This is a genomic window from Acinetobacter sp. ANC_7504 (assembly GCF_056779995.1).
Genome location: NZ_JBWYIZ010000010.1, coordinates 1 through 57,671, shown reverse-complemented (window position 1 = coordinate 57,671; position 57,671 = coordinate 1). Strand labels below are relative to the sequence as shown.

The window sequence follows — 57,671 nt, the reverse complement described above, 5'->3', positions numbered from 1 at the left end:
CCTTTAGGAAGTTTTTATCTTCGCGAAGTGGAAAAGGAAAAGCCATTAGTCTTTGTCGCAGGAGGTACTGGATTGTCAGCATTTTTAGGAATGCTAGATCAAATTGTGAAACAACCTCAAATTCCACCAGTACATCTATATTATGGTGTAAACAAAGAGCAAGATTTGTGTGAACAAGAAAGGTTAAAAGCATACTCAGCTAAGATTCCACACTTTGAGTATCATCCCGTAATCGGACAACCTTCTAATGATTGGACTGGAAAAAAAGGATTTATCCACGAACATTTAGATCAATCGCAATTAAGCGAATCAGCATTCGATATGTATTTGTGTGGTCCGCCACCAATGATCGATGCTGTCAAAAATTGGTTAGCTGATCACCAGATAGACAACGGACGTGTTTACAGTGAGAAGTTTATTCAAAGTCATAGCTCAAGATAATTAAATGAGCTGATGACAATCACTAAGGACTATCGTTAATATTCTTTGCAAACGATAGTCCTTTTTTGTTCTAACGTTTGAATATATGGAAATTTTAAATGCAAAAAATAATTGTAAATGACGTTATTGATCGGGAAAAAATGTCCCCTTTACAATGGACAGTTTTCTTTCTGGGGTTTTTGGTTTTTTTCTGTGATGGATTAGACACTGGCATCTTAGGCTTTATTGCACCAGCATTGTTAGATGATTGGGGTATTTCAAAACCAGATCTAGCACCTGTGCTCAGTGCGGCCTTAGTAGGCATGTCGATCGGCGCCATTATCTCAGGACCATTATCAGATAAATTTGGACGCAAGGGTGTCATCGTAATGACGACTTTGTTGTTTTCAATTTTCACCATCATGTGTGGATTTGCTTCTAACACGCAAGAACTTATGATCTATCGTTTTATTACAGGGGTCGGACTTGGTGCGGCTATGCCGAATATCAGTACAATGGTATCCGAATACATGCCTCTAAAACGTAAAGCATTCCTGACCGGATTAGCAGGTTGCGGATTTATGTTAGGGATCTCAAGTGGCGGTGTCTTATCTGCGTTCTTATTAGAGAATCAAGGGTGGGCAAATGTCATTATTATTGGCGGTGTAATCCCACTTATTGTATTGGTATTTTTGATTACCAAGTTACCTGAATCACCTCAATACCTCATCAAACAAAATCGTCAAGAAAAAGCAAAACCAATTCTTGAGAAAATTCACGGTCAAACATTTGATCAAAGTACTGTATTTGTTCTACCTGAAGCAGAAGTATTAGATCCTAAACAAAGCCCTGTTAAAATTTTGTTTAGCAAATACTTTTGGGGTTCGGCAATGCTTTGGCTGTGTTGCTTTACCAGCCTAATGGTGTTTTATCTGTTAACCAGCTGGATGCCAACTATTCTTAAAACCGCTGGATTCACAACAGAACAGTTTAGTTTAATTGCAGCGATTTTCCCATTCGGCGGTGTAATAGGTGCATGCTTTATGGGGTGGTATATGGACAAAGTCAATCCAAATACTGTGATTAAATATTCTTATCTCGCAGCATTTGTATTGTTCTTCGTTGCAGCATTCGTAAGCCAAAGTATTGTTTTACTCGGTATTGCAATTTTCTTAATTGGCGCATTATTAGTGGGTGCTCAATCATCACTACTTCCATTAACAGCACTGTTCTACCCTTCAGTGTGCCGCGGTGTAGGTGTTTCATGGATGCATGGTATTGGTCGTATCGGTGCGATCTTAGGTGCGTTCTACGGATCACTGATTTTTACTTTTGAATTATCTCTTGCAGGTATTTTCTATGTCCTAGCAATTCCGACATTTATTTCGTTTATTGCGCTCGCATTAAAAGGACTAAAACAACCTGAATCAGCCAATACTGCAACTGCAGAGGTAACGCAGTAATCTCAACTCAGTCATTAAAAAGCCCCAATCAAGGGGCTTTTTTTTTAAACCATTATTTTAAGTGTTTCACTCGGGAGAACCCCATATTTGGCTTTGTATTCTTGAGAAAATCGTCCTAAATGTCTGAATCCCCAGTCATAAGCCAATCTCGAAATGGAAATATTTGCATTGTTCTGCAGCAAAGCATGATGAATCTGTTCAAGTCTATAGTTTTTTAAATAATCCATAGGACTCATATGCAGCGCTTGTTGAAACTCACGGTATAAAGTCGATTTTGAAGTTCCCGATATCATGACTAAATCTGATGCATCCAACTCTTGATCAGCAAAACGATGGATAAACTCTCTGACCACCATGACTGGCTTCGGAAGCTGATACTCTTGGAGCGATCTTAATTCATTGGAATAATTATTCTGCTGGGTTAAAAGCAAAGCCTTAATCAAAAAACTTTCATAATCTTGAGAAAGCAGATTTAAACCATCAAAACGCGAATAATCTTGCCTGAGCGATAAACATTGTTGAATATTATTCCACCACAATCTTAGGAAGTTATCTTCACTAAATGGCATATCTGGCTCAAAAATCACCCGCTCTTTAACAGGTTTAGAAAGCAAATTGGAAAGTACTGATTTGACACTTTCTTCAGGAATCACCACTTGAAATTTTTTACAATTACGGTGAATGATGAGTTCTTGCTGATCCTGACTAGAAACAATGATTCCATTATTACTATGTGATAAATGAGTTTCTCCATTCATACGCAATGTTTGCTGTCCATGAATAGGCAAACTGATACTGTATGCACCTAGCTGCTGAATTTGAATAGATACATCTGTGCCATAACTGATACAGCCAATTGCCATTTTTTTACTCGGCAAGCGTATACCTGAATAATGAAAATCAAGCTGATCTTTACGAGCAGTTTCTAATTGATGTGAACCACAAATAAGGCTCATTAATCGTTGAGCAACATTCAATTCACGCGATGCGTGACTAAGATCCTTATGTTGGCTGAGTGTGATCATCCTGTTCACCTAGCTATTTTGAATCATGATAAATACTATAAAACATTTTTAATAATAATGTCGAAATAAAGTCTCTTCGCTTCGACTAAATATTTAAATATATTTTTGAACACAGATTAGTAAATTAAAAAATACTAATTTGGTATCTTATATTACTTAATAGGTATTTTAATTTTTTATTATTTTTCATTAACTTATATAAAATTACAATGATAAAAAATTCGGTTTTATTTGACATTCAGCGATTATAGAGATAGATTTTTAAATAACGTCCTAAGGATAGGACTGATATAAATAAATGTAATTTTTTCAATTACCACTATAGCTATTAAATTTTAAAATTATTATTTCTGGTCTGAATATTGCTTCATTTATTTATATCGTAAATCTCATTCCATGATATCAATTTAACACTACTGTCATGGTACGGACTACTAATGAGCCAAAAGGATTCACAATGAACCAGCTTCATTCCTCTCAGCTAACTGGGCAAAATTTTAGTAATGAATCAATTTTCAACAGTCAAAACTTGGTCTTCAATCAAGCAGATTTGAGCGAAACTTGTAAAAATGTAGGGCAAATTTTTAAGCCTCATGCTCTTAAAGTGTTAAAATCAGCTAAAAATTTTAGTGCAAGCATGCATCATGTTCAAACTGGGGCTCTTTCTATCAGCCGCTTGGAATATGGCGCAGATGTATTGATCGAACCAGATCAACTTGAAAAGTTTTATCTTATTCAGATTCCTACTCGAGGCTATGCTGAAATTGAATTTGGTCAAGATAAATTTATTTCATACTCAGAAGTAGCGTCAATTATCTCACCTGACCAATCACTCAGAATGCGCTGGCGTGCTCACTCCCCTCAACTCATTCTCAAAATTTCAAAAGATGATTTTGCACATCATTGTCAGCAACATATCGTGAAATCTGAACAAAAAAATGTAATTTTTAATCCTCGACTTGATTTTACCACTCAATCTGGTGGTTATTTTCTGCAACTTTTGAGAACCATGATGGATGCACTTAAATGTGAGCATCATCCTCTCCACCACCCACTTGCATTTAAGCAGTTTGAATCAAATCTATTTAATGCGCTAATTTATGGACAACCAAATAATGCTTTTTTTAAAGCAAATTCTCATCATGAGAAAAAATTAGCGCCCTACTTTATCAAACGTGCTGAAGCATACATTCACCACCACTTACATGAACCACTCAACATAGAAGTCTTGGCGGAACAATCAGGTGTAAGTGCACGAACACTCTTTGCAGGATTCAAAAACCATTTTGGCATTACCCCTATGGCATATTTACGTGAGCTTCGTTTTGAACAAGCTCATCTTGAACTGATGAATAATGAACATGCCACGGTCACTGATGTTGCATTTAAGTGGGGCTTTACTCATTTAGGTCGTTTTTCACAAGAGTACAAACGTCGTTATGGCGAGCTGCCATCATCAACGCGTAAGATTACACAAAATTCACTCTTCTCTTAATTTTATGTCTGTCAATAAAAAAGCCTGTGAAATCACAGGCTTTTTTGATTAGAAATGATGAATGTATCGAATTTGAAATCGATCGCCTTCAGTTCTATTTTTTGCATCATGCTCAAAATATGCATTTGCGACTACATGATTTTTTGGCGAGTGACTATACATAAGTCCAGGTCCAACTGCCCACACACTTTCTTTGCGACCATCGACTTTTACACCATCAACTTTAGTATCGGTAAGCTGTTTTAAATAGTACCCACTTAAACCCAATCGAATCTGATCATGTACAGCATATTCAGATGCTAGGTTAATGTGTACTGCTTGCCCCGCTTGGATGTCATCAGCAGCACCAAAACCATAAGTTGGATCATCATTTTTAAAATTATACAAATAATGAGCGCGTGTCGAAGCTGTCCATTTCGGATTAAACCAATACGTTGCAGCCCAATATGGATTGAAGGAAAATGCATTATTACCCGGATTAATATCACGGTTTTGCTGATATTCCCCTGTTGGCAAATTTATCTGTAATTCTATTCGATGGACAAATTTTGGTCCCTGTTCACCCATGACTGGATCAAACTGGAGAAATGGACCAATCATCAAATCTCCAAATCCACTTTTAGCTTTTAAAGCTTGATTATTTAAACCATCGTCAACACTGATTTTACTTAAATAAGGGATAAGTAAATTCAGACCTAGACTTGAATGAGCAGTCGGTTTATAGGTCGACATGTAACTTAATTGCTCGACAATCACTTGATAATTTAAATCTGTTTTGGGCAATGGAAGCTTTTGTCCACTCGCATCTCTCAACTTGTCACTGTCATAATGTTGAAAATACGTTTGCGAATACCAACCAGGTCCAGCTGGTAGTCCACCATCTAGAAAACTGGTCATACCCAAATTCACAGTCGGTAAATCATAAGCAAAAACATGTGATGAATTTGCTGTAGTAAACAAGGTTAAAGCACTTAATATAATTTTATTTTTCATGTGTATTTCCCATAAAAAACCACGATTATTCATCGTGGTTTTTAAAACAATGATTAAAGGTCTGGATGGCTCGCTGCAATTTGGTAACGACCAGCATGAAATACTAAGGGCTCACCAGCAGTTTGTTGATATTTTTGAATTTCACCGATAAAAATCAAGTGATCACCACCTTCGTATTGCTGTACATTTTTACAAACAAGTGTAGCAAGTGCTTCGTTCAGTAATGGAACACCAGTATCACATTCACCATGATCAACTGTGGCAAACTTATCTTGTGCACCACGGGCAAAATGGGTAGAAAGCTGATGCTGCTCCTTCGTTAACATATGAACTGCAAAGTGCTCAGCTGCAACAAAATCGGGCAAACTTGGTGCTGTTTTCGACAAGCTCCACAACACAAGCGGTGGATCTAATGACAACGAAGAAAATGAATTGGCTGTCATACCCACTTTTCGTCCATCCGTTCCACGTGTGGTGATTACGGTAACACCTGTGGCAAACTGACCAAGAAGATTACGAATCTCGCGAGGATTACTGATGTCAATCTCTTGCAGATTAATTTTATCTAATACATCCATTTTTAACACCTCAGTTCCATCAAGCCACTTGAGAAACTTGATCTGTTTCTAATAATTCTTTCGCTGCGTTTTCGTCAAACCACCACGGTGAAAAGTTACGTGGATCATCAAAATTATTAACGATCTGAGAAGCTAAATTGTGATTTTGAGAGGCTGCACCTAGTAGCTCAACAACATGAGGTTGAGGTGGAACCAATAAACTATTTGTCCAGCTCACGACTTTTTCAGCATATGACCAATATTTCTCAAACGTTGACTCCATCCAATCTTCAGTAAACGCTTGATTACCGTGTGCTAAGATCGCATCGAAATAAACCTTGCTACACTTAGCTGCATTATTTGATCCTTGACCTGTGATTGGATCATTCACCACCAATGCATCTGCCATACCAAATATTTTTTTACCAGAAGCCAATGTCATGACGGGTTTACGTACCGTTGGTGGGAAACGTCCTGCTAAATATCCGCCATTATCCGTAAGCGTTACGTCTTGACAACGCTCATACTCCCACGGCAAATGTTCTTTCAGAATTTCTAAGCTTTTATTTAAATGCTCTTCTGGTGTTTTAACTTCAGCCCAGCTATCCATAGGACCATTAGGAATTCCTTCAAAAACCATGATGTCACATGGACCATTTACTGTAAGCGCAGGAAAACAAAAATATTCTCCCACCCCAGGAATAATATTAAAGCTCACTCTCGAGTATGGTGAAATTGGCTTCATTCCATTCACATAAGTCAAAGCCAATGCACGCTGAGGTTTGTCAAAAGTACTACGTTCTGCGTCACGTACAAACTCTTTAACCACTTCACCTTTACCCGCAGCCAATAGCACTAATTCATACTCGTCAGCCAAATGTTCTAATTCATTTAGACCGACATCTTGGAGAACAAACTTGCCTCCACGGCGCTGAAACTCTTCAAGCCAATAAGGCATCTTGACACGTTGATCAACAGATTGAGCATAACGCTCTAATCGCGCACTCCATTTAAATGCTCTTTCACCACTTGCTGGATCAACCAAAGCAAAACTAATACCTTCTACCGCTGGACAATGCTCTTCCCAAAAATTTAATCCTAAATCACGCTCAGTCTGTAACGCAGTATGGAACATACATTGACTAGACATGACTTTACCTTGACGAATCTCATCAGGAGTTTTATTCGACAAAATCGTGATGTCATATCCCTTATCAAGCAGTCCTAATCCAAGTTGAAGTCCTGACTGACCTGCACCAACAATTGCAATTTTTCTCATCTTTATTCTCCAATATTTAATTTATTCTGCTAAACGTGGTATTGCGGGTTGATTCGTTTCAGGCCCCATGACTGAATACCCACCATCTACCGCATAATCTGCGCCAGTCACAAAACTTGCAGCATCCGACAATAAGAATGTCACTACATTTGCCACTTCTGCCGGATTACCCAAACGTCCCAAGAGATGATAATCACTTGCTACAGCATCAGCTTTCGCACGATTTTGTCCACTCACTTCAGAAATCACTCTCGACCAAGTCCAACCTGGTGAAACTGAGTTGACACGGATACCATCTGGCGCAAAATCCATTGCCATCGATTTGGTCAGTTGTAAAATTGCCGCTTTAGAAACTGGATATAACCAACGTCCCGTTTGAGCACATTGCGCTGAAATCGAGGTGAAATTCACCACTGACCCTTTATTTTTTTGCAAATCTTCATATACGGCACGCGTTAGCTCAACAATAGATACCAAATTGATATCTAATGCTTTTAACCAATCTGATCGTGGTGATTTGAAACCATCATCAAGATAGGTACATGCCAAGTTCACTAAATAACTGACTTCACCTAGATGATTTCTAATGCTGTTCACCGCTTCATGAATTGCGATGTCTGAAGTTAGATCAGTTTGTATAAACATCACTTCATAAGGATGTTGCGCAGCTATGGTTTTTCCGTAGTCATCAATGTCTAAAATGGCAACTTTAGCCCCTAAATTCACGAGACTTTGAACCACAGCCTGTCCAATCAACGTTGATCCTCCACTGACAATGGCAACTTTATCTTTAATATTTAATTCCATTTTTTGCCCCATATATTTTGATTATTCGATTGGCTTACCAGCACTCGACTCCCAACTTGGCATCAAGCCATTTGAAGGAATATCTTCATCTAAAAGTTTTTTCGCTGTTTCTACACCTGCAACAGGCAATCCTTCTGGATTAAGTAATCCGATTTGGACAAGTACAGAAGCTTGATCCCAATAAATATGTTCGTGACAAAGTTTTGGACCTCTAAACTGAATGACCCCCAACATTGGAATTTCGACATATTTTCCAGTCGGTTTTATACCTGGTAATAACCAATCAATTTCAGTGTCGTGAGTGAAACTCATGATGAATTCATCCACAACCTGAGTAGATCCCACAGTTCTAGAAATTGAGGTGATTTTCATATCTTGAGGGTTTTGATGTACAAAATGATATCGATAGAATCGCGCTAACTGGCTATATCCCACACCACCTGTCAACGTTGGAATGTGATTCACATATGGTTGAGCGACCATCGTTGCCATGGTTGCTGGTACATCGCGCGTGTCGAACTCATGTCTGATATGCTCTTCCCACAATGCAACTAAGTCATAGTGAGGGCCAACCGTTTCATGTAATGCTGTTACGGTACGTTCATGGGCAAATCGCGCCGATGGTTTGTGATAATGATCGCTGTTCGGTCGTGCAAATGCGTGATCAACACCTTCATAAACATAAGCATGAATATGTTTAAATTGTGCGCATGCTTCAGTAATTTGATTTCGCGCTTCAGCTGGACAGAATTGATCAAGTTCAGCCATGTGTAGCACAAGCTTACCCTTCACATTCGAGAGTTCATCGAGCGCTTTTTCAATGCCTACACCGTAGTAAGCAACCGAACACGCTAAGTTATCAATACGGCATGCAGCCAAATATGCAAGTTTTCCACCAAGACAATATCCAACCACTGACTGACCCGTAGTCGTGTCACACGCATCTAAAGTCGTTAAAAAATCTAAACTTTCACGAATATCATTTACACCCTGATCTTCATCATATTGCTGATAAAGTTGAAAAGCTTTTTCAAAATCCTCAGGTGTATAACCTAAATCAATGTTTGGTGCAGTACGCCAAAATAGATCAGGGACTAAAACGGTATAGCCTTCCTCTGCGAGAAAGTCAGCTTTTGCTCGCATCGCTGCATTGATACCAAATATTTCATGACACAATACAATCCCAGGACCTTTCTTTGCTTCTGGGACTGCCAAATACCCTGAATAGCGATTCCCCGATTTGGTAGTGATCTCAATCGTTTGACCTGTCATTTTTTCTTCCCTAAGACATCGAATATGATCTGATCATGAAATGAAATGCGATAACAAACTGTCCAAAAGATGCGGAGACTATCCAGAGACTGCTGATTCTTTACACAAAGAATTTGCATAAATGGATATCGAATTTAATTATTCAATGAACGAAATTGAGTCGTTGGTTATAATATAGGTTCGACTCATTTATCTTTTGCTAAAAATAGATCTTATAATCGATTTACGCATTTTTTCTCATGCTAAGCTTGAGCAGTACTTCTTCGTTTCAAAATTTAACTACAGGTTTTTTTCAAAGATGACTTTAGATCAATCCAATATCGATCTTTCAACATTGACGCCAATGATGCAGCAATATATGACGGTGAAATTACAGCACCCGCATTCGTTAATGTTCTATCGTATGGGTGATTTCTACGAGTTATTTTTTGACGATGCGCATAAAGCCGCCAAAATTTTAGGGATTACGTTAACCCACCGTGGTAAAGCGAATGGACAACCGATACCAATGGCTGGAGTTCCGTATCATGCAGCAGAAGGATACTTAGCGCGTTTAGTTAAAAAAGGTGAAACCGTTGTTATTTGTGAACAACTTGGGGAAGTCACTGGTAAAGGACCTGTTGAACGTGGTGTAGTCAGAATTATTACACCGGGTACATTGACAGACGACGCATTGCTGAATGCCCATCAGAGTTCAAATTTAGTATCCATCTGTATTAAATCTGATGAAATTGGTATCGCCCTATTAGATCTCAGTGCAGGTATTTTTAAAGTCCAACAACAAAGTTTTCAAGCTGAACAACTTCCTCTGGAACTTGCGCGTCTTATGCCAAGTGAACTTTTGATTGATGAGGATTTCAAGCATCCAGAAGTGGTTGAACAGATTAAGCAAATTCTTGATTGTCCCGTTACAAAACGCCCAAACGTAGACTTCAATCTGAATAATGCGCAAAAAACTTTATGTGATCAATTCGCCGTAAGTACTTTATCTGGTTTTGGAATTGAGCATCTTGAGTTGGCGAAAGCAGCTGCGGCAGCTTTAATTCATTATGCCAAAGATACCCAAAAGACGGCATTGCCACATATTCGTTCAATTCGACTTGAACAAAGCTCCGACTTTATTGCACTTGATCCTGTGACGCGACGAAATCTAGAGATTATTGATCCTTTGTTTGAGCATGGCACTTCATTATTTGATTTAACCAACCAATGCCAAACGGCTATGGGTAGCCGACTGCTTAGTCGAACGTTAATGCAACCGATTCGTGATACTGCGTTGTTGGATCAGCGTCTAGATGCGATACAAACCATATTATCTGGCTATCATGAAGCTCCAATTCGTCTGGTATTAAAAGAAATCAGTGATATCGAACGCGTACTCAGCCGTGTGGCATTAGGAAGTGCGCGACCACGTGATTTAGTGCAACTACGTCAAGCATGTGCTCAGATCCCGTATTTACGCCATGCATTAGCACCAATGACCTCAACACCGCAATCCGCTTTAATCAATCAACTGAATGAGGAATTGGGTGACTTTAATGGTTTACATCATCGCCTCATGTCAGCCATTGTGGAAAACCCACCTGTTCTACTCAGAGATGGTAATGTCATTGCAAATGGTTTTGATCATGAATTGGATGAACTTCGTCAAATACGCGATCATGCAGGACAATTTTTAATTGATTTAGAAATCAAAGAAAGAGAAACAACAGGTATAAACACACTAAAAATCGGTTATAACCGAGTGAGTGGCTACTATATTGAATTAACCAGAGCGCAAGCAGAACAAGCTCCTGCCCATTATATTCGTCGTCAAACATTAAAAAATGCTGAACGTTATATCACCCCTGAATTGAAGTCTTTCGAAGATAAAGTGCTTTCAAGCGAATCACGTGCATTGGCTCGTGAAAAACTTTTGTTTGAAATGTTATTGGATGAATTACGTCAAGATATCGCCAATCTTCAAATGATGGCGAGCGCTATTGCTCAACTGGATGTTCTTACAAACTTCGCACATCTATCAAGATTATATAATTGGAATCGTCCGGAATTTAGCCCTGAAATTGGAATACACATTCAAGCAGGACGCCATCCCGTTGTTGAATCACTGATTAAAACGCCTTACACCCCAAATGATACTTATCTAGATGTGCAGCATCGTATGTCGATTATCACAGGCCCAAATATGGGTGGTAAATCCACATTCATGCGTCAGACGGCGTTAATTACGCTCTTAGCATATTGCGGTAGTTTCGTTCCAGCGAAATCTGCCAAATTGGGACCTATTGATCGGATCTTTACGCGTATCGGTTCAGCAGACGATCTTTCTTCTGGCAAATCTACATTTATGGTGGAAATGACGGAAACTTCTCAAATTTTACATCATGCCACTCAACAATCTTTGGTATTGATGGACGAAGTAGGTCGTGGCACAAGCACTTATGATGGTTTGTCATTAGCTTGGGCTTGTGTTCTTGATTTGACGCATCGCATTAAATGTTTATGTCTTTTTGCAACGCACTATTTTGAATTAACAGAATTAGGCATGGATCCGTGTATTGATAATTATCATGTCACTGCGCAAGAAGTGAATGGTCATCTCATCTTATTGCATAAGGTTCAAAAAGGTCCTGCAAGTCAAAGTCATGGTTTACAGGTCGCTAAACTAGCAGGTATTCCTCAAAACGTGATTAAAGAGGCTCAAGCTAAACTTAAAAAACTAGAGAAACTCCAATTGCAAACCCAACCTGTGCAAAAAGATTTGTTCTCTCAAGATTTATTTTCAAATAGTAACCCTGTAGAAAAAATTATTGAAGTTGAAAAAGTGGTTGAAATTCATCAACCTTCTCAAGTTGAACAACTTCTTTCAGAAATTATTGTAGATGACTTAAGTCCAAGACAGGCTTTAGACCAACTCTACCAACTCAAACAATTACTCCAAAAATCTTAGTTCAAGCATACTCAAGCAATAAGCCAGTGAACTGCTGGCTTTTTTTTATCATGATTTTTGAAATCAGAGGCAGAATGCCTGAGAATTTGCAAATTAGTACGATCTCATCATAAATATTACTGATTTAGTAGCATCCCCTATATTAAATATCAAGAAAAGGAATTGTTAGTTTCGTTCAATTTGCCTAAAATACAGCATTCGTTATTAGAACCATATTTTTTAGGTAGCTGACGCCATGACCTTTGTTGTCACTGAAAATTGTATTAAATGTAAGTATCAAGACTGCGTAGAAGTTTGCCCAGTTGACTGTTTCTATGAAGGTCCAAACTTTCTAGTCATTAATCCAGATGAGTGTATTGACTGCGCGTTATGTGAGCCTGAATGCCCTGCTAATGCCATTTTCTCGGAAGATGAACTGCCTGAAGGTCAAGAAGTCTTTATCGAACTCAATGCTGAACTTGCTGAAAAATGGCCAAACATCACCCAGATTGGTGATCAACCAGCAGACCGTGAAGAATGGAATGGCAAACCAAACAAATTGCAATATTTAGAAAAATAATCCAATGAGAGATCAGCTTCGGCTGATCTTTTTTATACCCAATTGGTACATTTATTTGCAATTTATACGCATTCTTGATAATCAATTAGCATAAAATAGAAACTTATTTGCTTTAGTAAAATTTATTTATAATGAAATTAATTTTGAAGGGCTTGTGCTCAATCAGTGCAATATCGTTGATATTGATTGGATGTACGTCCTCCCCTCAAAAAGGACGAACAATCGTCACCAATGATGGTCAACGCATATATATTCCACAAGAAAAAATAACCTATGAACGTCCAGCGCGACCAAAAGTCATGCCGAATTCTTATCGTGTTTGGCTGATGCAAGGAAATAACCAAGCTGAAGCACGAGAATATGAACAATACTTAGAACGTAATAATGTTGGCAATATTATCCCAAGTTTTGAACTCTTTAAATCAGCACGTGCTTGGCAGAAATGTGGTAAATCTGAATATATGGTTCCAAACCGTGAGCTATGGTCGAATCAGTTACCGACATTGAAAGTATTTAAATATCTCGTTGCAGCAAGGATTCTAACTGATTTTGAGGTTACATCTGTATATCGTGACCTTCCATTAAATCAATGTGCTGGTGGTGCAGGTTCGTCTCGACACTTGTATAACTCAGCCATTGATTTCAGAATTGGTCCTGAATTTCCTCAGGCTGAAGATTATGCCTTCATCGAAAATTCTAAATTTAAATTATGCCAATTTTGGCAAAATTATGGTCAAAGCTTAAATATGGGCTTAGGTTTGTATGCGACTGGTCAAATACATATTGATACTCAAGGTTACCGTACTTGGGGACCTGATCTGACTCGAAATACATCTTTATGCCATTATTAATTTTAGAAGATCAGATTAAATTAAGAGGTCTTTGACCTCTTTTTTTTGACTGATTTTTCAGCATCAAAGCATCAGAAATTTGCACATTCACTCGAAACGATTACAATGCACTGAACTCCCTAAAGGTACTCAGTTATGCAACAACAATGGTCAGATATTGATGCTTATATTGAATCTCATCTGATGCCAGAAGATCCAATTTTAACTCAGACTCTACAAAATACAGCTGATAAGGGTTTTCCTGACCATCTAGCAGTTGCTGCTAACCAAGGCATGTTATTACAAATGTTGATTCAAATGAATCAGTGTAAGCGTGTGTTAGAGCTTGGAACCTTTGCGGCTTATAGCACCCTGTGGCTAGCAAGAGCCCTTCCTGACGATGGATATATTCTCACGATCGAAGGTCGTGATACACATGCAGCACTCGGTCAAGAAAATATCGACAATGCGAAATTAAAGCAAACGGTTGAATTAAAAGTCGGTCGTGCTGCGGATATTCTCAAATCTTTACCTGAAAATTTTGAGCCATTTGACTTTATATTTATCGATGCTGATAAACAAAGTTACCCAGAGTATTTAGAACTATCACTTAAATTTTCACGCTCAGGTACCATTATTTTTTTAGATAATGTGATTCGCGCTGGTGATATTCTGGATGAAAAAAATGTCAAACCAAGCATCGAAGGTATTCGTGAAATGTACCGCCTCATGCAGAATCATCCTCGACTACTGTCGAGTACAGCCTTACAAACGGTCGGCAGTAAAGGACATGATGGTTTTGCACTGGCGATTGTCAAATAAATCTTAATACTAGTCATTAGTATCACTTAAAGGAGTATTCATCAATTTGAATACTCCTTTTTTTTGCACTAAAGCCCTGAAAAAGTTATCCCCGATTCCTGTTTGTATTCCTGTGGATAAAAATAAAATATTATGGCAAATAACTGATTTTCATGTATTTTAATTAAAAGATTATAAAATAATCAAACCAGATAAGCCTACTATTCTAAAAATTTATCCACCTTCATTCAGTAAAGTTGAACCAATATTTATCAAGTAAAATTAATCAAAATTGATTGATCATTTAGCAACCAACAATGGAACGACTGAATTTCTAAATATATTGGTCGTAATACTGCCCAAGAAAAATTGTTTTACTTTACTGCGACTATAAGCGCCTAGCACAATTAATTGAATTTGATGTTGTTGCTGATAATGTAAAATATTCTCAGCGACATCTCCAAAACGGTATTCAACAACCACATCCAATCCAGCTTCACGTAAATACTGAGCTGGGATATCAAGAATTTCGGGATGATCACCCACATAAAGCAAATGACACTGAAGTGTTCTTAATAAATCACTTTTAGCAACACGATGCATCATTTCTTTACAAGTCTGAGAATCTTCATAGGCGAAAATAAAACGTGTTGGTGGCTTAAAGGTTTCACCAACAGTTAAAACCGTACAACGAGCACCACGAATAAAATTTTCTACATTACTCCCTAAGCTTTTGTGTTTTTCCGCGGAGCGCTCACCTACTCGACCAATAATCGCAATATCATTTTCATTTAAAACATTGAAACTCTGTTCGAGGAAATCGCCTTTTTCTTGAATTTTTATCGGCGTAATACCATATTTTTCTTCAATCACTTCTGAAATATGTGAAAGAAGATTATTACTATAATCTAAAGCTAATTCACTTTGTTTTTGTTCTAATTCCGCGAGTTCTTTTAAGAGCATCGCATTACTTTCAAATCCAATCACACCACTAATTTCACCCAGATGATAACTTGCAGGATAGTAATCTAAAACCTGTAAAAGGACTAACTCACGTTTAGTTCGATCCGCAATCCAGGCTGCTGCTTCAGCTAAGGCATGAATACATGGGGATGAATCAATACACGCAATTACACGGTTCATGATTGCCTCACTTTGACATGATGTCTGATTGTTCTTTTCTTTAAACTATCATAGCTTTCGGGCAAATGAACATGGTTTATGTAATTTAATTCGATCTTTCGCGTTACGAATTATTCACGCATTCGTATAAATTGAGCTGGATTCCCTGCAACAACTTCTCTTGCCTGAATATCCTTAGTAACCATACTATTCATACCTACAATCACCTGTTCATGTATGGTCACGCCATCTTTAATGCCCACATGCGCCCCTAACCAAACATCACGATGAATCTCAATGCCTTTTGAGCGTACTGCTTGCTGGAAAATAGGTTGATCTAAACTCATGCCATGGTCAAATGCATAAAGATGACAATAAGCTGCGATCCGTACTTGGTCATGAATCTTAATCCCAACGCGTCCACCATCTAAAATACAATGATGATTAACGGCGACTTCAGACCCAATTTCTAAAGGACCATGCAAGGTACAATCCGCGGCAATAAAAGTATTATCTCCAATAATGATCTTCCGACCACGCTCAGCAAAAATATGGGCTAAAGGGGAAATGAAACAATTTTCTCCAATTTCAACAGTCTCCATATCCATTAAATAGGCTTGATAATCTTTTTGCCAAGCTTCAGCCCATTCACGATGCTTTGCCTTGAGTGACCAATATAACCAAGGCATGTAATTCAAACGATGTTTATGTTGTTCTCGGTACTTGAGTAAAGGATCATGTTCCGTCACGTTCGACATCCTCTATATTCAATTGTTCACGTCCACGAGTCACATCTTGGATTTTCAGTTTAAACGGCTCAATTTCATGAATTTGCATACGTGCAGTAATCAATACTCCAGAGTCAACATATTCTTCAATATATTCAATTTTTTGTTGATTTAGCTCGTATTGAAAAATCGACCACTCATTAAATTGGCATTTAAAATTTACAGTTTTCTTTTCGATGAGTTCAATTTTTTCGACCTGTAATAAGCATTGCCCTGCTACACCTCCGTATGCTCGTACCAAGCCTCCAGTTCCGAGTTTGATACCACCATACCAGCGGTTTACCAATACAACAATATTAGTGAGCTCATTCCCTTCAATCGTTGCAAGTATGGGTCTTCCAGCTGTTCCTGAAGGTTCTCCATCATCATTAAAACGGACTTGATGCCCAATTTTCCATGCCCAGCATTGATGGGTCGTCGAGGCATCAAAATACTGGTTTAAAAACTCTTTTACATCCTGTTCATTTTCCACAGGTGCGGTGATCGCCTGAAAACGGCTTTTCTTAATATCTTCTTCATAGATATAAGTCTGAGCAAGAGTAAATGGCATGGTAAATTACAAAGGTTGAACTCAAATACATTATGCGTGATTCAATCATATTAAAAAACCCAATCAAAACATCATTGATTGGGTTTTAAACAGACTGAAAAAATAGAGATTATCGTTCGCGTAACGCTTCTTTCGCCTTATTGAATGGTTTCAACAGGTATTCAAGAATCGTTTTTTGACCTGTCTTAATATCAACCGTTGATACCATACCCGGCGTGATTGGGAAAGCTTGCCCAGCTTTGTTATAAAGCTTGTCTGAATCAGTACGAATATACACACGATAATAGAATTGATCTTGTTTAACTTCATCACGTAGCGTATCAGGAGAAATGACTGTTACCTCTCCTTTCAAGCCACCGTAGATTGAATAATCGTAAGCAGTGATTTTAACTAAAGCTTCCTGTCCAGGATGAATAAATGCAATATCACGCGGTGAAATTCGCGCCTCAATTAAAAGTTGTTCATCTAAAGGGACAATGGTCATCAACTTACCATTCTGAGGAATAACACCACCCAAAGTCATCACATCAATTTCTTTTACCACACCGCGGACTGGTGCTTTAAAGATTGTACGATTCAGACTATCAGATTTACCTTTGATCACTTGTTGTTGAGTTTCGACATCAGTGCTCGCCTTAGATAACTCTTCGCGTGCCTGCACATAGTACTGGTTACGAATATCGTTAATTTGGTTGGTCAATTCATTTGCTTGACGTTTTAAACGTAAAACTTCAACTTCACTCGCAGCACCTTTGGCAACAAGCGGTTCTGTCATTCTCAATTCTTGCTGAACTAACGTAAGTGCTTGCGTTAAGCCAGCAATAGATTCTTCCATATTGGCACGTCTAGAATGATAAAGCTGAGTTTCTTCAGCAACCAATTTTGGAATTTTTTGAACTGATTCTGGAAATACCAGTGGACCACCATTCACTTCCGCACGTAAACGCGCAGCTGTTGCTTGCGATGACAGTAGTAACGATTCTGATTCACCCACATTTGAAGCAAATCGTGTCGGATCAAGTTGAGCAAGGGTTTGCCCTTTTTCAACAATATCACCTTCTTTAACTTCAAGTTTGGTTAGAATCCCGCCCTCTAAAGATTGAATCACTTGTTCCTTAGAAGTTGGAACCACTTTACCTGTACCATTAGAAACTTCTTCAAGTTTGAAAATAGCTGCCCAAATAATGAGTGCAAGCAAACCCAGACCAATAATCCAAATCGTAATACTGACCTTCGGTAATGGTGGCTCTAACTGAGACACTTTTAATGAACGTTGTCGTTTTAATTCTTCGCTCATGATTTAGCCCCTGAATTTGCTTGTTGCTGGCCAGAATTATTTAAAATTTGATCACGTGGGCCATCCATAACGATACGACCATCATTCACCACGATAATTCGATCCACTAACTCTAAAACTGCACGGCGGTGGGTTGCCACAACCAATGTGCGATGTCCAAGCCAGTTCTTCATATGATCAATTAATTGTTTTTCAGATACATCATCAATCGCAGCTGTAGGCTCATCTAACAACAGAATATTCGGCTGACAAATGAGTAGTCTTGACAATAAAAGTGCCTGACGTTGTCCACCTGAGAAGCCTACACCACCTTCTAAAATAATATGATCTAGTCCTTCTTTCTTTTCTTGAATGAAGTTGAGTGCACCTGTTACAGCAAGTGCTTTTAATAAATCATCATCTGTAGCTAATGGTGCACCTAACGTTAAGTTTTCTCTGACTGTACCAAAGAATAGGTGCGCATTTTGATTCAACAAACCTACGTCACGACGAACGTCCGATGGGTCCAACAAGGTAATATCAATATTATCTAATTGAACTTTACCTTGAACTACGGTTTGCATACCAGAAAGTAATTGAAGAATGGTCGATTTACCTGCACCGTTACGCCCAAGAATCGCAATTTTTTCACCTGGTTTAATTTCAAGTTTAGGAATCACAACACTTGGTTTAGGATCTTCTTCGCCGTATTTAAAGACCACACCATTTAATTCATAATGACCATTGAGTACTGATCGCTGAATCAATTGTGAACGCTCAGGATGGTCAACCTGTTTACTCATTAATTCATCAAGACTTTCTTTCGCCGTTTTGGCTTGCTGATAACGACCAAGAACACCAGTTACCTGTGCAATTGGCGCTAACATACGTGAAGATAGAATCGAACATGCCACTAACGCACCAGTGGTCATTTCTCCATCCATTACCGCAAAACAACCCACCAATACTACAATTGCAAAGGTCAACCCCTGTAATTTTTGAGTCCAGAGATTCAATACGCCTACTATTTTACGTTGTTTCATGCTGATAGAAGCTGAAACATCATTCATGTGATTCCACTGATTTTGAAAACGAGACTCTGCACGTAACAGTTTAATATCTTCAATACCTTGAACGGCTTCAACAAGAATCGCATTTCGTATTGATGACTCACGCATACCCTCTTTAGCCAATTGCGCTAATTTTTTTTGCGCCAAAAGCCCTGGAATAATCATCAGCGGTACAACCACCAAAATTACCCAGAAAAGATTGCCACCAATAAGCCAAAAAATACCAAGAAACAGGAAGAAGAATGGTAAATCAGCAAAGGCGGTAATTGTTGTAGATGTTACAAGCTCACGCACACCTTCTAATTCACGAATTTGTGAAATAAACGTTCCCGTGGATTTAGATCGTTCACTATTTTTAATACGTAAAGCATGACCAAAGACCCGATCCGAGACTCTTAAATCCGCACGCTTACCAATCATATCTGAAAGAATTAATCGTGAGTATTTCAATGCGAATTCAAAGATTGCAGCAAGTAATACACCACCTGCCAGCACCCACAAGGTTGGAATAGATTGTGCTGGAATAACACGGTCATACACATTCATCGAGAATACGATTGTCGCGAGTGCTAATACGTTTGCAAGCAATGATGCAAACATAATATCGATATAGCGTTTCCAATCGCGTAATACAATTTCCCAAAACCAATTTTTTTCGTACGGTTTAATGTATTCGTCAATACGCGCATCAGGTACTGAGGTTTCTGGTCTTAAAATATAGACTGAGTCGATGACATCTAATAATGTATCTACTGAAAATGTCTGTGCTAACCCTTCATCACCGCTCAGTTGAACACTTGCGTTACCTTGTGCATCTGCACGATCAATGACGCCAACTTGCCCATCTTTAAATCCGACCAATACCGGTAAACGCCACGGATTTAAAATATCAGGGCTAAAATCCACTTTACGGACATGTAAACCTACTTGGCGTGTCATAATTGCCAAGATGTCGTCGACTGACTGGTTCTGATTCCAATTTAGTTCTAAGCGAATACGTTCAGCAGAGGTTTCAATTCGATAATGACGTGCAACCGTCAGGACACCTTGTAACCATGGTTGATAATTTATTCTTGTATTCATGGTTTCAATTCTACCCCTTGAATGGTCAAATTATTAAGTTGATATACATCGCGGCTCTTACCAGAAGCGGCAATATATTGAACTAAGTTTTCATAAATATCATAACGTGCCGTTTCAATATCTGAATTTGAACGGTGAATCGCTTGCTCAGCATTTAAAAGATCAACAGCTGTACGAGTGCCAAGTTTATATTGTTCTTGATATAACTCTTTCGTTCTGACTGATGTCGCTTGCTGATCAATTAATACTTTCATTTGTCGCTGTTTATTTTCAACTTGTTCTTGAGCACGACGAATTTCATCAATTGTTTCTAAATAAACTGCATTTACTTTTGCTTTAGCAGCTTCTTCTGCAAACGATGCCGCACGACTGCGTGAACTAATTGCACCACCTTGGAAGAAAGTACTATTTGCTTCAAGCATAATAGAACTATCTGTTCCATCGTCTTGATTGTTATTCGGATTACGTCCGTTGACTGCTTGACTCAATGTACCTTTAACATTTAACGTAGGATAACGACTCAATTGAGTTTGTTTTTTTTCCAATTCTGCAACATCAACTTCTGCTTTGGCAGCCATCATTTTCGGAATTTCGTTAAACTTTGGCTCTGAATAAATATCTGAAGCCTTAATTAAACTCTCAGGTATCTCCCAGTTATATTTTGATATATCTGTTCCCATCAAAGTTCTAAGACGTTGTTTAAATACATTGAGCTGTGTTTCTTGCAGAATTAAATTTGATTGTGCAGATTCATAATATGATTGCGCTTGAATTGGATCGGCCTGACTGCTGATACCTGCCTCTGCACGTAAATTAGCAATTTCTCGGATTCGTGATATACCAGCAATTTGCTCACGTGCAATACGTGTAATTTCTTCATATCGCTTAATATTCACGATGGCAGAAGCCACTTCAAGAGCAATTTGGTCAATTGTGACAAGAACTTGAGCTTGGCTAAACTGCAACTTGGCTTCTTCTGTACTCACTAGTGATTTTTGTTTACCAAAGTCAAAAAGTAGTTGTGTCGCATTGACATTAAATAATTGACGCCCTCTTTCTCCTGAAGTCATATCTCCAGTTGAAACACCTGCACTCAACTGTGGGTAATAACCGGCTTTAGCAACATCAATAAATGCATTTTGTGATGCGAGTGAAGAAACACTTTGTGTCACTTCAGGATGTCTAGCTACTGCAATCTTAATCGCATCGTATAAGCTTAACGTTTGTTTATCAGCCGTACCATTCACAAGTGGCATCAAAGATACTGGAGCACTAGGCGAAGCTTGTGTCGTGATCACAGGCAATTGTTCGACCTGTTTAGGATCAAAGCTAAAATCACTCAGTTCATTTAACTTAACTTGTCTAAAGTCATCATCAGCTTTAGGTTTAAAAAACTGATCCATATTTGATTTTAATGCAGTTAAACTGAATTTTTTCTTTGCTTGAGGTTCAGCATTCACCGTATTGTATTTTTGTTCAGAGACGACTTGATCAGCTTTAGGCTTAATATTTACAACTGGCTTAATCGACTGCGATTGTTCAGATATTTTCGCTTTCTGCTCTATTGGTTTTGAATAAACAATTGTAGGTTTATTTACAGCCAAAGCACTAGTCGGTTGCTGAACGATCAAGTTTGGACGCTCAATTACATTCTGTGTTTCTAACTTATTATGAGAACCTGATTTAAAAGGCCAAAAAGCTTTGGCTTTAGATACAAGACTTTGACGATGTTCAACTTTCGCTACAGTTGAAGGTGGAGCTTGTAGCAAGTTGTTTTGGCTGTTAATTTGTTGATCATTAACAATCTTCGGTTTTGGTGTACTAGACACTTTCAATGAAGATTCACTCACCGATTTTTGTAAAGTCGGTGTCAAAACTTTTGTATTTGAAACATTGCCAGTAGCTTGGTGATGACCCTCATCCAACTTAGTTTTATCTTTGCCTATATTCCCAATAAATGTAAAGAGTTTACTTTTTGGTTTTTCTGTTTGGTCTTCTGTAACCGATGTTTCATTTTCTAGTAATTTTGCGTGTTGTGCGTCAATTAAAGATTCTGTTAGTTGATTTTGGATCTTTGGTTTAAGCGGTTTTAAAACCTGACGAGTGTCTTTAGTAGCGGGTTGTACAGTAGATGAAATAGTAGGTTTTAAAACATTTGGCGCTGAAGCCTCTTCAATATCCTGCTTTACCTTTGGCAGCAATACTTTTGGTTCAGATGCCGCTTTTTCACGCTTAACAAATGCAAAGAAAGATTTCTTTTGAGTCTTATCCTTCGACTCATTCTGAGACTGCGAATTAGATAAAGGTATCGTGTTAACTTGAGCAATTTCATTTTCGACTATGTCGTCTAAATCAGGAACTTGTTCAATAACTTTAGGAACAAGAACCTGTTCTTTCACTTGCTCTTTCGAGATTTTGGATTTCGATTGGAATAATTTAAAACGTGGCTTTTCAAGCTGTTCAGGTATATCTTCAACAGTCTTTTTTTCCAAACTAAAATTGATTTTGGGTTTTTGTAATTCTGCTGATAGTGCACGTTGGGTATCGTCAATTGCTAGAGGAGCGATTGCATCTTCAGCATGTACTTGTGTCGCACATAAACTGATCGCAAACAGCGTGATATACCCCATATCCTTCTGACTTAATTGATGTTTAGCCACTTGTAATCTCTATTAAAAAGTGTGAACTACGTCACATAAAATCAATCGTATTCTACAATGATTTTTATATTATTTCTGCGTCAATTGTAAACTTACGATTTGTTTGAGTTAATTTACAGTCTAAATATCTATAAAACAACATTATTTTATAGATATCACATTATTTTTTTAAACTGTGAAATCATCACCTAAATAAACTTTACGGACAGTTTCATCCATAAGTACTTGATCTGGGGTCCCTTCTGCAATGACGGATCCTTCACTAACTATATAAGCATGCTCACAAATCGCGAGCGTTTCGCGAACGTTATGATCTGTAATAAGCACACCTATTCCTCGTTCTTTTAAATTGCGAATGATATCTTTGATATCACCTACAGAAATTGGATCTACCCCAGCAAAAGGCTCATCAAGGAGCATAAACTTAGGATCGGCGGCTAATGCTCGAGCGATTTCAGCACGGCGACGTTCCCCCCCTGACACACTCATCCCCAAAGAATCTTTGATATGTGTAATTTTAAAGTCTTCTAATAACTCTTGAAGTCTCTCTTTACGTTGTTGCTTATTAAGATCCTTCCGCGTTTCAAGAATCGCCATAATATTATCTGAAATACTCAATTTACGAAAAATTGAAGCTTCTTGTGGCAAATAACCAATTCCATGACGAGCACGCTCATGCATTGCAAGGTCCGAAAGATCAAGATTATCTAAGTGAATTTCACCTTTATCCATTCGAACCAGTCCGACTACCATGTAAAAGCTTGTCGTTTTTCCCGCCCCGTTCGGTCCAAGCAAACCAACAATTTGACCACTCTGCATGCTAAATGAAACATCTTTCACCACCCAGCGTTTACTATAAACTTTGGCAAGATGTTTAATTTTTAATGTTTGGATTGGTGATTCATTGACGCTCATTAATCACGTACTCCAGAGAATGATTTTGAGGCAGAAGGAGGAATTATAATTTGTACGCGACCTTTTGAACTACCCGTTTCACTACTGCCACCGCCTACAACTTCGATATCACCCTTATTCATACTGTAACGCAAAGTGTTCCCACGAATACTTGCGCCATCTTGATACAAATATGCATTACCCGACAAAGTAATAATGCCTGTATCTGCGTTATATACAATTTTAGAGGCTTCACCACGTGCAATGCCACGTTTAGACTCTAATTGCTGTTGGAACTTTGCAGGAGAACCTGACGCATTTACTGAGCTAATTTGGCGATTGGCATTGAGATTAGCAACTATAGAGGCTGCATTTAACTTAAAAGTACCTTGTTCAACAGAAACATTCCCCACATAGGTCGTTATACCTGTTTTGTCATTATAGGTCGCACGATCAGCTAAAAGCATGATGGGTTGATTACGATCACTGGGCAATGCAAATGCCATAACAGAAATAGAACTGAGTGCCACCATTGCTATTGCTTTAAGCATTTTCGAACATGATAAATAAGAAGGTTTAGTTTGGTGCATACTTTCCTCGAATATTTTTAAAATCGTACTGACCTTCATTCAAATCTGCTTCTAAGCCTTGGCTGACAAAATCTGCATTTGGTGTTTGTACAGTAACTTGCTCAGATGTTTCAAGCTTTCTTGTTTTTGGATATCCTGTAAGCGCATCGGTTCGAAAAACCATTTTGCCCATTTCTCCTTGCTTGGTTGCAACAACATCTCCAGATAACACAATCTTCTCATTGTCATTGAAACCATGTGCTTGTTTAGCATAAAACGTAGCGTCTTCTACATTATCAGTAAACATGCTGGCATTTAAATTCTGCAAGCTTGATGTTTTCTGTTTCATATCTTGGTTCAGTTCATCCACTGTAGCCTTAACATAAAGCATGCCTTTTTCATCAGTTTGCAAAAGATTAATATTCTTTGCCGAATATGTCATCGATTGAGCGGATGAACCCTCTAATTTTTTCCCTTTACCACTGTAATAATAATAGCCGCCACTTATAGCAGCGACGATAACAGCAGTAATGTATAAAACTTTAGTATCCATAAATCATCAACTATATTCAGCGTTCATATCAACTGCGTATTAATGCGTTACAGCCAAATATTTTTCAAGAAGGTCATGGTAAACCCCTTTTGACAACAATAACATGTCACAAATTTCACGCACAGCGCCACGACCACCATAAGCTTGGGTTACAAGGTCTGCACGACGACGAACCTCAAGATGACCATTTGGCACTGTTACTTTCATTCCCGCAATCGCAAAAGCAGATAAATCTGGCCAATCATCACCCATATACAAGCAATCTTCTGGTTTTAAACCTAGTTGCGTACAAGCTTGCTGTAAGGCAGTCCCTTTGTCTTCACGCCCCTGATAAACTAAGTCTACACCTAGATCACTCATACGCTTTGTCACAATATTGCTTTGGCGACCGGTAATAATGACAACTTTAATTCCAGCTTGCTGAACAAGTTTCATCCCAAGTCCATCACGAATATCAAATGACTTAATTTCATCACCTGAGTTCGTCAACGTTACAAAACCATCACTTAGAATACCATCTACATCCAAAACCAATGCTTCGATATGTCGTGCTTGTTCTAACAATACATAAGATGCCATGAATTAATTTACCCCAGCTTGAATTAAATCGTGCATGCTAATTACACCAATCACTTGTTTGGCATCGTTGACTACTACAAATTGATTGATTTTTTTAGCATTCATTTGCTCTAGCGCTTCAACCGCTCTTGCTTCTTGTGAAATGGTTAGAGGATTTTCAATCATAACCTTTGATACAGCAAGATTAACATCAAAACCTTGTTGCTTATCAATGAGACGTCGCAAGTCACCATCCGTAAATATACCTAACAGAACATCATTTTCATCCACAATTGTGGTTAATCCGAGACGTTTGTTTGATATTTCGTATAAAACTTTATTCATTGGTGTATCAGGTGAAACTTTTGGTAGAGAGTCACCCACGTGCATCAGATGTTTAACATGCAACAGTAATCGCTTACCGAGTGCACCAGCTGGATGCGACATGGCAAAATCATTTGCAGTAAATCCACGCGCTTCAAGTAAAGCAACAGCCAAAGCATCACCTAAAGCTAAAGTCGCTGTCGTGCTTGAAGTTGGTGCCAAACCTAATGGGCATGCCTCTTGAATATGACCAAGTGTAAGCGCAACATCAGCGTTCTGTGGCATTGGTCCACGGTCATCACCTGAAATTGTTATCAATGGCACACCCAAATGTTTGATGAGTGGCATTAACATCATGATTTCATCACTTTTACCAGAGTTCGAAATCGCGATCAGCACATCTCCACGCACTAACATCCCGAGATCACCATGACCAGCTTCACCTGGATGCATAAAGAAAGACGGAGTTCCTGTTGATGCAAATGTTGCAGCCATTTTTCGACCGATATGACCAGATTTCCCCATACCAGTGACCACTAAACGACCTTGACACTGTAGGATAATTTGACATGCTTGGGAAAAACGATCATCAATCTGACTGGATAGTACCGATAAAGCTTGACGCTCAATCTCTAAGGTTTCTTTTGCAACCTTTTGAAAATCAATTAAATATGTAGTATTTTCAGAATTCAAATCTGGGCACCTTGAGGCTGGATTCAGCCACAATTTCAATCATTAAATTATTCTTCATATATTAACATAAGCATGCAAGTATCTTTTTCTTAAATGTATAAATTTCATTTGCATAGATTTTTTACGCATAAAACTTTGTGAAAGATAAGCCTTAGGTTAAGATGAACCACCATTTTTTTAGCTTTTTGAAGACCTATGCAACCATTTGTTCTATATAACTCAGAGCAACGAAAAAAAGTTGAGTTTGTACCACGCAAAGAAGGACATATTGATATGTATGTCTGTGGGATGACAGTTTACGACTACTGTCATATCGGTCATGCTCGGGTTATGGTTGCATTTGACTATATTATTCGTTTTCTTCGTAGCCAAGGTTGGAAAGTTAAATATATTCGCAATATTACTGACATTGATGACAAAATCATTGCACGTGCAAATGAAAATGGTGAAAGCATTACAGCACTCACTGATCGCTTTATTCAGGCAATGAATGAAGATGCTGCCAATTTAGGATGCTTGGCACCTGATGAAGCACCTCGTGCGACAGAGTACATCGATCAAATGCAAAATATGATTGGTACTTTGGTCAATAATGGCACTGCATATCCTGCGTCAAACGGTGATGTGTACTTCGAAGTTGAAAAATTTAAAAAATACGGGCGTCTATCTGGTCGTAAACTCGAAGACATGCAAGCAGGTGCTTCCGAACGAGTCGATGTTGAAGTTGAAAAGAAACATCCTTTCGATTTTGTGCTATGGAAGCATGCAAAAGAAAATGAACCTTCTTGGAAATCTCCTTGGGGGAATGGTCGTCCAGGTTGGCATATCGAATGTTCAGCAATGTCTACATGTTGCCTTGGTAATCATTTTGATATTCATGGTGGTGGGTCTGACTTAACCTTCCCCCATCACGAAAATGAAATCGCACAAAGTGAAGCTGCAACTGGCGAACAATATGTAAACTATTGGATGCACGTAGGCTTTATCAATGTCGATGGTGAAAAAATGTCTAAATCTTTAGGCAATTTTTTCACGATTCGCGATGTCATGGAAAAATTCCATCCTGAAGTTATTCGTTACTTTATCGTTTCATCACACTATCGTAGCCCTGTGAATTTTTCTGATACTGCGCTTAAAGAAGCTAAAAACACATTAAGTCGTTTTTATCATTCATTTAAAGCATATCAACAGATATATGGTGCCGAAATTAATTCGCAATACGATGAAGCACTCGTTGAAAAGTTTAATGCAGCAATGCGGGATGATTTCAACACATCAGAAGCGATTGCCGTACTTTTTGAAATCAATAAAGAATTAAATCGTGCCGTAAAAGACGAACTTGCTGAACAGGCGGCCATATATTATGCCACCTTGCGTTATCTGACCAATATCTTAGGTCTTGTTCAACATAATGTTGATGAATTCCTAAAATCAGATATTGGTCAAGAAAGCTTATCTTTGAGTAATGATGAAATTGAAGATCTCATTCAACAACGCAAAGATGCCAAGAAAGAGAAAAACTTTGCACGTGCAGATGAGATTCGCCAAAATCTTCTTGATCAAGGCATTGTACTTGAAGATACGCGTCAAGGAACTTTATGGCGACGTGCTGATTAATTCATCAATTAAATTTTGGAAGTGTTGACAGGGTGTGCAAAATCACTATAATTCACACCATATTGCGGGAATAGCTCAGTTGGTAGAGCACAACCTTGCCAAGGTTGGGGTCGCGAGTTCGAGTCTCGTTTCCCGCTCCAAAATTTTAAAAGCTTCAGTCGAAAAATTGAGGCTTTTTTTATTGACTTAGATTCTCAAATAAAGTCGACCTAGATTAAATTATTCGAAAGAGAAAAGAGAAGCTAGCCGACCAAAGTCAAAGTTGCTCCACACCCAATCACTCTCGAACTTGAACAGGTTTTCATCTTAAATTCACGCTTTTTTTGATAATATTAATTACTTTAATGCTCTTTTTTAGGCTAAAAGCATGAGATTAAATGCTGACTTCTCTCAACCTGTAATAATTACTCCAGAGGATTATCAATGGATTCAATCCCCAAGAGGCGAAGTTAAACGAATGATGTTTGATCGTGTTGGCTTAGAACAAGCAAGAGCAACCAGCCTAGTTGAGTTCCCTTCAAATTCTCAGTTCCCAGAGCATCAACACCCCTTCGGTGAAGAAGTTCTAGTGTTAAACGGGACTTTTACTGAAGATGATCATCAGCACTATCCATCTGGATGGTATATGCGAAATCCTCACCTTTCTAAACATATTGTCTCGAGCTTAGATGGATGTCTGATCTTGGTGAAACTCATGCAAATGTCTGAAGAAGAAAAATTAGCTACCCGAATTGATACTCGTGACGAGCGAAACTGGACCTATTTTAACAACAGAAAGATTTGCCAACTATTTCAATCTGAGTATGAAGACACCTTTCTCGAAAAACTCGAAAGCCAACAGGTTTTAGAATCAACACATCATAACGGTATTGAAATTTTCATTATCAAAGGTAAATTGGTGATGAATGAACGAAATTATTCAGCCGGTTCGTGGATGAGGTTTCCGATTCAACATCGTATTGAAATCAAAGCAGGTGGTTCTGGCGCTTTGATTTATGTAAAAAAAGATCATTTAAAAAATATATAAACCCAAAAAAACCCAATACATTATTGGGTTTTTAAGCTAGTGCTTTGATTAAGACTCATCATATGCGCTTTTTTTCCAGACACCCATATCAATAAGCTTCTGAATTTGCTTATCAATCACTTCCGCTTTATATTCGTCGTGATGTCCCTGTTTTTGCTGCAAATACAAATTTTTAGGATATATATTATTTTTATAAATTAATTGTGCGCATTCTGCACGTATATCTTTCATCCAATTGGTCACCTGAGCGTGTGTACGATGATAACGAAGTGCCTCTATATCAACTACACCAGTGACATAGGTAGATCCATTGGTATCATGCTGTTTACCCACTATTTTACCTTTATGGTCCACAATCATAGAAAGACCACCACCACAATCGATCGGTGCTAATGTATTTTCATCAAGATACATCCCCCCAATATTAGGTGCTACTACGTACATATTATTTTCTAAAGCACGAGCACGATTGGAGATTTCAAATACATCATTTTCAGTAAATGAAGCTGGTAAAGATGCACGATAGACGACTTCAGCACCATTCATCGCTAGGCCTCGACCATTTTCTGGAAAATTACCTTCCATTGCCATCATGATGCCCAATCGACCAATTTCCGTATCAACTACTGGCCAAAATGATTGAAGCTCTTCACCATATTTTTTTACCCACTCATCATACAAATCATGAGGTGATGCTGAACGCTCGCATGGCAATAAAGCAGACATTTTGTGGTGTTTTAAAATAATTTCGCCTTGAGGATTTATAATAAATCCGACATTAAACATAATGCCTGGCCAATCCTCATTTTTAGCTTTGGCTTGCGCCATGATAAAAACATTATGTTTTTTAGCTAACTCACCTAAACGATCTGTTTCAGGGCCTGGTATATCGATCGCACCATCATCCAAGAATTCTTGAATATCAACATCTAGTGCTTCATCGTTGAAGCCCTGTAATGCCCCCTCTGGGAGAACCAACAGTCTTACTGGAATATCTAAAGAACTCAACCATAATGCACCGGATGTAAGTTCCTCTAAATGAGAGATATTTTTCATAATATCTGCTCTACAACTTGTGCCCCATATTGTTGGAACTAATCCTACTACACCATAAGGTTTGATCATTTTATTTTCCTCTAAATCCATTCAGTTTTTTTAATGCACTTAAAAATTATCAGTGTGCTGATAATTATGCAAGTTCAAAAACCAAATAATTTAGAAAATTATTCTTCATTAATTTTTTTCATCCAATTCCTGACGATTCTTATTTCACTTTCACTAAAACCATCGACTAGAGAATCTTCTAAACGATCAATAGCATCACCACAATCTTCCATAAGTTTTTTCCCTAAATCTGATATCTCAATTAATTGAATTTTCTTATTCGTAGAATGAGAAGTTTTATAGAGAATATTTTGTTTTTCTAATTTTGAGATCATCAAATTTACTGTTTGCGGTGTTAATGAAGCAAAACGTGCTATTTCCGCATTTGTGAAACCTGGGTAAGTCAAAATAATTTTCAAAATTGTGAACTGTGGTGGAGTGATTGAATATTCAGCAAGTACACGCTCCATTTTTAAACGATATACATGGGATGTCTTTCTTAATAAAAATCCAAGGTAACCCGATTCATTATCAAATATTTCAGGTGAATTCGTATTTTTTTTAAACATACCTATTGCCCTTTTATAAAATCATAAATATTATCAGTATGCTGATAAAAAAGTATTTGAGTTTAATTTTGCATTATATATGACTAATGTTGCTTAAATTTGAATACCTAGTCACAGTTTAGCTAAAAAAATAATGGAATAAAAATCAAACCCTTAAGGATATAGGATACGAAAATGCAGAATACTCTAAATGCTGAAGAACCCGCTTCGGTCAAAAAAAATACGAGATACGCTTGGTACGTAGTCACACTATGTATGTTGGCTTATATATTTTCTTATATTGATCGACAAATTTTAGTCTTGATGATTGAACCGATCAAAGCAGATTTAAATTTAACTGATACTCAGTTTAGTCTATTGCACGGTTTAGCTTTTTCCCTATTTTACGCATTTATGGGATTGCCTATCGCTTATTTAGCAGACCGATTTTCCCGACCAAAAATTATTGCAATTGGCATTATTTTTTGGAGCTTAGCAACAGCGGCTTGTGGTCTAAGTAAAAACTTCATTCAACTTTTTCTTTCAAGAATGGGGATTGGCATTGGTGAAGCAGCATTATCACCCGCAGCATATTCCATGTTTAGTGATATGTTCAGTAAAGACAAATTAGGTAAAGCCGTTGGTATTTACTCCATTGGTTCTTTTATCGGTGGAGGGATGGCTTTTCTCGTTGGCGGCTATGTGATCAGCTTATTAAAAGATGCAACGTTTATTGATGTTCCTTTACTCGGCATGATGAAGGCTTGGCAAGTTGCCTTTATTCTCGTTGGATTGCCAGGCATTTTTATTGGTCTTTTATTTATTTTAACAGTAAGAGATCCGCAACGAACAGGACAAAAACTCGATACATCAGGTAATGTCGTAAAAGTTAAATTTACGGATTCGTTTAAATTCTTAAAAAAGCACAGTAAGACATTTACTTGTCACTACATGGGCTTCACATTCTATGCAATGGCATTGTTTTGTGTCATGAGCTGGTCACCTGCATTTTATATGCGTAACTTTGGTCTAAGTCCTGTTGAAACAGGTTATATGTTAGGAACGATTCTACTTATCGCAAACACATCTGGTGTTTTCTTTGCAGGCTGGTTAACTGACTATCTGACAAGTAAAGGTCGACGTGATGCTGCAATGTATGCTGGTTATTTAGGTGGTTTAGGAATTATCTTACCGATTATTAGCTATACATTAGTAGACTCACTGTGGTTATCTGTTGCTATTTTTACAGTGGCTATGTTCTTTGCATCTTTCCCAATGCCAACCTCAACAGCAGCTATGCAAATTTTAGCTCCAAATCAATTACGAGCTCAAATTTCTGCAATTTTCTTGTTAATCAGTAGCTTAATTGGTTTAGGTATTGGAACAACTTTAGTCGCATTAATTACCGATAAAGTATTCGGGGATACCAACATGGTGGGTTATTCAATTTCAATCGTAGGTGGATTCTCAGCGTTATTGACTATTATTTTACTCAAAACAGGATGTAAACATTTTGTGAAAAGTCTAGATGTAGAAAAAGATGAAATGGTCAGATAAGAAGTGATTTGTGCAAAATTACATAAAGCATTTTCTAAAATCTAAGCTCATATTTAGTTTATTTTAGAAAAAGAACTCGAACATCTGTTCGAGTTCTTTTTTCTCAACTGAGAATCAATAATGATTAAACTAATCAAAGGTAGAAAAAAATAATCAAAGTCTACTTGTTGCAAGCCAAAGCCGCATTATGATGAATACCCATGTCCGATGCCCGATTAAATAAAGATAAACGACGTATTCCCTGTCAGGTCTAGGCTTTCAACATTTTTCGTTTGAAGAGCAGATTATTCTCCCTACTTGAATAGAAATCACTCTCAAATTTAATAAAATGCGTTCAGGACTGCTGAATGAAGAAAACTCACTTCCAGAAGCTGATTTAACTTAACTCATTCAAAGTGTGAATATTGTTAGACGATATAATGCTGAACCATATAGCGCGTTAACAAAAAAAGAATATTGTTTAGGTGATCAATCAGATGAGTGCGTAATTATTATTTATACTCATCTCTAAATCAGATTCAGTCTTACAACTTTTGAGTAATCGCAAAAAAAAGACTCGGCCTTAAAAGTCCGAGTCAGGTTGTAGTCAAATATTGAGCATTTTTATGAAAGATTTACTTTTTGAATACCATTTCTACCTGGGAAATCCTTGGCTAAAGATCGGGCATTAGGCATTTTTAACCATAATCTTAATAATTTTCTTCGCTTTGAGATGTCTTCATCATCTATAAATGATGATCGTGAATGCATTACACAATAGTTATTACAGAACTGCATATCACCCGGTTCAAGCATCATATCTAGTCTGAGATCAGGATCTTGTATGTACTGATCGAAAATATCAAGCGCATCGACTTGAACTCTGGATAAAGGGATTCCTTTTCGCTCATGTCCTAGTTCAATATATGCTCTTAAGTATCGACAACTTAATTTATTGTCATAAAAGCTAAATATAGGCGTGAGTGTTGGTTCTGAGTCACCAAGATGATCACAATAAGTCGGATGATAATAATAACCTAGATATTCAGGATAATTTTCTAAAATTCTATTGTAGACTGTGGCAGCACTGACGAGACTACTCAATCCTCCACTCTTTGCTTTTCTAATTGATAGCAATCCAACTACGTCAGATAAGTCAGTATGGTAAGGGAGATATGCGTTTGTTTCATAAACTCGCGTTGATTTGTTGTTAAGATCACCAACGTTTTCTACTTTACCCAATAAATCGCCTTTAGGATTTTGGGTAACGGGTTGACCCATAACCATGCCTATTAAATAGTAAATAATCGCCAATTGGCGTTCATTAAATTTATCGACATCCAAACCTTTTAGTAGAAAGAAACCATATCCATTCTCAAGCTCATCGGCATATTTTTTAAATTCAGATAAAACATGTGGATTATTAATCGTTAAATGCGTGTTATTCAATTGATCAATTTCTAGATCTTGTTGTTCTATCAATCGCAAATTTTGGCTTAATTCATGAAGCATTTCTTCGCTTAAATAATAAATCCAATCTGTCTGATTTTTTAGGTCTTTGCCCACCCATGCCGACTTATGACTGATTTTTTCTTTTAATATCGTATTCATCGCAATCTATCCCTGAACTAGTGTTTGTTTTCCTGCATTTTTCGAACCATCGCATTAAAAAACTTATCTGCGAAAGCACTTTCTTGAATTAACATTTGAGTTAAGTCTGCACACTTCTGTTTTACGATATGATCTAATTTAACATCGTCACCACGCATTGAATCCGCTTGGCATTGTATTTCTGCGGCTCGTTGAACTGTCCAGAGTAGGAAAAAAGCTTTTTCAATCGTACTCTCTCCCACAGCTACACCATGATTTCTAAGTACCAGAATGTGATGATCACCTAAACTTTTGATCATTCTTTGTTTTTCTTCTTCGAATAAGGTAATGCCTTCAAAGGCATGATAGCCTACCCGACCATATAACTGCGCACCATAAAAGTTGTCATTTTTAAAGCCATCTTCCTTTTGTGCAATGGCACTGATTGGTGTGGTATGTGTATGTATTAAACATCGAATATCATCACGAGCACCATGAACAGCACTATGTAAAGCAAATCCTGCAGGATTGGCATCATATTCAGAATGAATCACTTTATTACCGTTTAAATCAACTTTTAATAAATTTTCGGGTGTGATTTCCGTATAGTTCAAGCCGAAAGGATTTACTAAATAATAGTGTTCAGCTCCAGGTAAGCGCGCTGAGACATGATTAAAAATTGTTTCCGTCCAACCAAAATAATCGATAAGGTGATAACAATTCGCTAATTTAACTCTGAGCGCCCATTCAGCTTCAGACACATTCAATACATTATTTTTCATCTTCATTATTCCTTGTTCTGGCTTGTTCGCTTAAATAGACCGTTAATTCATATATAAGTTTGGATGTCGGCATCGGACATTCATAAGCATCTGCCAATTCAAATACAGCTTCTGCAATGGGTGCTAACTCTAAAGGGTGATGATTTTTGTAGTCATGCCACATTGATGTATATGTTTCCCCCATCTCTGCACCCAATTTTAAAAATGTGTTTGGGTCGATATTGATACGAGCGCCATAGCAAGCCGCAACAGCTCGAACTTCATATAAAATTTGTTGCGTAATTCGAGTTAAATTGTGATCAGAATAAATTTTACTTAGCGGAGCATCAGCCACAACCGATAATGGATTGGAGCTCAAGTTAGCCATAACCTTGGTCCACATTTGATCTCGGATGTTCTCTACGGGTCGTGCTTCGATACTTGTATTTTCAAACAATTCAACAAGCGCATGTAATCGTTCAGTCATTTGATGACTCGGCTCACCAAAGATCAACAAATATGGATTGTCTGATTTGACCTCATTTTCATTGACACTTTGCGCTGTAATAAATACAACAGCGCCAATTAAATGTTCTAATGGAAAATGCTCGTTTAAAACTCCCTGTTGATCTAAACAATTTATCCTTGATTTTTTAGAGTTATTCTCTAAACCGTAAAAATACCAAAAGGGTATTCCATTCATTAACGGCACGATGACTGTCGCGTTATGCATATAACGCTTCAGCTGAGTTGAGATTTCGTATAAAGCGTTAAACTTGGTTGCTATAAATATAAAATCCTGTTTTTCAATGCATTCTTCAGTATCCACAATTCGAGATGGATGTACTTGAAATTCACCCATTACATCTTTTAAATGAATCCCTTTTTGATTTAGCGTTTCGACTTTTTCCCCTCGCGCTAGAACAGTGACTTGGTGTCCTGCTAGCGTTAATCTAGCAGCAACTACACAGCCTATGGCTCCAGCACCATATACCAAAATTTTTTTTGACATCCATTCAAATCCCTGAAAATCGTATGATTTGTTATGTTCTATATAGCTAATACGTCTTGATGCTTACTATTAATTCCTAAGTAACTTTCGATGATTCTTGGATCTTCAACTAAATCAGAGCCCCTTCCTTCCATTGATAGTTCTCCCATTTCAAGGACATAAGCATAATCTGCAAGTTTTAAAGCAGCTCTGGCATTCTGCTCAACTAACAAGATAGACACGCCATGTCCTCTTAATTGGTCAATCACCTTAAAAATTTCTCGAGTGATGAGTGGTGCTAATCCCAAACTCGGCTCATCAAGCATCAACAATTTAGGTTTAGCCATGAGTGCACGACCCACTGCAAGCATTTGTCGTTCACCACCAGAAAGTGTTCCTGCTTGCTGAGATCGTCTTTCTTTCAAACGAGGAAAAATGTCATACACTTCATCTAAAGTGCTGAAAATTTCTTTGTCTCTTTGGCGATAGCGTTGAAAAGCGCCAAGCATAAGATTGTCTTCAATAGACATTGTTCCAAATAACTCCCGTTTTTCAGGCACTAATCCGAGCCCACGAATCACCATTTGCTCAACCTGTGGACATTGCTCCACATGCCCATCGAAATCGACGTTTCCTTTAGAACCCAGCACCCCCATAATTGCAGACAATAAAGTTGTTTTACCCGCACCATTTGGACCAACAACAGAAACAATTTGGCCTTGATTAACACGCATATTAAAATTTGAAAGCGCTTCGACTTTTCCGTAAGCAACACTCAAATTATTTACTTCTAGCAGAGGCGTGCCCTCTTGATTTCCAAGCATTGTGATCATGCAGCACCTCCTAAATAAGCTTCCAATACAGCTTCATTTTTTTGAATTTCTTCTGGTAATCCTTCAGCAATTTTTTGACCGAACTCCATGACCACAATTCGGTCTGCGAGATTCATGACAAAGTCCATATCATGCTCGACCAAGAGAATTGCCATACCTTCAGCACGTAATTTAGATAGAAGTTCAGCTAAGGCTTGTTTCTCTTTAAATCTTAATCCTGCTGCGGGCTCATCAAGTAGTAATAAGCTTGGGTTCGCACATAAAGCACGTGCAATTTCTAAAATACGTTGCTGCCCGAGTGCTAAACTGCCAGCTTCGACATACAAATATTCTCCAAGCCCTACACGTTCTAGTTGATATTTAGCCTCATTGAGAAGTTCATTTTCTTCAACTCGATCAAGAAGTAACATGGATGAGATGACACTTTTTTCTCCGCGCAAATGTGCACCTATGGCTGTATTTTCTAATACAGTCATTTCAGGCAATATTTTTACGTGTTGGAATGTGCGACTTAATCCTAATTTGGCAATTTCTCTGGATGGTATGCCATTTATTTTTTTACCTTTAAATAAAACTTCACCACTTGTTGGAACATCTACACCTGATATTTGATTGAACATGGTACTTTTACCAGCACCATTCGGACCAATTAAAGCGAGAACCTCTCCAGCGTGAATTTTCAGATTCATTTCATTGTTCGCAACCAAGCCACCAAATTTTTTCGTGATGTTCTTCGCATCTAATATCAATTCACCCTTGTTGATTTGATTTTCTACTTTGTCCATTTGAGGAATGGGGTGGATTGAAGGATATAAATCTACAGGCTTATATTTATTTGGGATCAACTTAGTAATAAATGACCAAATCCCTGATGGTGCTTTTTGCATCAATACAACAATGATTAATCCAAATACGATTGTTTCATAATGACCTTGTCCGCCAAAAATAATAGGCAAAGCGTCTTGCAACCATTGGCGTACCATGGTGAATATGCCTGCACCTAATATTGCACCCCAAATACTACCGACACCGCCTAACAACGCCATAAACAAGTAGTCGATACCCATTTGGAGTCCAAAAGGTGTCGGGTTAATAAAAGTTTGCGTGTGTGCATAAAGCCACCCTGAAATTGATGCAAAAATTGCAGCAATCACAAAGATGATCATTTTTGCTCTAAACGTATTTACTCCCATAGACTCAGCCATTACTTGTCCGCCTTTCAAAGCACGGATTGCTCGCCCCTCTCGAGAATTTAAAAGATTTTTTGTCAAAATAATGGCAATGAATACAATGAGCCAAATGAGGTAGAACATTTTGTTGCCATTATCAAAGGCAAATCCTGCGATAGAAATAGAGGGAATATTCGAAATTCCAGAATGCCCACCTAAAGTTTCAATGGTGGAAAAGAAATAATAAAGTGAAATGCCCCAAGCGATCGTACCTAAAGGCAGATAATGCCCTGAAAGTTTAAGTGTTAAGCCACCCACCAAAATCGCAGATGCGACTGTGATAACTATTCCGAGCAGAAGTCCAAACCAAGGATTTCCACCTGTCCATGCGAGGAAACTTGGTAATTGTTCAGTCACAGTTAAGTAAGCAGTTGCGTATGCGCCAATTCCCACTAAGGCTGCTTGACCAAATGTAGTCATGCCTCCAACGCCTGTCACCAATACAAGACCCAACACGACTAATGCATTTAGACCAATATAGTTCAATAAAGTGACTTGATAGGTCGGTAAAAAAAATGGGCTGATGAATACAATAAGCGCAAATATAAAGAAATAAGTTTTTGATTTCATTCTTCATCCTCCTCAACATGACGAGTTGTGAGCGATTTCCAAAGTAAGAAAGGAATAATTAATGTAAAGACGATGATTTCTTTGTAATCACTTGCCCAAAACATCGAGAAAGACTCAATAACACCAACAATCACGGCACCAATTGCTGCGACTGGGAAGCTGATTAGTCCTCCAATGATTGCCCCTACAAATCCCTTCAGACTTAAAATAAATCCTGAGTCGTAGTACAGGGTTGTGATCGGTGCAATTAAAATGCCTGATAAGGTTCCGATAAATGTAGCTAAAACAAAAGTCAGTTTGCCCGCAAAGATTGGAGAAATACCCATGAGCTGTGCACCGATTCGATTGACAGCGGTTGCATGCAAAGCCTTGCCATAGAGTGTTTTTTCAAAGAAATACCAAAGCACTAAAATCATCACAAAGAATGAAGCGATAATGATCAAAGTTTGACTACTTAAAACAAGAGTTCCAATCTCAAAGCTTTTGTCACTAAACGGTTGTGTTTGAGCACCATTTGGACCGAATATCACGAGTCCTAAACCGACTAATGCCACATGAACTGCTATCGACACTATCAATAAGACTAAAGGTTTGGCTGCCACTAAAGGTTGAAAAAAAGTGCGATACATTTGAGGACCAAGCGGTGTAATCACAGCCAAAGTCAATAAAACTTGAATTGGCATTGGAAGCGTCGCTAAAGGTAGTGTGTACATCGCGATAACGATCAAAGAAATATAAATTATTGATGCAATAAAAATTTTGATATTAAATATTTGATTTTTAAAAAATTTAGCGTATAAATCCAGACTTGTATTGACAATAAAAAACGCAACGACCAGCCAAACTATTAAGCTTGGAATACCTGCTTGAATGGATGCCAAAGTCAATGCACCAAACACAGCAAATTCACCCAATGGAATAAGTAATATCCGAGTGACAGTAAAAACTAAAATGATACAAAGCGCTAATAATGCATAAATAGCACCACTGGTAATACCATCCTGCCCCAAAATTAACGCGATATTTAAATCCATAACATCTTCCTACCCTTTTTTGAGGATGAATTTACCTAGAGCGATATATGCATATCGCTCTGAGTTCATTTATGAAAAGCTAAATTTACTTCAGTAGTTTCCACTGACCATTTTTAACAATGATCATTTCACGCCCACGCTTGTCAAATCCACTATGATCAGATGGGCTCATGTTATACACGCCTTGAGTTCCTGCGACTTCTTTTGTAGATTCCAATGCATCACGTAGAGCTTCACGGAATTGCACGGTGCCAGGCTTTGCTTTTTTCAAAGCAGTCGGTACAGCTTTTTCAAGCAAAAGACCTGCGTCATACACATTTGCCCCGAAGGTTGCAGGTGTTTGTTTATATTTTGCTTTATAATCATTGATATATTTAGTAGCAATTTTCTTAGAAGGATGTGTATTAGATACTTCATTTAAAACAAGCATTAAACTGGCAGCTAAAATCGTATTTTCTACTTTCTTGCCACCCATTTTTAAATATTGATCTAAAGCCGCACCATGCGTTTGATAAATTTGCCCTCGATAGCCTCGATCATATAAAGCAGTTTGTGGAGGCACTGCTGAACTGCCTGGTGCTGCAACTAGAATTGCCTGTGGTTTTTTACTTATGAGTTTTAACGCTTGACCAGTTAGAGAGGTGTCTTGACGTTGAAATGATTCTTGAGCAACGATTTTAATCCCATTTTTCTTTGCTAAATTCGCTAAGACTTTTCCCCAGTTTTCTCCGTACGGATCAGCAGTACCGATAAATCCTAGAGTTGTAATTTTTCGCTTCACCATATCTTGCACAAGCGCTTCTGCGATGATTTCATCATTCTGAGTGGTCTTAAACACCCATTTTTTTTGATCCGTCATTGGCATGACTATCGTAGAAGTTCCAACCGGTGCAAGAAGAGGTACTTTCGCTTTAGCAATCGTCCCAATCACAGCAGAAGCATTTGGTGAACCAGAAGGACCAATGATTGCATCAACTTTGTTTTCTTTAATTAGTTTCTCGACAGCTTTGACAGATGCTGTAGGATCACTCGCATCATCAAGAGAAATATATCGAACGTTCTCATTACCAATTTTTTTAGGTAATAAAGCAACTGTATTTTTTTGTGGTATACCTACCATTGCTACAGGTCCGGATGATGATGTCACAACTCCAATCGTGATATCAGCTTGAGCATAAGTGGCAATTGCGATTAAGCTTGTTGATAATAATAATTTTTTAAACATCATATAATCTCCAGTTTGTCCATTAACTGTTTATGTAATTAGAATTTATAGCTATATGTAGTAATGATTCGATTTTCAACAAAATCATTACCATTGGTTGTTCCTGCACCATATTTAGTAGTCGTGTCGATATACCTCCATTCTATACCCAACCCTTTAAAAGACCCTTCTGGAACGGTGTAGCCGACAATGAAATTAGCTTCAGTTTCTTTATTATCTGGTAGGCCATTACGCTCTATGTTCGTACCATATAAATAACGCAAAGTCGTTCTTAAACCCGGCAAACCAACATTTTTAAAGTCATAAGAATAAAGTGCATGATAAGTAAGTTCTTCAGGTTTGATGAAACCTAAAGTTGACCAAGTATGTAGGAAAGGTTGAGGAGCGAATCCATCAAATGTTGGAAAATTGGTATCCCCGGAATTTTTTTGAACACCTGCAGCAAAACTATGTGAGCCATTTTGAATGTTGGCCTGAACGCCAAATGTTTTGCTATCTATGTTTCCATAGTATTTGTCACCAGCTTCACTGTTATGGAAATAACGTGCATCTAATTTAATTTTAGAATCGCCAACTTGGGTGTTATAGGCTGCATTTAAATAATGTTGGTTATAAATATCTTCGAGCTGACCAAACCAATAAGAACCTGAAATTTTAGGGTTAAAGTTATAGTCTAAACCAACATAACTTAAACCATTACTTTCAATTCTAGGAATATCAGGTTGTCCACCAGTAAAAAGAGTTAATTTTTCAAACTCATCATCATTACGCGCATTAATATGCGTGATTCGTCCAGCAGACAGTTTTAAATCTTGAATGGCTTTGGTTTCAAATGCCGCACCAGCATATGTTGTCACCAATTGACGTGAATCATCAATAAATGCAACAGGTGTTCTTGGCGAAAGCTCACCAATTAACAGTTCTGAGTCTTTATATTTTAATTTCAATGTTGCGCCGAATTTATTGTAACTTCGCTCTTGCTCTTTCTTTATAGGGTCAAATGCTAAGATCGTATCGGACCTTTCAGCATTATGTTCTGATAATCGTAGCGCGTAACTTGAAGTCACATCGAAACCGACTTGAATTGGTGTATCGGTATATCCTGAACTGAATTTAAGACCTAACGCTTGTGACCAGCTACCAATATCAGGTTTTGAATCAAAATTTCGATCAATAAAAAAATTTCTTAAGTTTATTGTCGTTTGACTATCTTTTACCAAGTCCGCATAAACTGCTGTATTACAGCAAATTGCTAGTATTGCAAATGTAGGTAACTTTTTCACTCAACTTCCCCTTAGTTTTTTACTGATTTTCTCACTCAACCCTGTTTAATTTTTTCTATTCAGCTATATGAAATTTCATATATTCAACCCAATTCTTTTCCAATTCCATAGAAAATTCAATTTTCTTTTAAGTATATTTATATACCTTAATTAATAATTAAATCCCTTTTAAATCTTCATAGATTGAAAAAAAGGCCAAATGATCTAACATTTAGCCCAATTAGATTTAATGAATACCCGCAATATCTTTTAGAATGGTGATAAAGGTATTTTTTTCTTGGTCACTGTATTTTGCAAATACTTCATTTTGATGCTCATCAGCTATATCAAATAAATAATGTGCGGTTTTTTTACCTTTATCCGTTAATTGGTAGAATTCTTCTGTTTCGACTAGTAGCTCATCTTTCTTAAGGATTTCCGCTGCTCTTTCTATTTCTCGCATAGGCATTGCTATATCACGTGGCAAATCATCTTTGCATGAACTTGCACCACTGCCTAGCACTAAAAGCATTCGAGCTTCACTCGTTCTAAAACCTGTGACTAATTGCTTTGGGATGTAATCATTTTGATAAAACTTGAATGCTCGACTCATGAGATAGGCAACATTATTATATAAGTTACCTTGATATAGTTGACCCAAATCATCGGTTTGGACCGGATTTGAATCTTTAATTCTTAACATTGGGTGTGGTGTTACTGCTGAGTACGCACCCTGGTGATATACTAATGGACTACGACCTTCATCTTGAAAATTAACGACCTTTCCAATAATAATCCAGTGATCCCCGCCTTCTACAATTTGAAATAATTCACATTCAAAAACAGCAGAGCAATTTTCCAGAACTGGAGCATTACCTACACCCAAACGGTAGTTTGCTCCTTCGAATTTATCAATATTGCGTTTAGCAAATTTATTCGATACCTCGATTTGAGATCCAGATAAAATATTGACTGCAAAATGACTAGAGTTTTTAAAAACTTCAAAACTGGTCGATTTTTTATCAATACTCCACAAGATTAAAGGTGGGTCTAATGAAACTGAGTTAAAACTATTGGCAGTTACACCCACTTTTTCACCTTGCGCATTTTGCGCTGTAATAATAGTAACCCCAGTTGCAAAATTACCGAGTGCTCTGCGGAATTTCATCGGATCAATAGCTTGTTCTTCCGATTTTTGATAACTATTCATTCCCTTCTCCTGAATCCCAAAATGACCTTCCATGATGGCAATTCAACTATTAAATATCTAAAACTAATCTCGGTGTTTTTGATCGAGAACAACACACTAAAATCTGCTCATTACTTTCTTTTTCTTCGTCAGTAAAGTAGACGTCTCGATGATCGGGTTCGCCTTCAAGCACATCACACATACACGTTCCACAAACGCCCTGTTCGCACGATAACTCGACTTTAATCCCTTCTCGCGCTAAAGCTTGCAGAATAGTTTCCTCTGGAGCTACTTGAATCGTTTTACCACTTTGTTGTGCAACAACTTCAAAACTAGCGCCACCTAAATCAATATCTACCTGAAAATATTCTTTATGTAATTGATCGGAACTAAAACCCTTAGACTCAGCAAGATTAATAATCCAATCCATAAATCCATTAGGACCACAGGTATATAAATGTGAATCTTTGGCAATATCTTTCATTGCGTGATCAAAAAATTCACGATGATTTGCACCATCATCTTTAAAATGGAAAGTTGTATAACTCGCTAAGGGACCTTGCTTGATTTCATCTACAAATGCAGCGGTTTGTTTGGAAGCTGCACAATAATGCAATTCAAATGACTTATCGTTATTTAATAAATCATAAGCCATGGTAATTAACGGTGTAATCCCAATACCACCACCAACTAAAATGCTGTGAGATGCATCTAACAATGGGAACAAATTTTTAGGATGGCTGACTTGTAGTTGCATCCCTTCAAAGATGTCATTAAACGCCGACAGTGACCCCCCTCTTGATGCTTCGTCTTTTAAGATTCCTAGTCGAAAAACACCTTTTAAACTGGGATCTTGACATAGAGAATACTGACGGATTAACCCATTAGGCAGGAATAGATCGATATGTGATCCAGCTTCGATTTCAGGTAATGGAGACTCAGTTGCTGAAATTAAATCTAAGACAACAACATTTTCCGCTTCTACTGATCTTTTATTTACTATTACGGAGTATTTTTCGTTCATAGTTTTCCCCCTTTATGACTAAGCAAATGCTTAGCGCATAAATAGTCCTCCGTTAATATCCCATGTTGCTCCTGTCACAAAAGCTGCTTGTGGGGATGCTAACAAAGCACAAGTTTCAGCGATAAAACTCATACTGCCTAAAGCCTTGACAGGAATGTTATTGATAAACGCTTCCATTTTTTCATCTGAAACAACGCTGTGTACTATTGGAGACTCCATTGGTCCTGGTGCTACGGCATTTACCGTCACACCTTTAGCGGCAAATTCTTTTGCAAAAATTTTAGTCAAAGTTACGATTGCCCCTTTTGAAGCTGCATAATGCGCTCCCGTTGCAGTACCACCATTCTGACCAGCCAATGAAGCCATGTTGATAATTCGACCAAAGCCTTTAGATGCCATATACTGACCAATAATTTGGCATGACTGAAAGGTTCCTCGTTGGTTGACTTGTGTCACCCAATCAAAATCACTCGCAGTGATTTCAAGGACAGGAGTTGCTTTAGTTACTGTGGCGTTATTGATTAAAACATCCAACTTGTTGAAATGAGTTTCAATCCAACTCACTGCTTCTCTAAAGTCCTGCTCTACTGATATATCCAGTTTTAAGGGATACATTTGCGATGGATACTGACTCGCAGCTTTAGCACTTTCCGCTTTTTCTAAGGTACTTGCAGTTAAAATAACTTGATGCCCTTGTTCAGCAAAATATTCAGCAATCACATTACCTAAACCAGAGGCAGCACCAGTAACCAAAACAACTTGTGACATGGTCACCTCCTATAGAATGTAACTGATACCAGCTAAGGTATCTGTCGAATTGACTAGATTGATAATTTTACGGTCTATTTTGAGTTCGCCATTCTCTTGACGTATTAGCTCATAAATCACATCAGCAGTGTAATGACGTAAATTTTCTTTGCGGAACTCTCTTAAATTTTGTGCACAGCGTAAAATTATCTTGTGATCAGTTTCTTCAATAATTCGCACACGTGACAGGCTACGAACAGTATTGGCCTTGGGAGCTGTCGAGATTGCTTCACCATTTTCTAAACGCTCTACACGTAATTGACGCATGTGGTGATTGTCATATGCATAGTTCAAATGGTTTTCGTAATCTGTCAATGATGGATCAATTGGAATGATGTATTTGCCATTTTCATTCCATAAATTTAACCATGCTTGATACTCTGAATGATCTAACATGTCAGCTTCAGCCCAAATGAATGCTGTTACTTCGTTCAAAAGATTTAAATTAATTTTCATGCTCTTCCCCTTAAGCCGTCATCAACTTTTTCCATTGTTGGTAAGCGCCACGCATGCCTGTTTCAGCACTCACGTCACTCTTCAGACCATCTTCAGTTTTGACTTCTCCTGGTAAACCACGGTTCAACATGATCCAAAGATCATTGCCCGCATTTGCACCATGCTGTACACGCTCCCAAGCTTCAGCATCATCTGGCGTACCAAAACCGAAAGGACCTTGGAAATGTTCATGTAGACGTAGGCGATATTGGTTGGCAATTTGTGGTCCACCATCCATCGTAATCACTGAGTGGTGAATTTCAGTTTTATCTACCGCTAATGGTTGCATTACACGGAAGAACGCCATAGAACATGCAATGTTAGGGAAAATATTTAAGTTAAAGCCCGAACCACCGACAGCACGGCAAATTCGACGAACTTCAAGTTCCTCATGACCTTCTTCACGTAGCGCTTGGGCAAGTTCTTCAAAACGCTCTTGGATTGGTCGCTCCATCAACTCTTCATCAAGATCTACCAATTCTGGAATCATCACCATCACACTGTGACCATTTCCTAGATCTTCAACATAGCCTGGTTGGTTTTCAAAGTTGAAAAGCTCTTCTGTTTTTTCGTCTACAGAACTTAAGAATGATTTATGAACCAATGGGAAATGATACGCGTCAGTTGTATTTTCCAACTGAATTTTCCAGTTACCTGGGAATGTAAAACGATGTTCACCTAATACTTTGACTGGATAACCTGCGCCTTGCTTCATGAATAGATCAATCCACTTTTTCGCAGCACCTAAAAAGTCTTCTAATGGCTCAATATCGTCTTTGAAGGTCGCAAAGATCATGCCGTTATATTCTTCTACACGTAGGCTGATCAGTGGAAATTCAGATTTATCTAAACATTCACCATAACTTTCAGGTGAAGGAACGCCACGCAATGTACCATCCAAAGCGTAACTCCAACCATGATATGGACATACAAAGCTATTTGTTTTGCCTTTTTTATGCTCACAAACTGTAGCAGCACGATGGCGACAGCGGTTGAGTAAAACGTGGACTTTTTTCTTACGATCTCGTACAGCCACTACAGGTTGTTTACCAATATTAATCGTTTTATAACTACCAGCATCTGGAATTTCACTTGCATGAGCAACCCAAACCCAAGTGCTGTAGAAAATTTTTTCCATTTCATCTTCAAAGATTTGTGCATCTTTATATAAAGAGGTATGCACTCGGTCACTTTGAACTAATTCATTGTAATCAATTTCAATATTTTGAACTGGTATTGCACTATTCATCATGTATTCCCTTATAACTGTTTATGCAACTCAACCGACTAAATTTGATTGCGGTACTGGTAACTCATCATCACTGGTCCAATGCGTTACTGGTCGACTGAAAATATTTTCTGTTTGGAAGTGTTTGATTTTCCAAATGCCATTATTTTGTTGCTTAAAACGGATTGACAGTTTGGCTGCATTCAAGTGGCTTGCACCCGTTTTGAAAGTTGATGTTTGCAACATCAACCAGTGACCAACAGCCACATCACCATCAATATAAATTTGTTCAGAATTCACAAAATGTGCATTCATAACAAAATGCGAGTCCTTCAGCGTGTATGTTTTAAACATGTCATATACTGCCTGCCAAGACTCAAGCCGACCAAATGACTGGGCGTATTTTTTCCCTACCCCCTCCCAAATACACTCAGGATCAAATAAATCCATCAGCGCTTCTAAATTTGTGTTTTGATTAAGTTCATCACAAATTTCCATATAGCGATTTAGGCAATTACGAATTTGATTCTGCGCTTCCAACTGTTGAAGACGTTGAAGAATGCTTTTGAGTTCATTAGAGTCGACCATATCGATATCCTTATCGTTGAATAATTAATTCACGACCAACTCTTGCTTCAACTTTGCAATACTTCCAAAGTTTATATGGACCTTCTCCGACCACAGTCGTACGGAATAAGTTACATGCAGCATGAACTGTCTCAATATCAGGTACATCAGCCAATAAATAGGTTGTCCAAGGCCACCCCGTACTTGCACCTACCATGCTTTGATCATCATCTAAGTTGCCGTATACATGCACGCCAGGTAAATCATGGATACCATTCCACATTTCACCAAATGCTGCCCATACTGCTTTTGCTTCTGCTGGCTCTGCATCAAAGAAGTTTTGGTTAATCCCCATACAGAACAATACGCGTAATGATTTTTTAGCTTCCATTTCGATTTCCTTCTTTTCGGTCATTTATAAATATCCAGGTGTCGGATTAAGCCCAAAGCTCATCGCACCAGCATTTTGTAAAGTTGCATCACCCATAAATGCATGCTGTGTCACGACATTCGTGTCATTCACAAAGCGACTAAATGGATGGTTGGTATAAATGGCAGTCATCCCAGCTAACATTTGCATTTTGCGGGTGACCTTTGCACAGACTCTTGCCGCATGTGTACAAGATAGACGCATATCACTAATTAAATGTGGCTCAGGTTTTCGCCCGTTGAGTACTTCTTCCCATACAATATCCATGGTGTTGTAGAACCATGTTCTTGCAGCTAGGAACTCAGCTTCAGCTTTCGCAAATTCGTACTGAGTGATAGGTCGATTAGCAATTTCTGCACCTCCAGTAATCGACGACTTACCTGGAGCTAATTTTCTAAATTCTTCCAATGACGCCGAGGCTACGCCAATTCCGACTACGGTGAGGACTTGAGTCGCCAAAGAGAGGGATGGATATTTGAAAAATGGTTCGCTGAGTTTAGATGGCTCACCCCGAACAAAAGTCCAATGCTCAGGTACAAGTACATTATCGACAATGAGATCGTGACTACCTGTGCCTTTTAAACCTACTGTATCCCACGTCATTTCAATTTGTGCTTTATGCGCTGGTAAAACAGCCATACGTGGTAAGCCATGAGATTCATTATCTTTGATCGGGGCAATGCCTACACCAACGATATCTGCACCTTTACAACCACTTGAGAATTTCCAACGGCCTTTTACAACTAAACCCTCATCGGTCACTTGAGCAGCTTGCGGTGGAAAAATTCCACCAGCAAAAACGATATCTGGACCATTTTTATAAAGTTCGGAAAGTGTCTCTTCAGGTAAACTCCCAAGATAAGCTGGGCTCATACCAAAACTTGCAACCCAACCTACTGATCCATCTGCTTTAGAGAGCCTTTCAATAAGTTCACAAAACGTACGCGGTGAAACCTCATCACCACCGAAACGTTTAGGAACTAAAGCACGATATACCCCAATTGATTTCAGTTTTTGAATAATGTCTTGACTCACGTATGCTTGTTCGTCAAATTCACCTGAACACGCTCGCTGTCTAATCTCTTGACATAATTCTTCAAGATCAATCAAGCTCTCTGTTTGATCTTTGGCTAAATTGCTCATTTGCCACCTCCTTGTGAATGCTTCGTAATATCGACAATGTGTTGTGCAATAGCACACAATTTTTCATCTTCACCATGCTTAGCAATTAATTGCATACCGACAGGTAAGCCATTTGATGTTTCATATGGAATCGTAAGCGCTGGATGGCCCGATAGATTGAATGGTCGCACGAGCTTAGTTAAATTGAGGAAAGCAACAGTATTTTCAGCTTCGTCTAATTTAGGTGGAAATTGAGGTAGTGTCGGCAGTATCAAAACATCAACATTGTTGAGTAAATCATTGATCTGCTCTGTGAATTGAGTTCTTATTAATTCAGCATTTTCTACATCTTTTTGAGTGGTTTCAGATGCTTTTAATAAACGCTGCTGAACATCATTGGCTAGAAGTCCAGTTTGAGTAAGATCATGATATGCACCCCAAGTTTCGTAATTAATGATCGACATACCTGCTTGATATGCTTCATCAATATTGTCTATGAATAGATTTTTTTGAGGTAAATCAATTTTTGTTAACTCAGCATCTAAGACACGCCAAATTTCAGATTCCGCTTCGACACGTAATATTCCTAATTGAATCTGCTGTAGATCGATTTGGATTTCTTTAAATGTAGGATCAATGATCTGCATAGCAAGAATCAGATTTTTGATATCTGATGCGAATGGTCCGACGCAGTCTAAAGTGGTATCTTTTGGCCAAACACCATCACGACTTACACGACCAAATGAAGGTTTTAATCCATACACTCCACAGCAAGCGGCTGGCATACGAATTGAGCCACCTGTATCCGTACCAATACTGAAGTCCGCTATATCTGCCGCAATAGCTGCAGCCGAACCACTGGAAGAGCCTCCAGGAATAAGTTGCGGATATTTAACATTTAAAGGTGTTCCGAAGTTTTTGTTTATTCCAGTTATACCGAATGCGAGTTCATGAAGATGAGTTTTTCCAATAATTTTGCAATCACTGCTGAGTATATTTTTTATAATTTCAGCATGTGAAATTGCAGGGCATGCTCCACTGCGCGCCTGAGTTCCAAGTGTCGTCACTTCATTTTGTATATCAATTGAGTCTTTAACCACGACTCTAATTTTTCCATCTCCTAAAGAGAGACTTCTAGATATAATATTCAATTCACTTTTCCATGTATTTTTATACTCAACATCAATATCTGAAAAATTAATGTATTTGTCAAGTTATTTTGAAATAAAATAATCTTTGTCTTTTTTCTTGTATAATCAATTATATTTTTTTAAGTTTAATTGCTGCTCATGTTAAAAAATTTTGAAAATTATTTGCCAAATAACGATCCCAAAAGTTTGGAAAATTTCCCATTTTTTTGGATATCTCAAGTTAATGGTAAGTATTCCCAATTGATTGATAAATCTTTAAAAAAAATAGGTCTCGATAATACAAAAAGAAAAATCATTTTGAGTACAAATGCTCTCGGTGAAGCCAATATCACTGAAATAGCAAATTTAGCAACAATCAAATTAACAACTGCAACTAAGGCAATCTATAGATTAGTCGAAGAAGGTATCGTTGAAGTTTTCTCATCCCCTCATGATGAAAGGATTTCTATGGTGAAGCTCACTGAAAAAGGATATGGTCTGGTGGATGAAATTAATCAGATCAATCGTGTTACTTTAGCTGGTATATTAAATTCTTTTGATGAACAAGAACTTGAGTCACTAAATTTACAATTAAAGAAAATATTCAATTTAATGCCAAATAGGTAAAAAGACTAAAATCTTTTTACCTACTAACGCTTATTTCATAATTTCATATTGTGGAATAAGCTGATTAAATCGCAAATTTTCAGCGAATTTTGATATGACATTTAGTTTATATTGATAAATATCCATGCTTTCATATTTGTAAAAACCTGATAGTTCTCTAATACCATTTCTATTTTCCCTCATATTTTTTTTGATAATATCAGGGGCTTTGTAACGCTCACCAAGTTCTTCTCTCAAATACTCAGAAGCATGATACAAAATATCTCCTCCACCCCAATCGATAAACTCTAGCATACCTAACACTGAAAAACGCAAACCAAAACCTGTACGAATCGCTTTATCAATATCCTCAGCACTTGCTACGTTTTCTTCAACCATTCTCGCTGCTTCATTCATTGCTAATGCTTGAATTCTTGGAACAATGTATCCAGCAACTGCATTACAAATCACGGGGACTTTACCAATTGCCTCAAGTAATGTTTTTAGTTTTTCTACTGCTATATCAGCAGTATGCTCCGATCGGCTTAGCTCAACTAAAGGCATTAAATACCCAGGATTAAGCCAATGCGCATTAACAATACGTTCTGGATGAGAAATTAATTTTGCTATATCAGTGACCAAAAAGGTCGAAGTCGTTGATGCTACAATACAGTTTTTAGAAATTAAGGGTTCTAACCACCGAAAACAATGTTGTTTATGAGTCATTATTTCAGGCACACCTTCAATAATTAATTCACAATTTTTCCAATCAATAGTTTGATTATCTTTGAAATAGAAATGAATTCTTTCTTTTAATACTTTACATTGATCATTCACTAACATCCCGATATGTTCTAAGAGATGCAACTCTTGGTCGAGGCTGTCATTCCATTTTTGCAGAAATTCATTTTTTTCTGCTGGGTTTCGATCTTTTACGTCTACAAGTGCAATCTCAATTCCTGCATATGCGAATGCGATCGCAATCGCATTACCCATTCTACCTGCACCTACAATAATAATATTTTTAATCATGCAGATTGCTCTCCGGAGTTCAACAGGTGTTTTAATTGTTGCTGTGTTAAATCAAATAACCCTAAATTTTCAAGAGTGCGACCCTCACTATACAAATCCCTACCAGTAATTGATGATGCGATATTCAGAAGCCCTTCAGCAATCGGCGTTTTGACTCCAACATACTTACCAACCGATACAATAAATGACAGGCCTAATCGTGTGTCTTCGAGCATATACCGATGTGAATGTAAATCTATTTTCTCGCGCCAATCGCCACTGTCAGTCAACTTACCATGTGCCCCCCTACCATACATCCACTCATCTCCTTCACCCTCTTTATTGTAATGATCTGCGAGTGGGAAATGCTGTTTCGAGTATCCCAATGCTTCACGAATATTCATTCGCTCTTGATCTAATAAGCTCGTTACTCTCCTCACTGAAGGTTGAGTACCTTCATTATGAATATCCCATACATCAAAATGTTCTAAAGGTGCAGCATTGAGCATAATTAATGGAGGATGAATAATGGGTCCTGCATTCATTAAAGCTCCACTCAAAGCATCCTCTATAGGCTCGATGCTGTCATAAGCTTGCTTTAATACTCTAATAGCATGATCTTTTAATTTTACTGGATAGACCCCAGTAGGCAATCGCGTCGCATATACACTAATCACGATAGAATTCGGACTATGTTTTCTTACTAAATATGGCAAAGTACCCGTTTCAGCAAAAGCCACGTCAGACTTATTCCCAACTTTAAGCATTGCTTGAGCAAATAGGTATGTTCCAAAAGTACCTGGGGGTAAAAATACGACTTGACCAGATGTTAAGTAGGGTGCTATTTCAATCGATAAATCTTCATGGCTTGTTGCGGGTAAAGGAATAATAATCAATTCAGCGTTTTCAATAGCTTTGGATAAATCAGTTTCAAGTTGGATTTTTTGATGTTCATCCCCAACAGATACTGTTCTAGTGCCACGAAAGTCTTTTACAGTAAGCTCACCATATTTCGCTAATTCTTTTAGTGAATCTCGATCTCTTCGCCATAATTTAACTTCGTGATTTTTTTCCGCCATCTCCACTGCTGATGCATAACATCCATGTCCACCGCCAAGAACCGTGATTTTCATTTTCTTCCCTTACATATTTATTGTGTATTGTGATAGTAGGAAAGATTCTTCTTTTTGCTCGCGTCAAAAAGCGGTACTGCTATTCGAATTACGAATTTATTTCTATTAATTTGTTTTGTTTCACGGTTTCTGAAGGCGTGCATCCATAACGTTTTTTATAAAGCCGAGTAAAGTGTCCAAAGCTTCTTACACCATGAGCATTGAAGATATCAATTATAGGCTGATCAACCTGAGTGTGTTTAAGTTCTTGATGAACTCGGTCCAATTTGATTGATGTCATGAAACTGAGAGGCGTTTGGTTCAAATAGGTATTAAATCCCTTTTGAAGCGTTCTTACCGAGACTTTTACAAGCCTCGCAACTTCCTCAATCGAGATTGCTTCCATATAATGTTGCTCAATCAAATGAGCTGCATTTTTGATATAACTTGGGATGAGTTGATATTTTTTATCTGCGATTCGTTCACTGAAATTATGTGGAATTTTGATCAGTAATAACTCAGTCAAATATGAACTAAAGCTATCAGAAATTTGCCACCAGTTTTCAATAGTTGAATATGCAAAGCATAAGTAGTTCAGTGTTTCTAAAATTGAAATTCTTTCTTCAGATGTATAGGAAATGCCACTATCGAAAATAAGATTTTTTTGAGGGATATACCCCAACAAGCGATATAAAACAGTGTTGATCAACTCATGATCAATTTTTAATATGATATTTCTACATTTGGCTTGCAGTTCAATTCTATTATCAAAATGAGGATGAGAAACTGTAAGTAATCCAGGACGTTGTTGATAAGTTGAATGATCATATTTGACTTTACATTCCCCTTCCAAATTAAATCTAAACAGATAACTTTGACACTCAGCACCAAAACTAATTTGAACTGGAGCATTGTAACTTAATTCAAATAGTGCAACTTGACCAAATGAAAACCCACTTAATTTTACTTCTAAAGATTCATCATTCAATACTTCAAATTGATGAGGGCACAAGTATTGTCCTATCACATCTTTAATCTGAAAATAATCTTTTGAAGACAATAAGTTGAATTTCTTTAAAAGTTTCAGATTCGATAAATACATGATAGGTGTACCCTCATTATTTTATTCAGACATGATTTATTTAGACTCAACTTGCAAACTATTTTCGAAGGCTTTACAACCCACTTTCAATAATACAAAGCACAATACGCATGATATTGCACCAACGATAGATATCGATGAACCGACCATTAAAGGATTTTCAAAAATACGATCCGTAATTAAAGCCACTAATGTGGTACCAATACCTAAAGCAATCAAATTACTGATGAGTAAAAAGATAGATGAGATTTGGGCACGTAATTGATTTGGCGAAAGCATTTGCATTGCTGTTGTTGAGATCGGCATTGGGAAAGAAGCGAAAAACATTGCAACAACCAACAATGTAACTGATAGCCATAATTCATTAACTTGTGAAAACAAAATCATTGGAATAATCAGACCTACGATTCCAATCACACCCACAAACATAGGCGAATCTTTTCTGCCTTTTTGAATAAAATAATCATTCATCCAACCAGCCGCAAATACACCTAAAGTATTTGAAATCAGTAACACGGCACCCAACATATAGCCCACTTCAGTAGCTGTCATATTGTAATGTCGTATGTAAAATGCAGGTGTCCAGCTAATTAAGCAAAACAATGCCATGGCATAAAAAGTAAATCCTAAATAATGACATGTAAATGTTTTTTTATGCTTTTTCAGGAATTTAAAAGTATCACTAAGCTTCACTTTTACTACGTTCCCCTGCGCATCGACCATTTGCCCTTTACGTTTAGGATCTTTAACAGTTAAAAGTACCAATATGCCAATAATGACTCCTGGTAAACCCACTAAAATAAACGCCACTTGCCATGCCTTTAACATCCCGAGCAAAGGTACAGCGATAAGTGACATGTCCTTGAGTAATCCAATGACAAAACCGCCTACTAAAAACGCGATTCCCCCACCAACAAAAGATCCAATCGAATAAATAGCGACAGCTCGACCCAATTTATCTTTTGCGAACATATCGCTAAACATTGAATATGCTGCTGGTGATAAAGCAGCTTCACCAATCCCCACACCCATTCTGCTTAAGAACAACTGGATAAAGTTCTTACTTAAACCACATAAAGCCGTTGCAATACTCCAAAACACAATCCCAGCAGCAATCAATTTCGGTCTTGAGAATCGATCTGCGATATATGCCAGCGGCAGACCCATGAATGCGTAAAATAAAGAAAAAGCTAGTCCATGGAGTAGACTGAATTGCGTGTCTGTTAAATTCAAATCTGCTTTTATCGGTTCAATCATCAAAGCCAAAATTTGACGATCGATAAAAGAAAATATATATGCAATCATGCAAAGTATTACAACATACCAAGCATAAATATTCTTTTTTTTTGCATCATTACTCTTTAACTCGGAAATTTTTTCCATCGAAATCATCCTAAATATTTTATAGATCAGCGCTATCCCTATGACAAATCCATGCCAATTTATGCTGATTTATAAAATTAATATCATTTTTAACATTATTATTCTATTTATTTTTCCATTAAATATTACATATAAATAGATATTTTATATTAATCTAATCATAAAAATTAGTTCATGCTCTTCAATTCGTCTAGATAATCTAATATTTGTTTGATGTATTCATTATTATCGATACTTCTATAGGCAACTGTAATTGGACTTTCAGCCTCATTATCTAGAATTGGTATAAATTTCAAATTTTTCATACCTATAGAGCATGCACTCTTTGGAATAATACACCCCCCCTCACCAGATGACACCATCCCCAATGCCATATGGATTTCTCTCGTCTCGATCAGATTTTGGGGAATTAAGTCAAGTTCAGAGAATATTCCTTGAACAAAAGTTGAGAAGTTTGGTTTAGGAGTATTTGGATATATATAAATATGTTCGTTGACCAATTGTGATAAATGTACTTCCTTAACATTTTGGGTCACTAATGTATGATCTTTGTGCACTGCTAAAAAAAGTTGCTCTCTTTCGATCACTATTCTTTTTATTGAAGGATCACTAATTCCTAATCGACCAAACCCAATATCAATTTTTCCCAATTTCAAAGCTTCTACCTGGTCCCTAGTTCCGCATTCCACTAATTCAACTTTTATATTTGCAATATGCTTTCTTAAATAATCAATGATCTCAGGTAATTTCCAATAAAAAAGCGAACCAACATATCCAATTCGTACCGTTGTATCTGTCACTTTATATCGATTTACCATCGATTTAGCATGTGCTGTTAAGGTCAGTATCTGTACAGCATATTGGTAAAAAAATTCTCCAACTTCAGTTGTTTTAATCGGTCTCATGCCTCTTTCAAATAATACGACACCTAACTCTGACTCTAAGTTTTTGATTTGTCGTGTAAGTGGTGGTTGTGCGATACATAATTTTTCAGCAGCTTTTGTAATACTTTTTTCTTCGACCACAGTAGCAAAATACTTTAATGTTCTTAATTCCATTGAAATTTCCTCAATCCATACTTTTTTAGTATTTTAATATACTACTTAACCTCTATTTTCAATACTTTATTTCAAATAAGGTATTTAGCATATATTAATGGAATATATTGCTGCATGTACAAAAATATTGAAACCTTGCTCGTTGAAATCCCGACGATCCGCCCACACAAGATGGCGGTCGCAACGATGCAAACTCAAACCTTAGTCCTCATTAAAATCGAAACTTCGGATGGTTTCATTGGTTGGGGCGAAGCAACCACCATCGGTGGCTTAGGCTATGGTGAAGAAAGCCCTGAAAGTATCAAAACCAATATCGATACTTATTTTGCTCCACTACTCAAAACTTTTACTGATCTCAACGTTGCTCAAATTATGCAAGTGTTGAAGAAGAATATTAATGGCAACCGTTTTGCAAAATGTGCCATTCAAACTGCTTTACTCGATATTCAAGCTCAACGTTTAGGCTTGCCTCTGTCTGAAGTGTTAGGTGGCCGTCTGCGTGACAGCGTCCCTGTACTTTGGGTGTTGGCTTCTGGTGATACGGATAAAGATATCGCTGAAGCGAAAAAGATGATCGAAGCTAAGCGTCATAACTTCTTTAAATTAAAAATTGGTTCTCGTGCTGTAGAAGCAGATGTTGAGCATGTTCTCACCATCAAAAAAGCGTTAGGTGCTGATATTTCTATCCGTGTCGATGTGAACCGTGCTTGGTCTGAGTTAGAAGCGATCAAAGGTATTCAGCTTCTGCAAGATGGCGGTGTGGATCTAATTGAACAGCCATGTGCGATTGACAATATTGATGCCATGGAGCGTTTAACTCGTCGTTTTGATATTGCCATTATGGCGGATGAGTCATTGATGGGTCCAAGTACAGCTTATCGTTTAGCGAAGCGTAATGCTGCTTCTGTGTTTGCTGTAAAAGTTGCTCAGTCTGGTGGCCTACTCGAAGGTCGTGATGTAGCAACCATTGCAAACCTCGCTGGTGTAGATCTGTATGGTGGCACGATGCTTGAAGGTTCTGTTGGCACCATCGCTTCTGCACATTTGTTCTCGACCTTTGAGAATTTGGCATATGGCACTGAATTATTTGGTCCATTGCTGTTAACTGACGAAATTTTAAAGACCCCGCTTCAATATCGTGATTTCGAATTACATCTGCCTCAAGGCAATGGTTTAGGTATTGAGTTGGATTTAGACAAGATTGACAACCTTCGCCGCAAATAAGCGACGTGATACATCAGGAGTGAGACATGCTGTTTCATGTACGAATGGATGTGAACATCCCACTGGATATGCCAGTTGAAAAAGCGAATGAGATTAAAGCTGTTGAAAAGGCGTATTCGCAAGAGTTACAGCAACAAGGCAAGTGGCGTCATATCTGGCGAATCACAGGTCAGTATTCAAACATCAGTATTTTTGATGTGGAAAGCAATGAAGAGCTTCATTCAATTTTACAAGGTCTTCCGCTTTACCCATATATGAATATCGA

54 protein-coding genes and 1 tRNA gene (1 of these 55 running past the window's edge) are annotated in these 57,671 nt (G+C 37.7%); 14 read left to right on the top strand and 41 right to left on the bottom strand.

The window, feature by feature from the left end:
- A protein-coding gene (gene antC / locus AC1M9F_RS11080; protein ID WP_180028207.1) for an anthranilate 1,2-dioxygenase electron transfer component AntC crosses the window boundary here: on the top strand, positions 1–441 show its 3' portion. 594 nt of this gene lie to the left of the window's left edge; only the last 441 of its 1,035 coding nucleotides appear in the window; its start codon lies off the left edge, out of view; its stop codon occupies positions 439–441.
- Positions 442–539: 98 nt separating this feature from the next.
- On the top strand, positions 540–1,883 hold the full coding sequence (locus AC1M9F_RS11075; protein ID WP_092767747.1) for an MFS transporter: 1,344 nt from the start codon (positions 540–542) through the stop codon (positions 1,881–1,883).
- 44 nt (positions 1,884–1,927) lie between these two features.
- Here AC1M9F_RS11075 and AC1M9F_RS11070 read toward each other — a convergent pair whose 3' ends face one another.
- On the bottom strand, positions 1,928–2,908 hold the full coding sequence (locus tag AC1M9F_RS11070) for an AraC family transcriptional regulator (RefSeq protein WP_481593673.1): 981 nt from the start codon (positions 2,906–2,908) through the stop codon (positions 1,928–1,930).
- A 457-nt stretch (positions 2,909–3,365) separates the two neighbouring features.
- On the opposite strand from AC1M9F_RS11070, the gene AC1M9F_RS11065 reads away from it, so the two are divergent.
- Positions 3,366–4,403 carry an AraC family transcriptional regulator gene (locus AC1M9F_RS11065; RefSeq protein ID WP_092767742.1) on the top strand — a complete coding sequence of 346 codons (1,038 nt, stop codon included), beginning with the start codon at positions 3,366–3,368 and terminating at the stop codon, positions 4,401–4,403.
- A gap of 48 nt (positions 4,404–4,451) precedes the next feature.
- Here the strand turns inward: AC1M9F_RS11065 and AC1M9F_RS11060 are convergent, their stop codons facing one another.
- The 5 genes from AC1M9F_RS11060 to AC1M9F_RS11040 are packed head-to-tail and all read right to left on the bottom strand — an operon-like array spanning position 4,452 to position 9,311.
- A complete protein-coding gene (locus tag AC1M9F_RS11060) occupies positions 4,452–5,396 on the bottom strand; it encodes a SphA family protein (RefSeq protein WP_481592093.1) in 945 nt (314 codons plus the stop codon).
- Positions 5,397–5,449: 53 nt separating this feature from the next.
- Positions 5,450–5,974, bottom strand: a complete 525-nt coding sequence (locus AC1M9F_RS11055) for a flavin reductase family protein (RefSeq protein ID WP_180028210.1) — start codon at positions 5,972–5,974, stop codon at positions 5,450–5,452.
- Between the two features lie 19 nt (positions 5,975–5,993).
- Positions 5,994–7,232 (bottom strand): styrene monooxygenase/indole monooxygenase family protein, encoded by a 1,239-nt coding sequence (locus tag AC1M9F_RS11050; protein WP_481592092.1) that lies wholly within the window; start codon positions 7,230–7,232, stop codon positions 5,994–5,996.
- A gap of 21 nt (positions 7,233–7,253) precedes the next feature.
- Positions 7,254–8,039: an SDR family oxidoreductase gene (locus tag AC1M9F_RS11045; RefSeq protein ID WP_481590738.1), complete on the bottom strand. Its 786-nt coding sequence runs from the start codon at positions 8,037–8,039 to the stop codon at positions 7,254–7,256.
- A gap of 21 nt (positions 8,040–8,060) precedes the next feature.
- A complete protein-coding gene (locus AC1M9F_RS11040; RefSeq protein ID WP_180028213.1) occupies positions 8,061–9,311 on the bottom strand; it encodes a dienelactone hydrolase family protein in 1,251 nt (416 codons plus the stop codon).
- A 298-nt stretch (positions 9,312–9,609) separates the two neighbouring features.
- On the opposite strand from AC1M9F_RS11040, the gene mutS reads away from it, so the two are divergent.
- The 4 genes from mutS (at position 9,610) to AC1M9F_RS11020 (ending at position 14,472) form a co-directional block, all read left to right on the top strand.
- Entirely contained in the window at positions 9,610–12,261 is a 2,652-nt protein-coding gene (mutS, locus tag AC1M9F_RS11035; protein WP_481597794.1) for a DNA mismatch repair protein MutS, read from the top strand.
- Between the two features lie 235 nt (positions 12,262–12,496).
- Positions 12,497–12,820, top strand: coding sequence for a ferredoxin FdxA (gene fdxA / locus AC1M9F_RS11030; RefSeq protein WP_035266386.1), 324 nt, complete (start codon positions 12,497–12,499; stop codon positions 12,818–12,820).
- Positions 12,821–12,951: 131 nt separating this feature from the next.
- Positions 12,952–13,671 (top strand): peptidase M15, encoded by a 720-nt coding sequence (locus tag AC1M9F_RS11025; protein WP_481587667.1) that lies wholly within the window; start codon positions 12,952–12,954, stop codon positions 13,669–13,671.
- Between the two features lie 135 nt (positions 13,672–13,806).
- Positions 13,807–14,472: an O-methyltransferase gene (locus tag AC1M9F_RS11020; RefSeq protein WP_481597793.1), complete on the top strand. Its 666-nt coding sequence runs from the start codon at positions 13,807–13,809 to the stop codon at positions 14,470–14,472.
- Between the two features lie 279 nt (positions 14,473–14,751).
- Here the strand turns inward: AC1M9F_RS11020 and AC1M9F_RS11015 are convergent, their stop codons facing one another.
- The 11 genes from AC1M9F_RS11015 to AC1M9F_RS10965 form a co-directional block, all read right to left on the bottom strand.
- Complete coding sequence (locus AC1M9F_RS11015) at positions 14,752–15,594, bottom strand: universal stress protein (RefSeq protein WP_481597792.1); 843 nt, start codon at positions 15,592–15,594, stop codon at positions 14,752–14,754.
- A 110-nt stretch (positions 15,595–15,704) separates the two neighbouring features.
- Complete coding sequence (locus tag AC1M9F_RS11010; protein ID WP_481597822.1) at positions 15,705–16,322, bottom strand: DapH/DapD/GlmU-related protein; 618 nt, start codon at positions 16,320–16,322, stop codon at positions 15,705–15,707.
- A complete protein-coding gene (locus AC1M9F_RS11005; RefSeq protein WP_481597791.1) occupies positions 16,309–16,911 on the bottom strand; it encodes an IMPACT family protein in 603 nt (200 codons plus the stop codon). Before AC1M9F_RS11005 ends, AC1M9F_RS11010 begins: the two co-directional genes overlap by 14 nt.
- Before the next feature lie 109 nt (positions 16,912–17,020).
- Positions 17,021–18,208: an HlyD family type I secretion periplasmic adaptor subunit gene (locus AC1M9F_RS11000; RefSeq protein WP_481597790.1), complete on the bottom strand. Its 1,188-nt coding sequence runs from the start codon at positions 18,206–18,208 to the stop codon at positions 17,021–17,023.
- On the bottom strand, positions 18,205–20,340 hold the full coding sequence (locus AC1M9F_RS10995) for a type I secretion system permease/ATPase (protein ID WP_481597789.1): 2,136 nt from the start codon (positions 20,338–20,340) through the stop codon (positions 18,205–18,207). Before AC1M9F_RS10995 ends, AC1M9F_RS11000 begins: the two co-directional genes overlap by 4 nt.
- The gene (locus AC1M9F_RS10990; RefSeq protein WP_481587693.1) at positions 20,337–21,743 is read right to left on the bottom strand and encodes a TolC family outer membrane protein; all 1,407 of its coding nucleotides are present in this window, start codon (positions 21,741–21,743) and stop codon (positions 20,337–20,339) included. Before AC1M9F_RS10990 ends, AC1M9F_RS10995 begins: the two co-directional genes overlap by 4 nt.
- Before the next feature lie 1,425 nt (positions 21,744–23,168).
- On the bottom strand, positions 23,169–23,915 hold the full coding sequence (lptB, locus tag AC1M9F_RS10985) for an LPS export ABC transporter ATP-binding protein (RefSeq protein WP_481592089.1): 747 nt from the start codon (positions 23,913–23,915) through the stop codon (positions 23,169–23,171).
- Positions 23,915–24,484 carry a lipopolysaccharide transport periplasmic protein LptA gene (gene lptA, locus AC1M9F_RS10980; protein WP_481597788.1) on the bottom strand — a complete coding sequence of 190 codons (570 nt, stop codon included), beginning with the start codon at positions 24,482–24,484 and terminating at the stop codon, positions 23,915–23,917. Before lptA ends, lptB begins: the two co-directional genes overlap by 1 nt.
- Positions 24,471–25,016, bottom strand: a complete 546-nt coding sequence (lptC, locus tag AC1M9F_RS10975) for an LPS export ABC transporter periplasmic protein LptC (RefSeq protein ID WP_481593664.1) — start codon at positions 25,014–25,016, stop codon at positions 24,471–24,473. The genes lptA and lptC overlap by 14 nt, the downstream gene beginning before the upstream one ends.
- Positions 25,017–25,055: 39 nt before the next feature.
- Complete coding sequence (locus tag AC1M9F_RS10970; RefSeq protein ID WP_481597787.1) at positions 25,056–25,595, bottom strand: KdsC family phosphatase; 540 nt, start codon at positions 25,593–25,595, stop codon at positions 25,056–25,058.
- A 3-nt stretch (positions 25,596–25,598) separates the two neighbouring features.
- Positions 25,599–26,564 carry a KpsF/GutQ family sugar-phosphate isomerase gene (locus tag AC1M9F_RS10965; RefSeq protein WP_481596412.1) on the bottom strand — a complete coding sequence of 322 codons (966 nt, stop codon included), beginning with the start codon at positions 26,562–26,564 and terminating at the stop codon, positions 25,599–25,601.
- 222 nt (positions 26,565–26,786) lie between these two features.
- Here AC1M9F_RS10965 and cysS point away from each other — a divergent pair, with 222 nt between their 5' ends.
- From cysS to AC1M9F_RS10950, 3 genes are all read left to right on the top strand, one after another.
- Entirely contained in the window at positions 26,787–28,208 is a 1,422-nt protein-coding gene (cysS, locus tag AC1M9F_RS10960) for a cysteine--tRNA ligase (protein ID WP_092767713.1), read from the top strand.
- Between the two features lie 64 nt (positions 28,209–28,272).
- Positions 28,273–28,348 (top strand) — tRNA-Gly (locus tag AC1M9F_RS10955).
- Positions 28,349–28,575: 227 nt separating this feature from the next.
- Positions 28,576–29,235 carry a cupin domain-containing protein gene (locus AC1M9F_RS10950; RefSeq protein WP_092767711.1) on the top strand — a complete coding sequence of 220 codons (660 nt, stop codon included), beginning with the start codon at positions 28,576–28,578 and terminating at the stop codon, positions 29,233–29,235.
- A 48-nt stretch (positions 29,236–29,283) separates the two neighbouring features.
- On the opposite strand, the gene AC1M9F_RS10945 is transcribed toward AC1M9F_RS10950, so the two are convergent.
- Entirely contained in the window at positions 29,284–30,360 is a 1,077-nt protein-coding gene (locus tag AC1M9F_RS10945; protein ID WP_180028226.1) for a nitrilase-related carbon-nitrogen hydrolase, read from the bottom strand.
- 98 nt (positions 30,361–30,458) lie between these two features.
- Positions 30,459–30,908: a MarR family winged helix-turn-helix transcriptional regulator gene (locus tag AC1M9F_RS10940; RefSeq protein WP_092767707.1), complete on the bottom strand. Its 450-nt coding sequence runs from the start codon at positions 30,906–30,908 to the stop codon at positions 30,459–30,461.
- Positions 30,909–31,082: 174 nt separating this feature from the next.
- Here AC1M9F_RS10940 and AC1M9F_RS10935 point away from each other — a divergent pair, with 174 nt between their 5' ends.
- On the top strand, positions 31,083–32,444 hold the full coding sequence (locus AC1M9F_RS10935) for a spinster family MFS transporter (RefSeq protein WP_481597786.1): 1,362 nt from the start codon (positions 31,083–31,085) through the stop codon (positions 32,442–32,444).
- Positions 32,445–33,047: 603 nt separating this feature from the next.
- Here the strand turns inward: AC1M9F_RS10935 and AC1M9F_RS10930 are convergent.
- The 17 genes from AC1M9F_RS10930 to AC1M9F_RS10850 form a co-directional block, all read right to left on the bottom strand.
- Positions 33,048–34,034 (bottom strand): TauD/TfdA family dioxygenase, encoded by a 987-nt coding sequence (locus tag AC1M9F_RS10930; protein ID WP_481597785.1) that lies wholly within the window; start codon positions 34,032–34,034, stop codon positions 33,048–33,050.
- 17 nt (positions 34,035–34,051) lie between these two features.
- Complete coding sequence (locus AC1M9F_RS10925; protein ID WP_481597784.1) at positions 34,052–34,795, bottom strand: class II aldolase/adducin family protein; 744 nt, start codon at positions 34,793–34,795, stop codon at positions 34,052–34,054.
- Entirely contained in the window at positions 34,785–35,786 is a 1,002-nt protein-coding gene (locus tag AC1M9F_RS10920; RefSeq protein WP_481597783.1) for a ketopantoate reductase family protein, read from the bottom strand. The genes AC1M9F_RS10925 and AC1M9F_RS10920 overlap by 11 nt, the downstream gene beginning before the upstream one ends.
- A 38-nt stretch (positions 35,787–35,824) precedes the next feature.
- Positions 35,825–36,598, bottom strand: coding sequence for an ABC transporter ATP-binding protein (locus tag AC1M9F_RS10915; RefSeq protein ID WP_035266352.1), 774 nt, complete (start codon positions 36,596–36,598; stop codon positions 35,825–35,827).
- Complete coding sequence (locus tag AC1M9F_RS10910; protein WP_092767697.1) at positions 36,595–38,397, bottom strand: branched-chain amino acid ABC transporter ATP-binding protein/permease; 1,803 nt, start codon at positions 38,395–38,397, stop codon at positions 36,595–36,597. Before AC1M9F_RS10910 ends, AC1M9F_RS10915 begins: the two co-directional genes overlap by 4 nt.
- On the bottom strand, positions 38,394–39,431 hold the full coding sequence (locus AC1M9F_RS10905; protein ID WP_481597782.1) for a branched-chain amino acid ABC transporter permease: 1,038 nt from the start codon (positions 39,429–39,431) through the stop codon (positions 38,394–38,396). Before AC1M9F_RS10905 ends, AC1M9F_RS10910 begins: the two co-directional genes overlap by 4 nt.
- Before the next feature lie 85 nt (positions 39,432–39,516).
- The gene (locus AC1M9F_RS10900) at positions 39,517–40,659 is read right to left on the bottom strand and encodes an ABC transporter substrate-binding protein (RefSeq protein WP_481597781.1); all 1,143 of its coding nucleotides are present in this window, start codon (positions 40,657–40,659) and stop codon (positions 39,517–39,519) included.
- A gap of 35 nt (positions 40,660–40,694) precedes the next feature.
- The gene (locus AC1M9F_RS10895; protein WP_481597780.1) at positions 40,695–41,939 is read right to left on the bottom strand and encodes an OprD family outer membrane porin; all 1,245 of its coding nucleotides are present in this window, start codon (positions 41,937–41,939) and stop codon (positions 40,695–40,697) included.
- 226 nt (positions 41,940–42,165) lie between these two features.
- Complete coding sequence (locus AC1M9F_RS10890; RefSeq protein WP_180028234.1) at positions 42,166–43,128, bottom strand: p-hydroxyphenylacetate 3-hydroxylase reductase component; 963 nt, start codon at positions 43,126–43,128, stop codon at positions 42,166–42,168.
- 49 nt (positions 43,129–43,177) lie between these two features.
- Positions 43,178–44,131, bottom strand: a complete 954-nt coding sequence (locus AC1M9F_RS10885) for a PDR/VanB family oxidoreductase (protein WP_481596401.1) — start codon at positions 44,129–44,131, stop codon at positions 43,178–43,180.
- 30 nt (positions 44,132–44,161) lie between these two features.
- A complete protein-coding gene (locus AC1M9F_RS10880) occupies positions 44,162–44,899 on the bottom strand; it encodes an SDR family NAD(P)-dependent oxidoreductase (protein WP_092767689.1) in 738 nt (245 codons plus the stop codon).
- A gap of 9 nt (positions 44,900–44,908) precedes the next feature.
- On the bottom strand, positions 44,909–45,394 hold the full coding sequence (locus AC1M9F_RS10875) for an aromatic-ring-hydroxylating dioxygenase subunit beta (RefSeq protein WP_092767687.1): 486 nt from the start codon (positions 45,392–45,394) through the stop codon (positions 44,909–44,911).
- A 10-nt stretch (positions 45,395–45,404) separates the two neighbouring features.
- Positions 45,405–46,682: an aromatic ring-hydroxylating oxygenase subunit alpha gene (locus AC1M9F_RS10870; RefSeq protein WP_035266339.1), complete on the bottom strand. Its 1,278-nt coding sequence runs from the start codon at positions 46,680–46,682 to the stop codon at positions 45,405–45,407.
- Positions 46,683–46,712: 30 nt separating this feature from the next.
- Positions 46,713–47,249: a nuclear transport factor 2 family protein gene (locus tag AC1M9F_RS10865; RefSeq protein WP_481597779.1), complete on the bottom strand. Its 537-nt coding sequence runs from the start codon at positions 47,247–47,249 to the stop codon at positions 46,713–46,715.
- A 10-nt stretch (positions 47,250–47,259) separates the two neighbouring features.
- The gene (locus tag AC1M9F_RS10860; RefSeq protein WP_035266405.1) at positions 47,260–47,619 is read right to left on the bottom strand and encodes a hypothetical protein; all 360 of its coding nucleotides are present in this window, start codon (positions 47,617–47,619) and stop codon (positions 47,260–47,262) included.
- 24 nt (positions 47,620–47,643) lie between these two features.
- Entirely contained in the window at positions 47,644–48,801 is a 1,158-nt protein-coding gene (locus AC1M9F_RS10855; protein ID WP_481597778.1) for an acyl-CoA dehydrogenase family protein, read from the bottom strand.
- Positions 48,798–49,931 (bottom strand): amidase, encoded by a 1,134-nt coding sequence (locus tag AC1M9F_RS10850; protein WP_481597777.1) that lies wholly within the window; start codon positions 49,929–49,931, stop codon positions 48,798–48,800. The genes AC1M9F_RS10855 and AC1M9F_RS10850 overlap by 4 nt, the downstream gene beginning before the upstream one ends.
- A gap of 138 nt (positions 49,932–50,069) precedes the next feature.
- Between AC1M9F_RS10850 and AC1M9F_RS10845 the strand changes: the two genes are divergently transcribed.
- On the top strand, positions 50,070–50,537 hold the full coding sequence (locus tag AC1M9F_RS10845) for a MarR family winged helix-turn-helix transcriptional regulator (protein ID WP_092767678.1): 468 nt from the start codon (positions 50,070–50,072) through the stop codon (positions 50,535–50,537).
- Positions 50,538–50,567: 30 nt separating this feature from the next.
- Here AC1M9F_RS10845 and AC1M9F_RS10840 read toward each other — a convergent pair whose 3' ends face one another.
- The 5 genes from AC1M9F_RS10840 to AC1M9F_RS10820 form a co-directional block, all read right to left on the bottom strand.
- Positions 50,568–51,554 (bottom strand): 3-hydroxybutyryl-CoA dehydrogenase, encoded by a 987-nt coding sequence (locus AC1M9F_RS10840; RefSeq protein ID WP_481593705.1) that lies wholly within the window; start codon positions 51,552–51,554, stop codon positions 50,568–50,570.
- The gene (locus AC1M9F_RS10835) at positions 51,545–52,660 is read right to left on the bottom strand and encodes an NAD/NADP octopine/nopaline dehydrogenase family protein (RefSeq protein ID WP_481597776.1); all 1,116 of its coding nucleotides are present in this window, start codon (positions 52,658–52,660) and stop codon (positions 51,545–51,547) included. The genes AC1M9F_RS10840 and AC1M9F_RS10835 overlap by 10 nt, the downstream gene beginning before the upstream one ends.
- A gap of 88 nt (positions 52,661–52,748) precedes the next feature.
- Positions 52,749–53,741 (bottom strand): helix-turn-helix transcriptional regulator, encoded by a 993-nt coding sequence (locus AC1M9F_RS10830; RefSeq protein WP_481597775.1) that lies wholly within the window; start codon positions 53,739–53,741, stop codon positions 52,749–52,751.
- A gap of 36 nt (positions 53,742–53,777) precedes the next feature.
- Positions 53,778–55,124 (bottom strand): spinster family MFS transporter, encoded by a 1,347-nt coding sequence (locus AC1M9F_RS10825; protein WP_481597774.1) that lies wholly within the window; start codon positions 55,122–55,124, stop codon positions 53,778–53,780.
- A gap of 167 nt (positions 55,125–55,291) precedes the next feature.
- Positions 55,292–56,182 carry a LysR family transcriptional regulator gene (locus AC1M9F_RS10820; RefSeq protein WP_035266330.1) on the bottom strand — a complete coding sequence of 297 codons (891 nt, stop codon included), beginning with the start codon at positions 56,180–56,182 and terminating at the stop codon, positions 55,292–55,294.
- A 114-nt stretch (positions 56,183–56,296) separates the two neighbouring features.
- On the opposite strand from AC1M9F_RS10820, the gene AC1M9F_RS10815 reads away from it, so the two are divergent.
- Positions 56,297–57,406, top strand: a complete 1,110-nt coding sequence (locus tag AC1M9F_RS10815; RefSeq protein ID WP_092767668.1) for a muconate/chloromuconate family cycloisomerase — start codon at positions 56,297–56,299, stop codon at positions 57,404–57,406.
- A gap of 26 nt (positions 57,407–57,432) precedes the next feature.
- On the top strand, positions 57,433–57,671 hold a 239-nt coding region (gene catC, locus AC1M9F_RS10810), incomplete at its 3' end, for a muconolactone Delta-isomerase (RefSeq protein ID WP_481597773.1).

What these genes read in the sequence shown, in the direction of transcription:
- AC1M9F_RS11075 (WP_092767747.1), top strand. Translation starts at nt 540, where the DNA reads ATGCAAAAAATAATTGTAAATGACGTTATTGATCGGGAAAAAATGTCC.
- AC1M9F_RS11070 (WP_481593673.1), bottom strand. Translation starts at nt 2,908, where the DNA reads ATGATCACACTCAGCCAACATAAGGATCTTAGTCACGCATCGCGTGAA.
- AC1M9F_RS11065 (WP_092767742.1), top strand. Translation starts at nt 3,366, where the DNA reads ATGAACCAGCTTCATTCCTCTCAGCTAACTGGGCAAAATTTTAGTAAT.
- AC1M9F_RS11060 (WP_481592093.1), bottom strand. Translation starts at nt 5,396, where the DNA reads ATGAAAAATAAAATTATATTAAGTGCTTTAACCTTGTTTACTACAGCA.
- AC1M9F_RS11055 (WP_180028210.1), bottom strand. Translation starts at nt 5,974, where the DNA reads ATGGATGTATTAGATAAAATTAATCTGCAAGAGATTGACATCAGTAAT.
- AC1M9F_RS11050 (WP_481592092.1), bottom strand. Translation starts at nt 7,232, where the DNA reads ATGAGAAAAATTGCAATTGTTGGTGCAGGTCAGTCAGGACTTCAACTT.
- AC1M9F_RS11045 (WP_481590738.1), bottom strand. Translation starts at nt 8,039, where the DNA reads ATGGAATTAAATATTAAAGATAAAGTTGCCATTGTCAGTGGAGGATCA.
- AC1M9F_RS11040 (WP_180028213.1), bottom strand. Translation starts at nt 9,311, where the DNA reads ATGACAGGTCAAACGATTGAGATCACTACCAAATCGGGGAATCGCTAT.
- mutS (WP_481597794.1), top strand. Translation starts at nt 9,610, where the DNA reads ATGACTTTAGATCAATCCAATATCGATCTTTCAACATTGACGCCAATG.
- fdxA (WP_035266386.1), top strand. Translation starts at nt 12,497, where the DNA reads ATGACCTTTGTTGTCACTGAAAATTGTATTAAATGTAAGTATCAAGAC.
- AC1M9F_RS11025 (WP_481587667.1), top strand. Translation starts at nt 12,952, where the DNA reads ATGAAATTAATTTTGAAGGGCTTGTGCTCAATCAGTGCAATATCGTTG.
- AC1M9F_RS11020 (WP_481597793.1), top strand. Translation starts at nt 13,807, where the DNA reads ATGCAACAACAATGGTCAGATATTGATGCTTATATTGAATCTCATCTG.
- AC1M9F_RS11015 (WP_481597792.1), bottom strand. Translation starts at nt 15,594, where the DNA reads ATGAACCGTGTAATTGCGTGTATTGATTCATCCCCATGTATTCATGCC.
- AC1M9F_RS11005 (WP_481597791.1), bottom strand. Translation starts at nt 16,911, where the DNA reads ATGCCATTTACTCTTGCTCAGACTTATATCTATGAAGAAGATATTAAG.
- AC1M9F_RS11000 (WP_481597790.1), bottom strand. Translation starts at nt 18,208, where the DNA reads ATGAGCGAAGAATTAAAACGACAACGTTCATTAAAAGTGTCTCAGTTA.
- AC1M9F_RS10995 (WP_481597789.1), bottom strand. Translation starts at nt 20,340, where the DNA reads ATGAATACAAGAATAAATTATCAACCATGGTTACAAGGTGTCCTGACG.
- AC1M9F_RS10990 (WP_481587693.1), bottom strand. Translation starts at nt 21,743, where the DNA reads ATGGATCAGTTTTTTAAACCTAAAGCTGATGATGACTTTAGACAAGTT.
- lptB (WP_481592089.1), bottom strand. Translation starts at nt 23,915, where the DNA reads ATGAGCGTCAATGAATCACCAATCCAAACATTAAAAATTAAACATCTT.
- lptA (WP_481597788.1), bottom strand. Translation starts at nt 24,484, where the DNA reads ATGCACCAAACTAAACCTTCTTATTTATCATGTTCGAAAATGCTTAAA.
- lptC (WP_481593664.1), bottom strand. Translation starts at nt 25,016, where the DNA reads ATGGATACTAAAGTTTTATACATTACTGCTGTTATCGTCGCTGCTATA.
- AC1M9F_RS10970 (WP_481597787.1), bottom strand. Translation starts at nt 25,595, where the DNA reads ATGGCATCTTATGTATTGTTAGAACAAGCACGACATATCGAAGCATTG.
- cysS (WP_092767713.1), top strand. Translation starts at nt 26,787, where the DNA reads ATGCAACCATTTGTTCTATATAACTCAGAGCAACGAAAAAAAGTTGAG.
- AC1M9F_RS10950 (WP_092767711.1), top strand. Translation starts at nt 28,576, where the DNA reads ATGAGATTAAATGCTGACTTCTCTCAACCTGTAATAATTACTCCAGAG.
- AC1M9F_RS10945 (WP_180028226.1), bottom strand. Translation starts at nt 30,360, where the DNA reads ATGATCAAACCTTATGGTGTAGTAGGATTAGTTCCAACAATATGGGGC.
- AC1M9F_RS10940 (WP_092767707.1), bottom strand. Translation starts at nt 30,908, where the DNA reads ATGTTTAAAAAAAATACGAATTCACCTGAAATATTTGATAATGAATCG.
- AC1M9F_RS10935 (WP_481597786.1), top strand. Translation starts at nt 31,083, where the DNA reads ATGCAGAATACTCTAAATGCTGAAGAACCCGCTTCGGTCAAAAAAAAT.
- AC1M9F_RS10930 (WP_481597785.1), bottom strand. Translation starts at nt 34,034, where the DNA reads ATGAATACGATATTAAAAGAAAAAATCAGTCATAAGTCGGCATGGGTG.
- AC1M9F_RS10925 (WP_481597784.1), bottom strand. Translation starts at nt 34,795, where the DNA reads ATGAAAAATAATGTATTGAATGTGTCTGAAGCTGAATGGGCGCTCAGA.
- AC1M9F_RS10920 (WP_481597783.1), bottom strand. Translation starts at nt 35,786, where the DNA reads ATGTCAAAAAAAATTTTGGTATATGGTGCTGGAGCCATAGGCTGTGTA.
- AC1M9F_RS10915 (WP_035266352.1), bottom strand. Translation starts at nt 36,598, where the DNA reads ATGATCACAATGCTTGGAAATCAAGAGGGCACGCCTCTGCTAGAAGTA.
- AC1M9F_RS10910 (WP_092767697.1), bottom strand. Translation starts at nt 38,397, where the DNA reads ATGAAATCAAAAACTTATTTCTTTATATTTGCGCTTATTGTATTCATC.
- AC1M9F_RS10905 (WP_481597782.1), bottom strand. Translation starts at nt 39,431, where the DNA reads ATGGATTTAAATATCGCGTTAATTTTGGGGCAGGATGGTATTACCAGT.
- AC1M9F_RS10900 (WP_481597781.1), bottom strand. Translation starts at nt 40,659, where the DNA reads ATGATGTTTAAAAAATTATTATTATCAACAAGCTTAATCGCAATTGCC.
- AC1M9F_RS10890 (WP_180028234.1), bottom strand. Translation starts at nt 43,128, where the DNA reads ATGAATAGTTATCAAAAATCGGAAGAACAAGCTATTGATCCGATGAAA.
- AC1M9F_RS10885 (WP_481596401.1), bottom strand. Translation starts at nt 44,131, where the DNA reads ATGAACGAAAAATACTCCGTAATAGTAAATAAAAGATCAGTAGAAGCG.
- AC1M9F_RS10880 (WP_092767689.1), bottom strand. Translation starts at nt 44,899, where the DNA reads ATGTCACAAGTTGTTTTGGTTACTGGTGCTGCCTCTGGTTTAGGTAAT.
- AC1M9F_RS10875 (WP_092767687.1), bottom strand. Translation starts at nt 45,394, where the DNA reads ATGAAAATTAATTTAAATCTTTTGAACGAAGTAACAGCATTCATTTGG.
- AC1M9F_RS10870 (WP_035266339.1), bottom strand. Translation starts at nt 46,682, where the DNA reads ATGAATAGTGCAATACCAGTTCAAAATATTGAAATTGATTACAATGAA.
- AC1M9F_RS10865 (WP_481597779.1), bottom strand. Translation starts at nt 47,249, where the DNA reads ATGGTCGACTCTAATGAACTCAAAAGCATTCTTCAACGTCTTCAACAG.
- AC1M9F_RS10860 (WP_035266405.1), bottom strand. Translation starts at nt 47,619, where the DNA reads ATGGAAGCTAAAAAATCATTACGCGTATTGTTCTGTATGGGGATTAAC.
- AC1M9F_RS10855 (WP_481597778.1), bottom strand. Translation starts at nt 48,801, where the DNA reads ATGAGCAATTTAGCCAAAGATCAAACAGAGAGCTTGATTGATCTTGAA.
- AC1M9F_RS10845 (WP_092767678.1), top strand. Translation starts at nt 50,070, where the DNA reads ATGTTAAAAAATTTTGAAAATTATTTGCCAAATAACGATCCCAAAAGT.
- AC1M9F_RS10835 (WP_481597776.1), bottom strand. Translation starts at nt 52,660, where the DNA reads ATGAAAATCACGGTTCTTGGCGGTGGACATGGATGTTATGCATCAGCA.
- AC1M9F_RS10830 (WP_481597775.1), bottom strand. Translation starts at nt 53,741, where the DNA reads ATGTATTTATCGAATCTGAAACTTTTAAAGAAATTCAACTTATTGTCT.
- AC1M9F_RS10825 (WP_481597774.1), bottom strand. Translation starts at nt 55,124, where the DNA reads ATGGAAAAAATTTCCGAGTTAAAGAGTAATGATGCAAAAAAAAAGAAT.
- AC1M9F_RS10820 (WP_035266330.1), bottom strand. Translation starts at nt 56,182, where the DNA reads ATGGAATTAAGAACATTAAAGTATTTTGCTACTGTGGTCGAAGAAAAA.
- AC1M9F_RS10815 (WP_092767668.1), top strand. Translation starts at nt 56,297, where the DNA reads ATGTACAAAAATATTGAAACCTTGCTCGTTGAAATCCCGACGATCCGC.